This window comes from Aurantiacibacter xanthus, from assembly GCF_003584015.1.
Lineage (GTDB): Bacteria > Pseudomonadota > Alphaproteobacteria > Sphingomonadales > Sphingomonadaceae > Alteraurantiacibacter > Alteraurantiacibacter xanthus.
The window spans coordinates 1-56,326 of the sequence record NZ_QXFM01000102.1 but is presented as its reverse complement, the minus strand read 5'-3'; the positions used below and the strand labels follow the sequence as shown (position 1 = coordinate 56,326).

Sequence of the window (56,326 nt, the reverse complement as noted above, 5' to 3'; positions counted from 1 at the left end):
TGTGCGACGCGGCTATCGCCCCGCCGAGCGAGACGCGCGCGGCCGCCTTACGCCCGCCGGCATCGATCGGTTGCGCTACGCGCTCAAGAAAGGCCTGAAAGGGATCGATATCCAACTGCGCCTTGGCGTTTCGGCCGCATGCGTCTCCGAGCAGCGGCGGCGCTACAGCCGCGAGCTGCTGGCCCGCGGCAAAGCTCCACTCCCGCCGCCCGGCGGCGGCGACGCCTATTCGGGCGTCAAATTGACTTCAGCGCAGCGCAAGGCGGTCGAAGCGCTGTTCATGGAGGGGTTCGGGACCACCAAGGTCTCCCAGCGGAGCGGCGTTTCCAAAACCAGCTGTATCCGGATCCGTGAGCGCCTCGTGCGACGCCTGCGCCGCAAAGGCCAGTCCCTGCCCGGATGTGACGCGGCTGGCGTTCGGCATATTCACGCGGAAAGCGCACGGTTCGTCACCGATGAACAGCGGCGATTGCTGCGCGCGATGTTGCTCGACCGCATACCCGTTCGGCGTGCCGCCCTTGATCTCGCGATCGGGGGCTCCACTGCCTATCGCATCCGCGACGAACTCGCCGCTGAACTCTCCCGCGTGGGGCAGGCGCTTCCCTCGCCCAATTTTCCCGGACGAGTTCGGTCGCACGCCGCTCCTGACCCCTTCTGGCCCCCGGCAAACCCCAAAGAGATATTTGCCTTCCGCTGTCTACTCCAGACAATGGGCTTTGCAGAGGCCAAGGACCAGTGGCGGGAGACCCGGCGCGAGGCCCGAAGGGCCGAGCGCGCCGAAAATGCCCACAGGTCGCTCAGCTTCGACGAGCAGCTTGCCCGCGTCGCCGCCGGCGAAGTTGGGATTACCAGCGCCTTCGTGCGCCACCATCTCCAACCGTTGATCACCGCCTAATAATTCACGCCTGATGCCGGGCAGCGTCCGGGCACCGCGCATAGCTTCGATTCCTATGCCGAGCAGATCGACGTAATCGACATCATTTCCCTCATCGTCGGACCAGCTCATATCGGCCTCGTTCTCGCTGATCGCGAACTGGCACTTGATGTGGGTGAAGGTGCGGAATCGTTCGGGGCAGCTTCTGGGTTGGACGGAGATAGAAAAGAAAGAGAAGGAGGGGAGGGGGCGTCACCCGATCTGCGATCGGGCCGGGCTCTATTGCGCTAGGCTCCCACGGCCGCTGCGCGGCCGCGCTCACCAAGCTCCACGGAACCTCGTCCTTCGGCCGAGTTTCCGCCCCTTGCGGGGTCACGATCCCTGACGTGGCCGGCTTCGCCGCCTGACAAGACGTCCCTGGCGGGCCAGCCTCATTTGCCAGACCGGACGGTTCGAGGACGAACCGCCCGGTATCTGCCTCGCACCAGGTCGTTCATCGCACCCTGCGCCACCCCCGCCAGTGTCCCGGCGTTGCAGACCCCCCCACCGGGGTCGGCGGCAAAGGGGAATCGGCCGCAAGCGGCCGATATTTTTGTTTGTCTGGAAGCCGCCTCAACAGAAATACCGGGCCGCAAGCGGCCCTACGGTTTCCACCGCTGCGCGGCGGAGCCTCCGTCATTTCTGTTGACCCCGGCGGAGGTGCCTGCGCCTTGGGCCACAGGCGAAGGTGGCTCCGGGTGCGATGAACGACGAAGCCCCCGCTTGTGCTCGGCAGATCAGGATGGAGTTGCCCTGACGGGCAACAATTTTTTCGTGGGCCGCTGCGCGGCCGTTGCAGGCTCAGGTTCACCAGGCACGATGAAATCTGTCAAGAAAACAATGTGTTATGCGTAGTTTGAGGTCTTTGATATAAGGGAATCACCGGACGGGGACGGTCCCCGGAAGGCTCAACCACCCGGCGCGGGAACGCCGGAACGAAATGGAGTTAAGACTATGAACCTCGGTAATCTCAAGCTGAACGCCAACGGCTTTTTCGTCGGCAAGATCGCCACCGTCTCGGTCGCCATGACCATCTGCCTGCGCCCTTGGGAAGCGCGCAAGGAGAACAGCCCCCGCTTTGAAATCCTCGGCCTCACGCCCGCCCGCACCTGGGTTCGCGTCGGGTTCCTGTTCGAGCAGTCCATGAAGGACACCGGCGAGGCTTTCTTGCAGGGTTCGATTGACGACCCGTCGATGAGCAAGCCTCTCTATATCGCTTGCTTCCGCGAGGATGACGGCAGCTACAATGTGGCGTGGAGCCGCCCGCGCCGCGCGCGCAACGATCTGGCCCCGATCGGTGACGCAGCCGATGGCCCCGCCGATGAAGGCGATGGCCTTGGCGAAAGCACCGCCCCGGCTGGTGACCTTGGCTTGCCCCCGGTCGAGCCGTCGAGCCGTCGCGGCCGCCGCGCCGAACAGGCGCAGGAACAGCAGCAGGAGGAAACCGCCAGCGCATAAGAGAAGGTTGGGCCGGGGCGCGGGAACGCTCCGGCCCGATCCGCGCCAGCCAGACGAAATGGAGTTTCAACCATGACCAACACGAACAAGGGGCGGGTTAGCAGGTTCGCCGACTTTGCGGAAGCCTATGCCGCCATGACCAGCGCGCAGGACTTTCCTGCCAGCTTCACCGAAACGATTGCCGAATCCCGGCTTTCCATCATCGACGACCCCACCCGCGACCCGATGCCCGATGCGGAACTGGCGCGCGGATGCGTCGAGGATTTGACCGCGCAAATCTTCCGCTTGCTTGCCGGAACCCGCATGGAATCTTTCGGCCAGCCCATCGCTTGGGGTATCGTCAACAGCTTGCATTATGTCGCCAAGCGCATCAAGCGGCAGGAAGACGACGCCGCCGCCGAACTTGGCGAAATGGTCCGCGTGTTCGACCCGTCCGAGGTATATCAATCCCGCATGGAAGAACTGCAACAGCGTTGCCAGTCGCTTGCCGAAGCCCGCGCCGCCGTGGAAACCATGTGCAACCACGCTGCCAACGTCTATTTTGTCGAAACCGGCAAGCCGTTCAATACCATCAAGGGCAGTCGCACCGGAACCGGCCTTACCGCTTCGCAGATCGAGGGTTTCGACTATCTGAAAGCCCGCGAAGCCGAGCACAACGCGAAGCACTATCCCGCGCGTCCTGCCGTTCTCGTTTCCGGCGGCGGCGACTGGGAAGATGCAGACATGATCTTTCGTCGGCTGGACATGGTGCGCGCGCGCATCCCGCACATGATCTTGTTCACCGGCAAACGCTTCAAGGGCGCCGAGCAGATCAGCACATGCTGGGCGCATGAACGGGGCGTTCCGATTGTCGGCTTTTCCCTCAACAAGCGCGGCAGCAACGACTACCGCGCAGCCTATCGGCGCAATGAGGTATGGAACCGGCTGGACGAAATCGTCGAAGCCATGATTTTCCAGCAATCCAAGGTGCAGGAAGATCTTGCCCGCCTGTTGCGCGCCAGAAACGTGCCGCTGCACATCTTTCGCCTTGCCGAACAGAACAACGGCACCGGCCCGACCGACCTTGCCGCGCTGCGCGCAGAGGAACAGCGCCGCGCACTGGCTTGACCCGGAAAGCCCGCGCGCACCAGCGCCGGGCCTTCCCCCCCCCCATCACTCACATAAAGCGCGCCGCCGACCAGCGCCATGCGCCGCCACGCGCGCCGCGAAGGAACCCGAACCATGTATGAACTCACTCCCGAAACCGCCGAAACGCTTAAGGAGCTTCTAGGCGACGAATGCCCCCTATTGATCGAGCAGCGCGCAGGCGAAGGCTGGACAGATAGCGACTGGCTCGCCGTCTATCGCGATCAGGGATTCGACATTTGAACTATGGGCGCGCCGCCGCGCGCGCCCGTTCCACCAAGGAGCAGCCGCCATGATCGACTTTAGCCGTCTAGGCCGCGAAACCCCCGAAGAACGCGCCGCGCGTGATGCCGAACGCCGACAGACCGAGATTGACGCCGACGCAAAGCGCCGCGCCGAATGCGTCGATTCGACCATGGCTGCGCGCCTTGCCGAAGATGTCGAATTGCGCTCGACACCGAGCGGCGATACCGTCGCGACCTTGCGTTGCATCGCGCTCAATGGCGAAGCCTTCACCGCGATCTATTGGCTTCCGCCGCACCGGGCCGACGCCGCCGACCGTATCGCCGCCACGCTTCGCGCGGGGCTTGGCGTCCGCCTTGCCGGTTACTGGAAAAGCCGCAAATGGACCGACCGCGACGGCAACCCCCGGCAGGTCCGCGAATTACAGGCGCAGTATGTCGCGCCCTATCGCGAACCGACCAAGTGAGCAGTCACCAGCGCCGCCCAGGGGCGGCGCTGGACTATCGCGCCATGCCGGAAACGTCGCGCCCAGGTGCAGGGGTTGCGGATAATTTTGCGGCCCGCTTTGCGGGCCGCGTTGGTGCGCGCGGGGGGTGTCGCTTTGCTGTCCCCGCGCTGTTGAAACGCAGGGAATCGCACACCCGATAAGTGATAGCGCACAGGAGAAGGGGCGCATGGCGGCCACGCCATGCGCCCCTTTTTTCATCCAGCATGCAGCCGATCAGGCAAGCCGCTTCATGGTTTCCGCAATGCCGAGCGTTCCGATCCTTTGCGCCAGCTTCGCAAACTCCACTTTACTCAGATCGGCCAGACCAGACGACACCAACGCACTGCCGAAGTCGCTTGCAATGCGCGTCACCATCTCTTTTTCCCGCACTTCCAGCGCCGCCCTTTCGTCGGCCAGCGCGCGCAGTTGTTCCGAAGGCTTGAGGCTCTTTCTCGCCATGTCGCATATCTCCATAGTGCAAAATGGCGTTTGCTGATTTCCCCTATAGCCGACTTCCGCCAAGACCGGAACCGCCGCCGGACGGCTACCGCGTCAAAAGCCCGACGCGGGCGCAGGAGCGCCACGCTTTCCCGCTGGGGCATCATGGCCTGACGGCCCGGAATGGCCCACCGCGAAAGCCGGAGACGCTCCTGCGAATAGATCAAGCCCACACCCCCGACGACGCGAGCGACAACATGGAGCAACTAAGCACACCGAACGCACCTAAAGGTGCATGGGGGTCAAGTAATATCAAAGCCTTAGTTGAATGTGCTCCCGTATCCCATTGAAACACAAATGCACTGCAATGGGATGTAGCCCAAGAATGGCGCTGATTTCTGCCATTTTTAAGTAACGCTTATGTAATGCAATGCAATGCGTCCGCCGGGATGCAAAACCGTTGCCCCGGGCTGAAATGTCGCATAGTATAAGGCACTTTCTCAGCCCCTGCCGGCCTCTGCGCGAAGAGGCTGTCATGAACCACAACGATCCTCAGATAACCCTCCGGCTCGATCACAGCTTGTGTGATCGGATCGACCGCCTGGCTGCACGCAACGGGCTGACCCGTTCCGCCATGATCCGACATGCGCTGCGCTTGTTCGCGACCGAAGCGGAGTCCGCCGGTGCCAGCCAAAGGCGTGTGGCGCGCACCATCGAATATGCCCAGCTGGCGCTCGACGTCATCATCCGGGACCAATACCCCGATGTGCGGGACAAGCTCCTTGCTGAGACCGACAAGCGCGTGGAGCAGTATCATGCGGCGCGCTGATATCCGCTTCAGCGGCAAGCCCGTTCACCTGCGCCATCATTCCGCGCGCGGAACCGTCCAGCGCAACAGCGGCAACTTCACGCGCGGCAGCCAGCTCCTTACCCACGAGGTGCTGATGTGGACGTCGGGAGCGAAAATCCCGTTCATCGTCTGGCTGTTCTGCTTTGCCGCCGCATACTCCTTCATCCTCGTTGTCACCCTGCGCGAACACGAGATCGAGCTCATCGGCATGAAGCTCTATTCGCTATTTTGGGACTTCATGGAATTCGATCCGATGAAGCGGGTCAACGTCACTTTACCGGACGGGTCGATCCGCGCGATCGTGATGGCGCAGGTCGCCGATGTCCCGTCCGTCATCGCCGCCTGGGCGAAGGCCATGCGCGGGCTGGTGGGCGCGATCCTCCTGTCGCTTCTCGCTACTATTCCGCTTGCGCTATGGTTCGTCGACATCTCGCGCAAGCGCGGCAAGTCGATCCTTCAGGAACGCCATGAGCGCGGCGCAATGCTGGTCGAGCGCGAAGTTCTGCATGCCGAGGTGGTTGCCCACAATCTGCGCGAGTTCGAAGCGGAAGCCGCTCAGCTATTGCCTGGATCGAGCCCCGCCCAGGTGCGCGCAATGCCGTTTGTCGCACGTAAGCGGGCGGGCATTCATCACCCCTATATCCTTGCCGGCATTCCCTATCCGCACCGCCTCGAGCAGTCGCATACGATGCTTATTGGTACTACCGGGGCGGGCAAGACGACTGAGCTCCGGAGCCTGGTCGCACAGATGCGCGCGCGCCGGGATAGCGCCGTCATCTTCGATCTCACCGGCACCTATGTCGAGAATTTCTACAACCCTGAAACCGACATCATCCTCAACCCGATGGACCAGCGCTGCCCGGCCTGGTCGATCTTCAACGACTGTTCAACCCACTCGGAATTCACAGCCGCGGCCGCCGCGTTGATCCCTTCGGACGGGGGTTCGACCGAACCCTTCTGGGCGATGGCGGCGCGCACGCTGTTCATCGAAATGTGCATCAAACTCCAGGGACGCGGGCAGACTACCAACGCGGATCTCGCCGACAATCTGATGACCGCTGACCTGAAGCGCGTGCACCGTTTTCTCGCGAACACGATCGCCGATCCGCTTACCGCGCCTGAGGCAGCGCGCATGGCGGAATCGATCCGCGCCGTGTTCAACACCAACGCGCAGGCGCTGCGTTTCCTGCCCGACGAGGGCGAGCAATTCTCCATCCGCGAGTGGATCTGCCGGCCCGAGAAGCCCGGTTCGATCCTGTTCGTGACCTCGCACTATGTCGACCTTGCGATGAACCGTGCGCTGCTCACATTGTGGATGGATATCGCCATCACCCGCATCATGACACTGCCGCGGACGCGGGGGCTGAGGACTTGGTTCATGTTCGATGAGCTGGGAGCCCTGCACCGGTTGCCGGCGATCGAGAATGGCTTGCAGACGGCGCGCGCTTTCGGCGGCGCGATGGTCCTGGGACTGCACAGTTTCGAGAAGCTGATCGATGTCTACGGCGAACAGGGCGCCAAGAATCTGGCTTCGCTCGCGCGCACCAAGCTCATTCTGGCGACCGCCGATCTCGACACGGCCGAGCAATGCGCGCGCTATATCGGCAACCGCGAAGTGCGCCAGATGGATGAGGCGTACAGCTATGGATACAACCAGACGCGTGATGCTTCCACGCTGACTCCGCGCAAGCAGGTCGAGCCGCTTGTGATCGCCGATGACATCACGAACCTTCCGTCCATGCATGGTTTCATCAAATTTCCGGACGGATTCCCGGCCGCACGGATCAAGCTTGAATGGAGGGATTACCCAACAGTCGCTCCGGGCTTTCTCATCCGCGAGAACATTGCCCCGACGCGCCGACGGCGGGGGGGTGAACTGGTCGAGGAAGAAGGTGGGGAAGGGGGCGGCCGCGATGGTGCCGCCCAGGTCATAGAAGAGGTCGATCGGTCCAATGTCGCACGTGACCTCGCCGCAGCAATCCTGTCCGTTCCCCGAGAGGAGATGGGGCGGGACGATGGGCGCGAACGAGGCGATCCGGACCTCGATCGCGCGCGGCCGGGAGGGCAGGGCGTTGCCGGGCCGAACGGTACACGCGGGCGAGGGCAGGTGCCTGGAGAGCGGGAGGGGCGCGAGGAAAACGACCAGCGGCCGCGCGATCGCGCCGAGCCGGGCAGGACGCGCGGACCGGAGATCGAGGACCAGACGCTGCGCGAATTGCGCGAAGATTACGGTCCAGACAGATCCGCCGATCACGACGATATGGACATGGGGATCTAGGCGATGCTGTCGATCGCGGCGGTGCGCTCGGCTGGCGGCGCCGCCGGCTATTTCGCCAAGGACAATTACTACACGCTGGAGGAATCCTCCGAGGCGAGCAGCTGGGCGGGAGAGGGCAGTGCCGACCTTGGTCTTGCCGGCGACGTCGGCAAGGAGGGCTTCGAAAAGATCCTCAACGGAGAGCTGCCAGATGGTGAGAAGGTCGGCCAGGTAGAGAACCGCAGGCCGGGTCTCGACATGACCTTTTCGATGCCGAAGTCAGCCTCGGTCATGGCCTATATCGCCGGCGACAAGCGTATCCTTGCGGCCCATATGGAGGCGGTCAAGGCGACGATGAGCTGGGTCGAAAAGAACCTCGCCGAGGGCCGCAAAGATATCGACGGGCGCAAGGTGCCGATCCGCACCGGCAATCTCGTCTATGCTCTATTCCAGCACGACACGAGCCGCGCGCTCGACCCGCAGGGCCATATCCATGCCGTGATCGCGAACCTCACGAAGATGCCCAATGGCAAATGGCAGGCGCTCCACAACGGCGCGCTCTGGAAGAACAACAGCGTTATCGGTTCGATCTACCACGCCTTCTTTCGCGATCGGATCGAGAAGCTGGGTTATGAGGTCACTTCGACCGGGAAGCATGGCACCTTCGAGATTGCCGGCGTCGCCAAGGAGGTGCTCGAGCTGTTCAGCCAGCGGCGCACGGTCATTCTCGGCAAGGCGCTCGAACTCGGCATCAGGACCGCCGAGGGTCTGCGGGAAATCACCAAGAACACACGCGATCCCAAGCTCAGCATGGGCGATCGCGAAGTGCTGCGCCAGGAATGGATCGACAAGGCCGCGACAGTCGGATTCGACGGCAAGGATCTGATGGCGGCGGCGATCGAGCGCATAACCCGCAATCCGGACCGCGGTATCATGGCGCGGGGCTATGAAGCGGTCAGCGAGGCCATCCGTTCCGCGCGCGGGATGGTGGCCAACTTCCTCCGCCCCAACGACCCCCTTGTCGACCGCGGCCTTGCACGGCTCACACAATCACCGGTCGAGGCCCGCGCGCAGCTCGCGGTTGCTTCGGCGGTCCGGATCCTTTCGCAGCGCGAAGCGGCCTGGGAACTCAATGTGCTGGCGAAGACTGCGCTCGACCTGCGCCTCAAGGGCGTGACGATCACCCATGTCGAGAGCCGGATCGGGAATTTGCTGGAGAAGGGCACCCTGATCCCGGGCAAGTCGCATCGTCATGACGGGATCGTCACCATGGCAACGACGCCCGAAGCAATCCGTACCGAAGAAGCGATCATCTCCGAAATGGAGAAGGGCAGGGGCATGGTCTCGCCAATTATCGACGCGGCCGATGCGCCCGCGCGCCTGCAGGCAGCCTCGAAGGTGACGCTCAATGCCGGCCAGCTCGCCGCGGGTGCGATGATCGTGTCATCGCGCGATCGTATCGTCGCTGTCCAGGGTATCGCCGGGGCCGGCAAGTCGACGATGCTGCAAGCGGTGGTCGAGGTGGCACATGCTGCGGCGAATATTGCAAAGACCGAGGGGCACAATGTCCTGGGACTGGCCTTTCAGACCAAAATGGTGCGTGATCTCCAGGAGGGGATCGGCGCTCCCAGCCAGACGATCGCTTCCTTCCTCCTGCGCCACCAGCATGTTTTGCACCGGCAGGAGGGGCCACGATATGAGGCAGCGCGCGAAGCGCTCAAGAATACCGTACTGCTTGTGGATGAGAGTTCCATGGTGTCCAGCGAGCAGACGATGAAGCTGGAGCGGATCGCCAACCTACTGGGCGTGGAGAAGCTCGCCCTGATTGGCGACCGGCAGCAAATATCCTCGATTGACGCGGGCAAGGCCTTTGCACTGGTACAGGCGGCGGGCGTGACCATCGCCCGAATGGACGAGAATCTTCGCCAACAGGGGGATATTCTGCCTGTTGTCGCAGCGCTCGCCGATCGCGGCCAATCGGGTGAGGCCATCAGGGTCCTTGGCGAAAATGTGATCGAGGATAAGGACCATATCGAGCGTGCAGCCGATATGTGGCTGGAGTTGGCGCCCGAAGAACGTGAAAGAACGGCGCTCTTTGCATCCGGCCGCGAGGCGCGAGAGCATATCAACATGCGAATCCAGGAAGGGCTGACCGCAGAGGGGACGCTTGGCAAGGACAGTCTTGCGCTCACGATATTCGAGCGCGTGAACCTCACCCGCGAAGAGCTGCGCTACAGTCAAAACTGGCGGGCGGGCCTCAAGCTCGACGTTATGTTCCGGACCGACGAACTCGGGCTCGGCAAGGGCCTTTATGACGTCGTGAAGGTTCAAAAGAACGGGAAGATCGAGCTATCCGACGGAAAACGTCGGTTCCGGATCGACCCGCAAAAGCTCTCGCCGCATGCCAGCGAGGACCGGCTCGGCCTCTCGGAACCAAAATCGATCGCGATCCATGAAGGCGAGACAATCCGCTGGACCGCGAACGACAAGGCGCGCGGGCTCGACAACAGCGCACTGGCGAAGATTATCGGAATCGGCGCGGCGGGCGTGACCATCGAGACGACGTCGCGCGAGCAGCTCACGCTGCCGCACGGCGATCCGATGCTCTCTCGCCTCGATCTTGCCTACGCGCTGAACATGCACATGGCCCAGGGCATCACCGTCGACAAGGCGATCGCGGTCATGTCGTCCTTCGAGCGGTTCCTCTCGAACCAGCGGCTGTTCAACGTCACAGTGACGCGTGTGCGCGAGGCGCTGATGCTTGTCGTCGATGACAAGGATCGTCTCATAGCTCAGATCGAGCGCACGCCGGGGAACAAGACGTCGGCCCTCGAGACGACCGGGAAGATCGATGTCGACGGGCGAAGCGAGCAATCGGCGGAGATGTTGGCGGGTATGCTGGGCGAGACGGTGGATTTCGACCCAGGCGAAATCCCGCTAGACGATCTCGCGGCGCCGATTGAGGGCTGGTCGCCAGATAATCCCAAGGGTGACAAGCCGGCGACCGAAGGGCAGGGGAAAGAGGCGAAGCCGGGGAGCGACCTTCGGGCACCCGATCCTGACCCCATCGATCTCGACAGTCTGCCGCCGCTACCCGAGCGCACCTTGGGGCTAGACCTGTGAGCGGGCGTGAGCGATCAGGCGCCAGGCGTGGCATGCATCTCCTCGGGCGCGTAAAGTGCCATATGCGACTCTCCAGACGCGCGGGAGGGGCGCTGGTCCTTGGTTTGCTACTTGGGTCCGCCATGCTCTCTGGATGCAACAATGATGCGGATGCGCAGGGAGCGAGGGGCACGCCTTGCTCACGCCCTTACGTCTATGACGGAGATTACATTCGGTGCGACGAGTTCGGGCGTTCACGGCTATACGGCATAGATGCGCCCGAAATGCCGGGGGCCTGCCGGCCCGGCCGGAACTGCGTGCCGGGCGACCCCTACGACAGCCGCGACAATCTGCGCGCGCTGGTTGCGAAGGGGAACATCATGTGCCGTCAGCTTGACACCGACCGCTACGGGCGGCCGGTCCTGCAGTGCTGGAACGAGGACGGCGATCTCGCCTGCCAACAGGTGGCGGCGGGGCAAGCTGTCCCGCGTTATGGTCGTTTGGAGTGCCCGCCGAGCTATCAATCAAGCTCGCCGGAGTAGCAGCGATGCCAGGTCGCACGTCGCAGGGCATGTATCGCTTTGCTTAAAGCTCTCCCACCCAAGCGCGTTCGGATGCCGCAAGCCATTCGACGGCCAGCTCAAAAGTTTCGGGAAGATCGTCAAGCGGTTCGGGCCACTTTATGCGTTCGCCATTGCGGTAAAGCCCGCTATGCGCTTCGCGCAAGTCCAGCAGGGCCTTGCAGACAACCTTCGTCCATTCACTATCGCGAGCAAGCTGACCTTGAGGCAGGAGCCTCAGGCGCTCCTCTAAATTCTGCACCGCTTCGGTAAAGGATCCCCCCGTCACGACAGGGAGCCAATTTGCGGAGAAGACGTAATCCATCGCTGGAAAGAGGATTTGATCCTCGCTGTCCCACGAAAGGTCGCGCACAATATCAACATGGTCCTGCCAAAATCCGAGCGCGGCCCAGACACCCTTTCCATAGTGGTCCTGCCAGCTCTGGAAGGCATAGCCTTCTTCCGTTACGAGTTTGTCGATAAGTTCAAAGGTCATAGCGCCCCCTCTTGGTGATTGACCATATCGCCGATGACGAGGCTGTCATATCCCATATTCAAGTCTATCATGCCGAGTTTCAGCGGTTTTCTTTCCGGAATGTCCTTCCGTAGATGATCGCATCATATGTTCAATTGCGCTATAGTTCGGTCCATGACCGAACTCGATCCTCATACGCTTCGCGTCGCCGCCTCGCTCGTGCGCTCGCGCATCGACAGCCTCAAGCGTGATCCGCGTATGGACGGTCTTCAGCGCCTCGGAGCGCACCGAACGCTTACCCAGCTTGCGGTCGATCTCGAGGTGTCTGCCGAACATGTCGGACCGCGCCGCCGCCGCACGACATGACGCCGACCCGCCTTTTCGGGGTGATTTCCGCGTTTAGCCTGCGTCGGCGTCGTTTGGCGGCGCAAAGGCTGGTGTGAGAACAGAGCGCTTTGCGCGAGGCGCCCGGGCTGGGCCGCGTTCCTGCGTGGGACTGCCGGCCGCTGGCCCCTTTTTCGTCCTGGCTGCAGGAGCGGACGCTACCTTCGGCTTGCGGCCGAGACCAATCTTCTTGGCGAGCGCGCGGCGCTTTTCGGCATAGTTGGGCGCTACCATCGGGTAGTCGGAGGGCAGGTTCCACTTGGTGCGATATTCGGCTGGCGTGAGCTGATAGTGCGTCATCAGGTGCCGCTTCAGCATCTTGAGCTTCTTGCCATCCTCGAGGCAGACGATGTGGTCGGGCTTCACCGAAGCCCGGATCGACACTGCAGGTTCCTGTTTCGCTTCCGGCACTGTATCGGCCTTGCCGAGACGTTTTAGCGCATCGTGCACATTCTGGATCAGCGACGGCAGATCACTCACGGCAACACTATTGTTGGTGACATGCGCGGCCACGATGTCGGCGGTCAACGTGATGAGTGTGCTGTCGCGTTCGGTTGCTTCGGTCATGCTTTGCTGGCTTTCCAGGCTAGGCAGAGAGGATCGGTGAAGCCGTGTGGCTAGCGGGAAGTGGCGTGCTTCGCAATAAGCGTCGCAACGTCCCGCTTCATGGAGAATTCTGCCTGAAGCGCCCACTTTTTGAGGCAGCAACAAATGACATCTATGTCACTTTACCACCAAAGCCCTGAGCTAAAGTGACATAGGTGGCAAAGGCGGTTCGCCGGTCTGCATGAGCAATTGGGGGATTCACAAGAGTCCCGCTTTGTGCTTGATTCGTTCCATGTTCCAGCAGGATCTCTTCGCATCGCCGGCCTCCCAGCCAACGACAAGCATGCCGGACATAGTCCGCACGATCGCGGAGCATTCCGCGCGGCCGCGCTACACCTTCATGGTGCTGGACCTTATTGCACGTGTCGCCCGGCCGAACGGGCAGGCGGGCCCTCTCGTTCGAGAAGGCGAGGCGTTGGTGCCGATCCGGGAGTGGCTGGCTGCGGCAATCGCGCCGAGCGGCGCGCGCTATCATCATCGCCGCATGACCGCGGACAAGGTACGGGCGGCGCTCGAGGCCAAAGGGGAATTGCCGGATGACCGGGACGAGGCCGAGCGTCTCGTTGACGCACAGATCGGTGAGCGCATCCGGGAAACCGGCATGACGGCGATCAGCCGCGCGGTATCGGAGCTGGTGCGGGCAGGGCTCATCAAGCGCCATTACCAGGGCTGTTGGGTCGACCACGAGAACCGCGGCGCTCAGCGTCATGCGGTCTATACGGTGACGGACCCCGTCCGCGCCGCGCTCCAACCGAGCATCGCCACCAGCGAAAATCAGCGCAAACCCTATGTGCGCGGTGCGCACGGTCAACCTCGAACGGCGGCGGCGCGGTAGGTTCTTAAATGCCCTTAGCCTTTGGGTTCGCCGGTCTCGCTGGGGCGAACGCGCCGTGAGGTCTTCGCCTTGAGAAGCTTCACCGTTCTGGAATCTCGTGTTCCGCCGAACCAGCGGTCGAGTGCTGCCGCGATCAGGGGATGAGTGCTGGCGGCTTCAAATAATGTCAGCGACGAGTGAAGCTTCATCGCGTCGACCGTGCCGAACACGGCAATCGGATCATTGGTTGCCAGGTCCTGTAAGGCTGTGACGCATTCGATATACCGTGGCCCCAGGACCGGATGATTGAAATAGGCTTGTGCCTCATCCAACGATTGAAGCGCGAACTGCCGTGAAGTCGAGCTTTGCCCCAGGCCCGAGAGCTGCGGGAAAATCCACCACATCCAATGGGTGACCTTCTTGCCACGGCGGATTTCGGAAAGTGCCGGCGCATAAGTGAGCGTCTGCATCTCGACGAAACGTTCGGACACGTGATTGGCGGTCATAAAGGCTCCAGCGACACCTGGGCCGCGAGCGTATCGACTAGCACCTTGATGACGAAATTAGAGAATTCGCCGTTCATGGCTGGGCCACTTCGCCGGAGGGCGGAGGCAGTCTGTCCAGCTTGGCAAGGAAGAAGCGTTCGCTCCAGAGATCGACCGATTTGAGTTCGGCCGGGCGCAGGAAACGGCGCACATCGTCGGCAGCACCCTTCCAGTCGATCTTCGCGATCGTGTTCCCCAGCGCTTCGTTCAGCCACGCCATGTCGACGGCGATGCGATCATCGCCCGCCCAGGGGCCGGCTTGGATGAGCGCCGTGCGCAGAAGCGGCAGATTGGGCGCTACTCCTTTGGCGACATACCAGGAGAAATCGAACCAGTCCCTGCCCTTGAGAAAGCCCCGACAAAGGAGGGCATGAATCTTGAGCGCGAAGTTGGATGCCAGATCCTGGTGGCGAACCTCATGGTCTGCCGGGAAGTCGAGGAAGGTCGACGCCTCAGTGGAGCCCGCAGGCGGGTTGACGTCGATCTCAAGCTTGATCCGGATCGTCTTTGGCTTGCCCGTTCCGGCGAAAGACAAGTCGAGCTGGCTCGCGATGGAATCGTTCTTGATCAGCGCCTGGCGGATAGTCTTGTCCATCTTCGCCTTGGGCAGCGCATCGAGCTTCAGCCCGAACTGGCCGAACACCTCGATCAGCGTCTTGAGATAGGGCGTCCAGTCGAAATCCGGGTCGGGTTCCCGCAGCAGGAAGTCGAGATCCTCGGAGAAGCGCGGCAGGCCGTGGAGGATGCGCAAGGAGGTGCCGCCCTGGAAGAGCGCGACGTCGAAGAAGTCGCTGCGCCAGAGGGCATAGAGCGCGATTTCCTGGAGGATTTCCTTGACCGCGTTCTCTTCCTCGAGCGCGTTGGCGGCATCGTAGCGGCGCAGTCTCTCCTGGATGATGTCAATCATATGCTGACGGTCCATTCCTGGCCGTCAGCACGGCGCTTTCGAGCGAGGCGAGGAAGGTGCTCACCGCCTTGTGCTTGTAGACCGGTTTCAGCTTGGCGAAGTCCTTTCGCCGGAGCCCGAGGAGCATGTCTTCGTCGACCCGCATGCCATCGGTCAGCCACTCGATTCCCGTCCACTGTTCCTTCCGCAGGGCGACCAGATCCAACAGGGCCCTTAGCGGCTGCGCGACGAAAGCGGTGAGCTTGCCCACTTGCACCCGATCGACGCCGGTCAGAAAATGATAATCCGCGATTGCGAGCGGATGAAAACTGAAGGGTCCGAAATCGGGCGTTTCAAAGCGGAGTGTCTTGCGGCCGGGCGACACGCTCGCGGTCACGAAGACCGCCTCGGGGATCCAGCCATGATGGGCGAGCGCGCTTTCGAACGAGACATAGCTGCCCGGTACGAGAGCTTGCGCAACGGGGAAGGGATGGATGGCCTCGCTGCGATAGCGCTTGCCCAGCAGATAGGTGCCGCGCTTCACGCGAAGCAGGGAGCCATCCTTGAGCGCGCGGTTGACGAGGCCGTAGCGCCGCGCGTCACCGCCACCCAGCAGATTGCCGAGCTGGCGCTCGCTGAGGATATGATCGGCCAGACCCGCTGCTGTGACCTGTTGTGCCAAGGATGACATGAAATTCCTGATACTTCCAATTTATGAAAGTTTCCAGAATTTTCTTGTCCTGGATATCGTAGAGCAAGAGGGGCAACCGCAGGTAAGGCATATATCGCCGAGCCTGATCGATTCAGGTGGCTAGCGTGTAGCCCGACAAGCGCGAGAACTCCCTCGCAGTCGCTTGGACTTTCGTGGCATCAATGCCCATCACTTCGACGAACTGCCGTTGCAGATCGGGGCTGACTTCCAAGAAGAAGGAGAACACGGGCGCGTTGAAGTCGCTGGCGCTCTTGGGGTCGGCGATCAGCGCGGCGAGTTGACGCGCGGAGAGGTTCGCTCCGTAAGGAGCGTTCACCGTCGCCAACACCAAGCTTGCCGCCTTTGCCATCTCAAACCTGTACCATGATCCTGTCAGTCACACCGCGTATATAGCCGTGGGCATTATCAAACTAGCATTACAGTTGCATTTTTGATTGAACTCTGGATCAAAAGGTCTCCATGGTTTGGAGGCTGTGGATGACGGGTGCATCGATCGAAACGACGCTGGAACTGTGAGGTCCTCGCTGCGGGACGTAAAGAGCCGCATGCGCGGATTGTTCACGCAGTAGCGAGTTGCGGTGTCGGCGAATCTGTTTCTGGACGGTTTGTTGAGCGATGAGCGCCGCAAGACAGGCTGACCTCGATCGCAAGGTGGAGGCTGACGGCCATCACCTCGTGCCACTCACCTCCCAAGCCGTTGCGGTGCTCAGGGTGCTATGGCCGCTCACCGGCAACGGCGAGTTGCTGTTCCCTAGCAATCGCCACACGCATCGGTCGATGAGCGAGAACGCGGTCGGCTACCTTCTCAACCGTGCCGGCTATCATGGTCATCACGTGCCGCGCGGCTTACGTGCCGCTTTCTCGACCATCATGAACGAGTGGGCCGAGCGGCAAGGCAAAAGTCATGACCGCAAAATCATCCACTTGATGCTAGCCCACGTTCCGAAAGAGAAGGTCGAGAGTGCTTACAGCCGCGCCGCCTACATGCCACGCCGGCGGGAGCTAGCGAAGGTGTGGGCCGACATGTTGAGCGATAGCTTGCCCGATCCGGGCGCCCTTATCCAGCGGCCCGTGAAGGCGATCGGGTCGCAATCGCGCCGGTCGATCGCGTCGCTCGTTGACGGCGACTTCCGATTCCCGGCTCGTCGCCCCGTCGCCTAACGACGTGGCGCGGCGTCGCCCGGTTGTCACCCGCCAGAAACCGCATGACCCTTGCCGGGTTCTGCTGGCCAGAAACACATTTGGGGCTGAGAATAGGGGAAAGCGTGCCGCGCCGGCTCTGCTGATTAGATAGATTTGCGTTGCTGGAACCCGGATTGGGATCATCTCGCGACAGGCGCGCCGCACCTCGGGAACGCCCTCGCAGACGACGGAGCCCAGAACAGCACCTGCAGGGTTGCAGATCATATTCGCCGGCGCGCATCATGTCGCCATGGCCCCGAAACGAGACGTGGAAGCTTTATACGATAATCCCCATCTGTCTGGCACGTTTGACGGCTTGCGCGCGACGGCTCACACCGATCTTTCCATAGATTCGATTGAGGTACCATTTCACAGATCCCTCTGTGAGCCCGACGGCATCAGCTATCTCACGATTAAGTTGACCGTTGCCGACGCGTCGCAAGATATCGACCTCACGTTCGGTAAGCGCGTCGAGCGCAGAAATCAGGTCGCTTTCGCCGAAGAACCGGTCGGTCTTGGCGGCGTTGGATGGCAAATTGCCTTGTTCGCCGTTCCACCGCTGGACCAGCATCGCTAGATAGCCGTCGAGACTCGACCCCTCCTCTCCCGTGGCGCCGTCGACGCCGCGCCCCGCGAGGAGCGACATGACGACTTCGCCGCCGTCGAGAAAGCTGCGTACGAGTCCGGCGTCGCGACCGTGCAGCGCCGCCCCGAGCAGCGTGCGACGCGCCTGGCTGCGGTCGCCGTTCAATGCCTCCAAAGTCGCCGCGCGTACGCTCCATCGCACTGCCGCGGTTCGCCAGCCGCCTTTCAAGTAGAGATCCGCCCAGCGGCTGGCGACTACTGCGGCGTTGGCGAACTCGCCTCGCGCTTGCGCAAGCCGGACCGCCAGCAGCGCTCTTGCCTCATCCAGCAGCGATTTCTGAGCGGCGGGGAAATGGTCCTTCAACTCGGTCGAGACGTCACCTCGGCGAACGAAACGACCGATGCGATCCAGCCTGCCTTCGAGTAGGTAATGCCGAGCCGCTTCGGCAGCGACAGAGAGGCGGAGCCGTTCGAAACCATGCGCCGACGCGAGCGCCGCTGCATCGGCGAGGAGGTGTTCCACGATCTGCGTTTCTTTGCCGATCTGACGCAGGCGAACGGCAACCATCAGGCTCGCCACGCGCTGGTCGACATAGCCTAGCCCACGGCCGAGCTCCTCGTAGGTAGCGATAAGCCGCGCGGCCTCGGTACGGTCGTCCCTCTCGTAATGGACTTCCGCCATGAGCAAGCCTGGGATCGCCGCGAGCTCCGAGGTCTCACCCGCCAATCGCTGGGCCGAAGCCATGGCGAGTTCGAGCGCCGGCAATGCGCGCGACAGGTCCCCGCGGCGAAGGAGCGCCAGTCCGACCACCGAATGGTGCCAGATCCGAACGAAGATGCTGCCGGTCCTGCGGTAGTGCTGCTGCGCTTGTGCGTCGAGATCGTCGATCTCGCATCGGGCCGGCCGCTGCAGGCCGTGATACAGATGCGACGTGTAGACTGTGCCGAGAATGTAGTGATCGGAGATGGGTTCCGCCGTTTCGAGCTGAGCAAGCAGTTCTCTCGTCTCGGTCATCCGGTCGGTGAACAGCGCGAGCATCATTTCGCGATGGATTTGCAGGAATTGCAGCGATGCGCGATCGGTGCGATCGTCGACGCCGGCCTCGTCGAGTTGCCTCAGGCGGTCTCGGCTGGCGGCCAGGACGTCTTCCGCCTCCGAGAAGCGCCAACTGATGATCAAGAGCCAGGCCTGCGTGAAAAGGATGTGGGGGAACTTGTTGAGCGCCGCGGCGGGTAGTTGTTCGGCGAGTCCGACGAACGATCGTAGCTCTCCGCTGTAGAACATCGATTGGCAACGGCGATCGAGGATCAGCGCTGCGAGGTAGGGGTCGTTCGCGAGCATCGCATGTTCGAACGCTTCGGGGAGCAGGTCGTTGTCAGCGAACCAGCGTGCGGCTTCTCCGCACCGCCGCGCCATGCCGCCGGGCTCACGCGCCTCGAGTCGACGCTTCAGAAAGTCGCTGAACAGATGGTGATAGCGATACCACTGCCCGTCCTCGTCGAGCGCGACCAGAAACAACCCCGCCGATTCGATTTCGGCGAGAAGGCCGGCAGCGTCCTTGTTACCCGTCACTGCGTTCGCCAACGACGCGCAGACACGACCCAGACACGCCGTCGAAAGAAGAAATTCCTGCACCTCTGGTGAGCGATTGTTGAAAACCTCTTCGGCGAAGAAGGCGGCATATTTTCGCCGGCTTCCCTTCTCCGGTTCCAGCAACGGCACGTCGTCGCCGTCGGCGATGGCGAGGCTGAGAAGCCGCAGGCCGGTCGCCCAGCCTTCTGTCGACGCGTTGATCCGGGCGATGTCGTCCCGCGAGAGATGAGTCTGGCCGGCCTGCTGAAGAAACGCTTCGGTCTCCTCGTCGGCGAACCGCAGGTCGTGTTCGTAGAGCTCGACCAGCTCGCCTCGCGACCGCAGCCGCGCCAGCGGCAGGTCGTGCACCTCGCGCGACCCCATGATGATGTGAGCGTTGCCGGGAAGGTCGCGCAATAACGCGACGAGCGCGCTCTTCGCCTCCGACCGCAATAGAAAATGGAGATCGTCCAAGAAGATGAAGACGTCGCTGTCGATCGTCGCGATGGCGTCGCTGATCGCCGCGACCAGCACGTTGTTGGCCGCGAATCCTTCGGCCGACAGCAAGACCTTGATCTCCTCGATCGTGACGTCGGCCGCTTCCAGCGCTTTCGCCAATGCCTCGAACAGATCGCGCGAATCTCCGATCGTCGCGTCGATCGGGACCCATAAAGCTATTCCCCGTTCCTTGCTCAGCCGCCGATACCACTCGGCGAGCAAGGTGGTTTTCCCATAGCCGGCGGCGGCTTGCACTAGCGTGACCTTGGCGTCCCGGATCGCCGACTCACGATCGAGCAGCCGCTCGCGCTGTACGAGGAGCGCGGAACTCGCCGGCGGCCGATACCTAACGCGGGCGGTACGCATCACGCATTTCCGGAAAAAACGTCCTTACCAACCTTCGTTAGGTGACCGGGGTGCCACGCGGTCGTTAGCCTGTCAATTGCATGAAGTTCCTGACCGGTCGCTGACCTCATCAGGGAGAGTCGCGCAACGCAGCCAGACGCCAAGATCTGGCCAGGAGGGGATAGACAATGGCTGACCAGATCACGGATACCGTTTGCCCGCGCCGCCGTCTTCGCATCGGCGGTCTGCACCAGCTGCTGCTCTGCAGCGCCATGGCGATCTTCCCGGCTTCGGGCGCTTTCGCGCAGGCGACACCGGGGCCGGACGCCCCCGCGCCGCAGACTGGCACTACGGCAGCCCCCCAGACGAGCGAGGCCGACGAGGATTCGCTGACAGGCGACATCATCGTCACCGCGAACCGGCGCAACGAGAGCGCGCAAAGGACCGCGCTTTCCATCACGGCGTTCAATGGTGACCAGTTGACGCGTCTGGGAGTGACGAACGCGAGCGACATCGCGAAGATCACGCCGGCGGTCAGCATATATCAGATCCATCCGTCGGTCACGAATATCAACATCCGTGGCGTGTCGCAAAACTACTTTGCCGACCATCTGGAGGCGCCGATCGCCGTCTATGTCGACGATGCCTATATCGGCTCGACGAGCGCGATCGGCGTGCGCAGCTATGACCTCGAGCGCGTCGAAGTGCTTCGCGGACCGCAGGGCACCCTGTTCGGACGCAACGCGACCGGCGGCCTCATCCAATACGTGTCCAAGGGCCCGACCGAAACGCTGAGCGCCTACTTCCAGGTCACCGGCGGCGGCTATGAATATGGCAACGGCTTCGTGCAGACCGAAGGTGCGATCGGCGGCCCGATTGCTAACGGCGTTCGCGCGCGCTTCTCGTTCGCCACCAACAACGACGAGGGCCCCTGGCACAACGGCGTCGGGGCCAATCCGGGTAACACCAACGAATATGCGGCGCGTCTCCAGTTCGAATTCGACCTGGGCCCGAAGACGACGCTGAAACTGATCGGCTCCACCGACCTCAACCGCGACTCGCGTGGCGCCGCCTACACGACGCAGGCGGCGGGTGTCGGGCCGAACCAGCTTGGCTTCCCGCTCGCCCCCAATCAGATCGGCACGTACGTGAATCTGGCGGCGTTGCCGACGCTCGCCTTCATCAATTCGCCCTGCGCAGGTTGTGACCTGACCGGCTACCGCCAGGGATCGAACCCGTTCCGCATCAATTTGAGCAATCCCGGCGAGTTCGATCGCAGCATCTACTCGATCACCGGCAAACTCACCCATGATTTCGATGGCGTGACCCTGACTGGGGTCAGCAACTACCAGAACATCAAGAAGATATTCTCGCTCGACAGCGACGGTGGTCCGTCCCATCTGTTCGATTACGGCACCGAGATGAAATATGATCAGTTTTCGCAGGAGCTGCGGCTAAACGGCAGCTCGTCAAAGCTGAAGTGGGTGACAGGTGCCTACTATCTCGACATGAATGGTCGCTACGGCGTCGATGGACTGTTCGACCTCGGTCCCTATATCGGGCTCACCTGCACCGCTCCGGCCTGCACCGCCGGCTCGCCGGTTACGGATGCCTTCCGCGCCGACTACACGCTCAAGGTCCATAGCTGGTCGGTGTTCGGGCAAGCGGACTATTACGTCACGCCCGAATTCTACGTCACCGCGGGGCTCCGCTACACGCACGATCGCAAAAAATTCGACTATCGCTGGCGCGACCAACTCGGCTTCCAGACGGTGCTGACGGGCGGACCGGCGAACGTCGTCTACAATCCATCGACTGACCCGACCGCGGACCGATCCTTCAACAACGTGTCGGCCAAGGCGCAGTTGAACTACGCGCCCGACGCAAACACGCTTTTCTACGCCGGCTATACCCGAGGGCATAAGGGCGGCAACTGGTCGGGTCCGATCTTCCCGCCGATCGATGTCTCCTCGCTTCCACACAGGCAGGAGGTTCTGACCTCCTACGAAGCGGGCGCAAAGATCAGGTTCCTCGACGGCCGCGCGACGCTGAACGGATCGGTGTTCTACTACGACTATAAGGACTATCAGGCGTTCGCGATCGTCAATCTCGTTCAAAAGATCTTTAACGTCGACGCGACCAACTATGGCGGCGAGGTCGAATTCAAGGTCAATCCGACCCGCGGCCTCGACCTGGCGGTGTCGGCCGCCGTCAGCCACAGCAAGGTGAAGGACGTCCCACTACCCGACGGCGCGTTGGCGGATCGCGAATTGCCCAACGCCCCAGGACTCTCGCTGACCGGGTTCGCGCGGTACTCCTTCGACGCGCTCGGCGGTAAGCTCGCCGGCCAGGCGAACGTCAACTATGTCGGATCGCATTATCTGACTGCACTCAATGAACCGACCAACTTCCAGAAGGCGTATACGACGGTCGACTTGCGGGTGGACTACACCTTCCCGGGCGATCGTTGGAACGTCGCCGCCTTCGTGCGCAACGTGAACAACGAGAAGTACCGCATCTGGGGTCTCGACGTGTCGGCGTTGAGCTACGCGGCGAGCATCTACGGCCAGCCTCGCACCTTCGGCGTGACGCTCGGCTGGAAGTATTGAACCACCCGATGTCTCCCTTTTATTTCGCAAGAGATCCACGACATGGCAACGCAACCATCCGGCTCACCCCCGACGACTGACATCGACCTGTTCGCGGACGAAACCCTGCTCGACCCGTACGAGTCTTATCGAACCTGGCGAGACGCCGGTCCTGCTGTATGGTCGACCAGACACGAGGTCTGGATCCTGTCTCGGTTCGACGACGTCAAGCGCGCGTTGGCCGACAACGAGACCTACATTTCGGGCAAGGGCGTCGGCCTGTACGGACCTGCCAATGAGGCGCTTGAGGGTACGGTGATCGCCAGCGATCCGCCCGAACATGGCGCTCTCCGTCGCGTGCTGGCCGATCGCATGTCGCCCCGCGGGATCCGTGCTCTGCAGCCCGAGGTCGAAGCGGCGGCGAACTCCCTCGTTGACAGCATCGTCGCGAAGGGGTCCTTCGACGCGATGCCCGACCTGGCTCGGAAGTTTCCGCTGATGGTGATGGCCGACCTCATCGGGCTGCCCGGAGACGATCATGGCAGCTTGCTCGGCTGGGCCGATGCCGGCTTCAACACGTTCGGCCCGGCGAACGATCGTGCAGTCTCTTCGATGCCGATCGTCGGCGAGATGTTCGGCTACATCGCGAGCCTCGACGCCGACCCGTCGAAGTTGCGCGAAGGCAGCATGGGGCGCGAGATCTACGAGGCGTCCGAGCGCGGCGAACTTAAGTTCGAGCAGTGCGGGCGTCTCATGGCGGCCTATCTGATGGCGGGACTCGACACCACCATCTCTTCGATCGCCAACGCCGTCTGGCTGTTCGGACGGAATCCCGAGCAGTGGACGATCGCAAGGAGCGACCCCGCGCGCATACCGCACGTCTACAACGAGATCCTGCGCATCGAGTCGCCAGTCCAAACGTTCCGACGGACGCTGACGAAGGACGTCCAATTGGGCGATGCGCTGATGCGCGAGGGCGACGCCGTCCTGCTGCTCTACGGTTCGGCCAACCGGGACGAACGCCATTGGCAAGATCCGGACAAGTTCGACGTGCGACGTCGCTCCGCCGATCACCTCGCGCTCGGTTTCGGGATCCACAATTGCGCGGGGCAGGGCGTCGCCCGTCTCGAGGCGCACTCGCTGCTCGCGGCGCTGGCGCGCAAGGTCGAGCGGTTCGAGGTCGGGACGCCGAAGCGCCACCTGAACAATCTGATCCGCAACTTCGACAGTCTGCCCGTGACGCTGGTGCCGGCAGCGGAGATGGAAAATGCCTGAGAAGCCCCGTGTTCTCCTGATCGTCACGCAGGATACCAAGAAGATCGAAGGCGCGTTCCTTCGCGACTGCCTGGAGGAAGCCGGCTGCGAGGTCATCCACCTCGATCCCAGCGTCCGCCAGACGGTCGGCGGCGCCGAAATCGGACCTGACGAAGTCGCCGCGGCCGCCGGGAAGTCGATCGAGGAGATCCGGGCGATCGGTCACGAGGGCAAGATCCAATTGGAGATGATCGCCGGCGCGACCAAGCTGGCGCTTGCCCGCCATGAGCAGACTCCCTTGTCGGGGATCATCTCGATCGGCGGGTCTATGGGCACGACCCTGGGTACCGCGGTGATGCGCGCGTTCCCCTACGGCATGCCGAAGGTGATGATCTCGACCCTGGCCTCCGGGTTCACGGTGCCGTTCGTGGGCATCAAGGACATCGTGATGCACAATTCGGTGTGCGACATATCCGGCATCAACAGCATCACCCGCGACGTGTACCGCAACGGCGCGTTCGCCGTGGCCGGCATGGCGCGGCATTACGCGCCCGGCGTCGCCGAGAACAAGCCGCTCGTCCTCGTGAGTACGCTCGGCACGACCGAGAAGGGGATGCGCCGCCTGCGCGAAAGTCTCGAAGCCGACGGCTACGAGGTGATGGTGTTCCATACCACCGGCATGGGCGGCCAGACGCTCGACGCGATCGCCTCCGAGCGGGATGTCGCCGCCATCGTCGACATGTCGCTGGTCGAAGTGAACGACCTTTTGCACCAGGGAATCTGCAGCGCGGGGCCCGACCGCTCGAAAGCGGGGCCCAAACGCGGAATTCCCGTCGTCTTCGCCCCCGGCAACATCGATTTCTATATCATGCCGTCACCGATGGCGGTCGGCGACGATCCCTTCGATGGCCGCCGGTTCCACATCCACAACGCTGCGCTCACGGCCGTCAGAACGGGTGAAAAGGACTTGGAGATGCTCGCCGATCACATGGCCGAGCTGGTGCGCGGCGCGAAGGGACCGGTACGCTTCTACGTTCCGCTTCATGGCTTCTCTAGCCACGACAGCGAGGAAGGGAAACTGCACGATCCGTCGCTGCCGCCCAAGTTCGCGGAGTATGTCGAGAAGGTCATGCCCGACAACGTCGATGTCCGCACGTTCGACGCTCATATCAACGATGCGGCCTTCGGTGACGCGCTGGCCGACGCCGTGCGCGAGATGGTTGCCAATAAGATCGAAGCATGAGCACCGAGCCCATTCTTACCCCCGAAGATGTCGCCGACATCGTCGCCATTCTCGATGGCACGTCGTACGAGCGTATCGACATCACCACGAGCCGGTTCACCCTGCGCGTCGCGCGGTCGGGTGACGGCTGGACGCAGGACTGGTCCTGGAAGCAGGATGAGGATGCCCAGGCAGCATCGGCAGGCCCGATCGAGCCGCTGTCGTCGGGCAGTGCGACCGGGGTGCCCGATGACGGCACTGTCGCCGTGCGATCTCCCTTGCCCGGCGTGTTCTATCGTTCGCCTCAGCCTGGTGCGGCGCCGTTCGTCGACGTCGGCGACACCGTCGCACCGGACACGGTCGTCGGCATTATCGAAACGATGAAGCTCATGAACCCCGTCCACGCCGGCATCGCCGGCACGGTGGCCTCCTGGTCGGTCGACAATGCCGAGCAGGTCGATAAGGACGGAGTCATTCTGCGCGTCACGCCGGTGCCGGCGTGATCAAGCGGCTCTTCATCGCCAATCGCGGCGAAATCGCGCTGCGCATCATACGAACGGCGCGTCGGATGGGGATCACCACGATCCTCGGCGTATCGGAAGCGGATCGCCAGTCGATGCCGGCGCGCGCCGCCGACGAGACTGTCCTGGTCGGGCCGGCCCGGTCGAGTGACAGCTATCTCTCGATCGAGCGCGTGGTCGCGGCGGCCCGGGCGGCTCGCGCCGACGCCGTGCATCCGGGCTATGGCTTCCTGTCCGAAAATGCTGCGTTCGCCGAAGCGCTTGCCGAAGCCGGGATAATCTTCGTCGGACCCGAGCTGGCCAGCCTGCGTGCGATGGGTGACAAGCTGATGGCACGGAAGGTCGGGATCGAGGCCGGCCTGCCGGTGGTCCCGGGCGGCGAGGCGGCCGACAAGGACGCCGCACGCGCCCGTGCCGGAGAAACCGGCTACCCGCTGTTGCTCAAAGCCGTTTCCGGCGGCGGCGGGCGAGGGATGAAGCGCGTGGACGCGCCCGAGCAGCTGGATTCGCAAATCGACATGGCGATGGCCGAGGCGCTCGCCGCGTTCGGCGATGCTCGCGTCTATGTCGAGCGCTACATCGCACGCGGCCGACACGTAGAGGTCCAGGTGCTCGGCGACGGCGTCGATGCGATCCACCTCGGCACCCGCGACTGCTCGATTCAGCGACGCTTCCAGAAGCTCGTCGAGGAAGCGCCGGCGCCGGGCATCCCGCGCGAGAAGCACGAAGCCCTGATGGAGGCCGCGGTCCGGCTCACGCGCCATCTTGGCTATCGCGGCGCCGGGACGGTCGAGTTTCTCGTCGATGCCGAGACGTTCGACTTCTTCTTTCTCGAGATGAACGCGCGCATTCAGGTCGAGCATCCGGTCACGGAAGCGATCACCGGCGTGGATTTGATCGAGCAACAATTGTTGGTCGCGGACGGCCAGCGGCTCGGCCTCGCCCAGGACGACGTTTCGATCACCGGTCACGCCATCGAGACGCGTATCAACGCGGAAGAATGGACGGCCGACTTCCGGCCGTCGCCCGGAACGGTGCAGCGGGCGGCGTGGCCTGCCGGCGCCGGCATCCGAGTCGATAGCCACATCGCGAGCGGCGACGAAGTCCCGCCGTTCTACGACTCGCTGATCGGTAAGCTGATCGTCCTTGGAACCGACCGCGCTGAAGCGGTCGAACGCCTCGACGGTGCGCTTCGGGCCATGCAGATCGAAGGGGTCGCGACCACCGTCGACCTTCACGGCCGGATCGTAGCCGATCCCCGCTTCCGCGCGGGCGGCGTCGACACGCGCTTTTTCGAAGGACTGGCACATGGCTGAAATCGGCCTCGTCGACGTCTCCATGCGAGACGGGAATCAAAGCTGTGGGGCGCGACCGGTCTGCGGTCCGCGCAGATGCTGGAGATCGCGGGGAAGCTCGACCGAGCCGGCTTCCGCGCGATCGACTTCACGTCTTCGAGCCACATGGCGGTGGCGGTTCGCTACTTTCGGGACAATCCATGGGAGCGTATCCGGCGGATGCGCGCCGCGATGCCGCGAACGCCGCTGCAATTCATCACGACTGGCCTGCGCTTCATCGCCTGGCAGCAGGCCGATCCCGACTTCATGCGGATCGTCTACCGGCGCTTGCAGGCTAACGGCATCCGTCGGTTCGTGATGCTGGACCCGATGCATGACGTCGCCGCCGTTTTGGAGGCAGCACGCATCGTCAAGGAAGAGGGCGATGCGGAGGTGATGGCCGCTCTCACCTTCACACTGTCCGACGTTCACGACGATGCGTTCTACGCCAACTTCGCCGCGCAGCTGGCGGGCAGCCCTGACATCGATCTGTTCTACATCAAGGATCCGGGGGGCTTGCTGTCCCCGGAGCGCGCGAAGACGCTGGCACCTGCGATCAAGGCGTCGATCGGCGACAAGGCGCTCGAGATCCATCCGCATTGCACGATCGGCTTCGGCCCCGTCGCGGCATTGTCCGCGGTCGAGACCGGCGCGGTCTCCGCCGTGCACGTCGGGATCGGCCCGCTCGGCGACGGCAGCTCGCTGCCCGAAGCCGGTCGCATGCTCGCGAACCTCGCGGAGGCCGGTCATCCGGTACCGGTCGACGCCGGGCTGCTCTCCGAGATCAGCGACTATTGGTGGCGGCTCGCGCGGGCGGAGAAGCTGGAACCTGGCACCCCGCAGAGCTACGATGCGAGTTTTCTGCGGCACCAGATCGCCGGCGGCGTGATGACGACGACCAAGCGCCAGTTGCAGGAACTCAACCTGCTGCACCGTCTGCCTGAAGTCATCGCCGAAACCGAGCGGGTGCGATCCGAGCTCGGCCAGCCGATCATGGTGACGCCGTTCCCGCAGATGGTCATGAGCCAGGCTCTGTTCAACGTCATCGGCACGGGCCGGTATGCCCAAGTGTCCGATCAAGTGCTCCGCTACGTGATGGGGAAATTCGGTCGGCCGACGCGGCCGGTCGATCCCGTGGTCGAAGCCGCGATCCTCAACCGCAACCGGGCTGCGGAAATCGCCGCGGAGCCGGATTTTCCGACACTCGCCGATCTGCGCCGCCGCTTCGGCGCGTCCATGGACGACGAGGAATTCCTGCTGCGTGCGGTGATGCCCGGCGAGCAGGTCGATGCGATGCTCGCGGCGGGGCCCAGCTTGGCGCGGTACAATCCGGGGGCCGTCCCCATGCTTGAGTTGCTGCGCGCGCTCGCCGCCCGCCCGGCCGCCAGAGACATCGTCGTCGAGCGCCCGGGGTTGCGTTTGGCGCTTCACGCGGGAGACGCAATTGCCTGAGCTCTCTCCCTTGTTGGCGGACAGGATCGCCGCGGCGTCGGCGTTCGTCTTCGACATGGACGGCACGCTGGTGCTCGGCGACGCCGCGAGCGGCGGGCATCAGTCCTTGCCTGGTGCCGCTGCGCTGCTGTCCGAGTTGAGGGTGCGCGGCACGCCGTTTCGTGTTTTCACCAACGGCACGGCAAAGCCACCCGAAGTCTACGCATCGAGCCTGCGCCACGCCGGGCTCGACGTCGCCGACCACGAGATGATGACGCCGTCCACGGCCGCCGCAGCCTGGTTCGTGGCCAAGGGGATAAAGCGCGTCCGCGTCCTCGGCCTCGCGGGCGTTCAGGCGCCGTTGATCGAGGCGGGCCTCGACGTGATCGGTCCTTCGGAAAAGGCGGAAGGGGTCGAGGCGGTCTACACCGGCTGGTTTCGCGAATTCACGTTCCCGGACCTCGAAGCGGCATACAAGGACGTGTGGGCGGGCGCGATGTTGACGACCGCGTCGAACGTACCGTTCTTTGCGACAGCGGGTGGTCGCGCGATCGGCGCGAGTTATGCGATCAACGCGATGATCCGCGCAATGACGGGCAAGCGCGCCAAGGTCCTCGGGAAGCCGTCGCGCGAGGCCCTTCGCAGCGCACTGACGCTTATGAAATTGCCGGTCTCCGCCGAGGCGTCGACGGTGATCGTCGGCGACGATCCCGCGCTCGAAATGCGCATGGCGCGCTCGGCTGGGGCGATCGGTGTGGCTGTCACGACCGGGCTGTGCAGCCGCGACGACTTCATGGCGCGCGGTTCGCCGGAGCGGGCTGACGCGATCCTGCCGGGACTGCAACCGATCCTGGAGGCCCTGAACTGATGTACGTCAACCGCCGGCGGGTCACCATCGAATGGGGCGACTGCGATCCCGCCGGGATCGTTTTCTATCCGCGCTACTTCGCCATGTTCGACGCGTCCACCGCGCATCTCTTTGCAGCGGTGCTCGGAATGCACAAACGCGAAATGATCGCCAAGTTCGAGATGATCGGCTTCCCAATGGTCGACACGGCAGCTCGCTTCTTCGTCCCGAGCAAGTTCGGCGACGAAGTGACGATCGAGACCCAGGCGACGGACCTCGGCCGTAGCAGCTTCGGCATTTCACACCGCGTGTTCCGCACAGGTGGCGTGCTGGCGATCGAGGCGACCGAGAAGCGGGTCTGGGCCGGTGTTCATCCCGAAGATCCGCATCGCATCACTGGTATTCCCATTCCCGAAATCGTTCGCGCGGCGCTCGAAAGCGGGCCGCTCGAGCGTCAACCCTGACTGGAGTAGACATGTCGAAGGTAATGATCACGGTGGCGCCGACCGGCGGCATGGCGTCCAAGGCGCAGAACCCGAACCTGCCCACGCAACCGGGCGAGATCGCCGAGTCGGTGTACAAGAGCTTCAAGGCGGGCGCGTGCATCGCGGCCCTGCACGCGCGTCGGCCCGATGACGGCGCGACGTGCAACGCCGACATCTACCGCGACATCAACGAGCGCATTCGAGCCAAATGCGACATCGTCATCAACAACTCGACCGGCGGCGGCTCCAGCGGCGACATGCTCATCGAGCGCCAGGACGGCCTTTACGAGTCCAGCTTCGAGGAACGATTGAAGGGTTGCGAGGCCGGTGCCGAAATGGCCACATTCGACGGCATGACGTTCGTGGATGTGCACGGCGGGAAGGAAATTCTCGTTATCACGCCGCCTAGCCGTTGCGAGACGCTCGTCAAGCGCATGACCGATCGTGGCATAAAACCGGAGTGGGAAGTCTTCGCGCCGAACCACATCCTGCAGGACGTCACCCGCCTGATCCAGAAAGGCTATGACAAGCCGCCTTACTACATCAACATGGTCCTCGGCGCCGACAAGGGCTTCCAGGGCGCGATGCCTTACAGTCACGACGTGCTGACCGCGATGGTCGCGGCGCTTCCGCCGCAATCGATCTTCTGCGTATCGGCGATCGGGCCGGCGCAATTGCCCGCGACCACGCAGGCGATGCTGTTGGGCGGTCATGTCCGCGTAGGCCTCGAGGACAACAACTATTTCAGCAAGGGCGTGCTCGCGACCAACGAGATGCTCGTCGAGCGCACGGTGGGCATCGCCAAGGCGCTAGGACTGCAGCCGACGTCCCCCGCCGAAGCGCGCGACATTCTAGGACTCGCCCAGCGGTGAGAGCATCACGATCAACCGGCGAGGCTTCGATGACTGATTTGTCGGCGATGTTCCGTCTTACCGGCCGTACGGCGATCGTCACCGGCGCCGCTGGCGGGCTGGGGCGCGCGATCGCGGTCGGGCTCGCGGAAGCGGGCGCCGACGTCGCGGTTATGGACATCGACGCGGCGGGATTGGGAGCGACGGCCGCCGCGATCCGAACCGGCGGACGGCAGTCCATTGAGATCGTCGTCGATGTCGGCGACGAGGCGGCGGTCGAAGCAGCCTTCGCCGAGTTCGACCGCGGATTCGAGCGGCTCGACATCCTGGTTAACAATGCGGGGATCGCGGACACCGTGCCCGCGCCCCTTCACGATTGCCCCACCGATGTCTGGCATAAGGTGACCGCAGTGAACCTGCACGGTGTCTTCCATTGCGCACGCGCAGGACTGAACCGCATGTTGCCACGCCACAGCGGGAAAGTCGTCAATGTCGCTTCGATGTGGGGTCTGGCGGGAAGTTCGAGCGTCGCGCCGCTACCGGCCTATGCTGCGACCAAGGGAGCTGTCGTCAATCTGACGCGCGAACTAGCGCTCGAATATGCGCCACACGGCATCACCGTGAACGCGATCTGTCCCGGCTTCTTCCGCACGGCATTGGGTCCCTATGACGATCCAGATTTTCTCGCCGCGACGCAGGGTTTCACGCCGGCAGGGCGGATCGCCGAGGCCGACGAGATCAAGGGCACCGCGGTGTATCTCGCCTCGCGGGCGTCGGATTTCGTGACCGGTGCGACCTTGGTCGTCGACGGGGGATGCATGGCGAAATGACCGGTGCGTCGACGGATTGGTCGCTCGAGGCGATCCGCGGGCTTTTCGAGCTTCCGTTTCTCGACCTGGTGGCTCGTGCGCACGACGTGCATGGCCGACATCATGCGGCGAACGAAGTCCAGCTATCGACCCTGCTGTCGATCAAGACCGGGGGATGCGTTGAGGATTGCGGCTATTGCAGCCAATCGATCAAGGCGAAGTCGGGGCTGAAGGCCGAGAGGCTGGCGAGCGCCGACGCCGTAGTCGCCGCTGCTCGCGCGGCCAAGGCGGCCGGTTCGACGCGGTTTTGCATGGGCGCGGCCTGGCGGAGTCCGAAGGAACGCGACATGCCCGCGCTGCTTGCCATGGTGGCGGAGGTCAAGGCGCTGGGCCTGGAGACCTGCATGACCTTGGGCATGCTCGATGACGGACAGGCGGAGCGCTTTGCAGGCGCGGGCCTGGATTTCTACAACCACAACATCGACACCAGCCCCGCATATTACGATCGCGTCATCACGACGCGGACCTTCCAGGATCGGCTCGAGACGCTCGAGCGCGTTCGCGCCGCCGGCATCGCCGTCTGTTGCGGAGGCATTCTCGGCATGGGGGAGAGCCGGGAAGACCGCGTGGCATTCATCCACGCGCTCGTCTCCTTGCCCGAACCACCGCAGAGCGTTCCGCTGAACGCGCTCGTTCCCATCGCGGGGACGGCGTTGGGTGACCGGCTATCGACTTCGCAGCAGGTGCGGATCGACGACATCGAGTTCGTCCGCACCGTCGCCGTCGCCCGCATCGCGATGCCGAGGTCGATGGTCCGGCTGTCGGCAGGTCGCGAAAGCATGTCGGATGCCACGCAGGCGCTCTGCTTCTTGGCCGGCGCCAATTCGATCTTCACCGGCGATCGGCTGCTCACCACGAGCAACGCCGGAGCCGGCGCCGATGCGGACCTGTTCCGAAAACTGGGACTGACGCCGTCATCGCTGCCAGAAAGCGCCGCCGGTCGCGAGGCCGGTCGTCTCGATTATGAAATGGAGAGAATTTGATGAAGTCGCGTGCAGCCGTCGCGTTCGAAGCCAAGAGGCCGCTGGAGATCGTCGAGGTTGATCTCGAGGGACCGAAGGCGGGCGAGGTGCTCGTCGAGATCATGGCGACGGGGATCTGCCACACCGACGCCTATACCCTCGATGGCTTTGACAGCGAAGGACTGTTTCCCTCGATTCTCGGTCATGAAGGCGCGGGCGTCGTGCGCGAGGTGGGGGCGGGCGTCACCAGCGTGTCCCCGGGCGACCATGTCATCCCGCTCTACACACCGGAATGCCGCCGGTGCAAATCGTGCCTGTCGGGCAAGACGAACCTGTGCACGGCGATCCGTGCCACGCAGGGGAAGGGGCTGATGCCCGACGGGACGAGCCGGTTCAGCTACAAGGGCCAGCCGATCTTCCACTACATGGGCTGCTCGACCTTCTCGAACTTCACTGTCCTGCCCGAAATCGCCGTCGCCAAGATCCGCCAGGACGCGCCGTTCCAGACCAGCTGCTACGTCGGCTGCGGCGTCACGACCGGCGTCGGTGCGGTGACCAATACCGCCAAGGTCCAGGCGGGCGACAATGTCGTGGTGTTCGGGCTCGGCGGGATCGGGCTCAACGTCATCCAGGGCGCGAGGATGGTCGGCGCGGGCAAGATCATCGGCGTCGATATCAATCCCGATCGCGAGGAATGGGGCCGCAAGTTCGGTATGACCGACTTCCTCAACTCCAAGGGCCTGAGCCGCGAAGAGACGATCGCAAAGCTCCTCGAACTGACCGACGGCGGCGCCGATTACACCTTCGACGCCACGGGTAATACCGAAGTGATGCGGACCGCGCTGGAGGCATGTCATCGCGGCTGGGGCACCAGCATCATCATCGGCGTCGCCGAAGCCGGCAAGGAGATCGCGACGCGGCCATTCCAGCTCGTCACCGGGCGCAACTGGCGCGGCACTGCGTTCGGCGGGGCGAAGGGCAGGACCGACGTGCCCAAGATCGTCGACTGGTACATGCAGGGGAAGATCGCGATCGACCCGATGATCACGCACGTCCTCGGCCTTGAAGAAATCAACAGGGGATTCGACTTGATGCACGCAGGGCAGAGCATTCGTAGCGTGGTGGTCTACTGACATGGCCAGCTTCTTCGTCACGACGCGCGAGCGCGAAGTCATCGAGGTGGAGGGGATCGACGGACTGTCGGTCATGGAGCTCATCCGGGACGCCGGAATCGACGAACTGCTCGCCCAGTGCGGCGGTTGCCTGTCGTGCGCCACCTGCCACGTTCAGGTCGATCCGGCCGATAGCGACCGTCTGCCGCCGATGAAGCCGGATGAAGACTATCTGCTCGACAGTTCGGATCATCGCGTCGCGACATCGCGATTGTCCTGCCAGCTGCCTTTTTCCAGCGAGCTCGACGGTCTGCGCGTCACGATCGCCCCCGAGGGCTGACGGGTACCACGGTATTCGAACGCGTGGCTAAGTCCGCGCGGTCGACAGGAGACTGAGTGTGGCGGTCATTTCAGGGGATGGGATCTTCACTCGCGCGATGCTCCGGGCCAGGGACCTTGATGCCTCGGCGAGGTTCTACGATGCCGCATTGTCTCCCCTCGGGTGGAAGATCCTCGGCCCGTTCGACGACGAGAGGATGCCTTGGGACAGGAACAAGCCCGCGTTCCCGGTCGTGCGGCCCGGTACCGGCGAGGCGTCGTCAAGCGGCGTGACGATCGGGTTCGCGGCGGAAGCGACCCGGGGCGTCGACGCCTTTCAAGCGGCGGGGCTCGCGGCCGGCGGCACCGACGAGGGCGCGCCAGGACAACGCAGGCATCTGCCCGGGGCCCATGCGGCCTATCTTCGGGACCCAGGCGGCAACAGAGTGTGCGGCTATGCCTTCGGCGACGGCAACTGACCGGTGGAGGAGGTCAGCACCAACCTGGCCTTTGGCGGCGTCCAGGGCGTCTATCGCCACCCCTCCTCGGCGACCGGCACCGACATGACCTTTTCGGTGTTCGTTCCCGCCCATCCGGCGGGACAGACACTGCCGGTGGTATGGTTTCTGTCGGGCCTCACCTGTACGCACGCCAACGTGACCGAGAAGGGCGAGTACCGCAGGGCGTGCGCGGAGCTCGGCCTCATCTTCGTGGCACCCGATACCAGTCCGCGCGGCCAGAATGTCCCCGACGATCCTCTCGGCAGCTACGATTTCGGCCTGGGTGCCGGTTATTACGTCGACGCGACCGAACCCCCGTTTTCGGCGAACTATCGGATGAGATCCTATTTCGAGGAACTCTCCACGCTCGTGTTCGACCGGTTTCCCGGCGATCCGTCGCGCCAGGCGATCATGGGCCATTCGATGGGCGGCCACGGTGCGCTGACCATAGGTTTGTCCGAGCCGGGCCGCTTTCAATCGGTGAGCGCCTTCGCACCCATCGTGGCGCCGACCCAGGTGCCGTGGGGAATCAAGGCGCTCCGCGGTTATCTCGGGCACGACCGCGCCACCTGGCGATCACACGATGCCGTCGCCCTGATCGAGGACGGCGCGCGCGTGCCCGTCATCCTCGTCGATCAGGGAACGGATGATCAGTTCCTGACCGAGCAGCTGCGGCCCGATCTCCTCGAGAATGCGTGTCGCGAGGCCGGTATTCCGCTGACGCTTCGGCGCCAGGCCGGATACGATCACAGCTATTACTTCATCTCGAGCTTCATGGCGGATCATCTGCGTTGGCACGCCGCGCGACTTGGAGGCGCGGCACGATGATGCGGAGCGACCCTCGCCACTTCGACGTGGTGATCGTCGGCGCGGGACATGCCGGTTCCCAGCTCGCCATCGCGCTTCGCCAGCGCAAGTTCCAAGGGTCGATCGCGTTGCTGGGCGACGAGGGCGATCCGCCTTATGAACGACCGCCGCTTTCGAAGGAATATCTGTCGGGCGAGAAGACGTTCGATCGACTGTTGATCCGGCCGCTTGAATTCTGGGCTGTCCGCGACGTCACGCTCCTGCTGTCACGGCGGGCTGACGCGGTGGATCCCGCCGCTCGGACGCTGCAGGTTTCCGATGGCACGACGATTTCCTACGGCAAGCTCGTCTGGGCGACCGGTGGGCAGCCGCGTCGATTGACGTGTTCCGGGCACGACCTGCGTGGTGTTCACGCCGTCCGCTCTCGCGCCGACGTCGACCGCCTGATCGCCGAACTGCCGTCGGTGACTCGCGTGATCGTGATCGGTGGCGGCTATATCGGCCTTGAAGCCGCGGCGGTGCTCACCAAGCTTGGCAAACCCGTCACCGTGCTCGAGGCGCAGGACCGCGTTCTCGCGCGCGTCGCTGGCGAGGAACTGTCGCGGTTCTACGAGGAGGAGCACCGGTCGCACGGCGTCGATCTGCGTACAGGCGTGTCGATCGAATGCATCGACGAAGAAGCGGGTGCCGCGTGCGGTGTCCGGTTGGCAGACGGTTCGACGATCGCCGGCGAGATGGTCATCGTCGGAATCGGCATCGTTCCGGCGGTCGCACCATTGGTCACCGCAGGGGCGAGAAGCGCAAACGGGGTCTGGGTCGACGAGTTCTGCCGCACCAGTCTCGATGACGTCTATGCCTTGGGCGACTGTGCGGCGCATGCCAACCGGTATGCAGACGGAGCGGTGATCCGGCTGGAATCGGTTCAGAACGCGAACGACCAGGCGGCGACGGTGGCCAAGGCGCTGATGGGCGAGTTCGAAGCCTATGACGCGGTGCCCTGGTTCTGGTCCAATCAGTATGATCTGAAGCTCCAGACCATCGGGCTTTCCACTGGTTTCGATGCCACCGTCGTCCGTGGCGACCGGGCGGCACGCAGCTTCTCGATCGTCTATCTGCGCGCCAGCCGCGTGATCGCGCTCGACTGCGTCAATTCGACCAAGGACTACGTGCAAGGGCGGGCGCTCGTCGCCACAGGTGCGGTACTGAGCCCGACCCGATTGGCCGACGCAAGCGTACCGCTCAAGGAGATGGTCCCCGCAGCGTAGCCCGTCGGGGGAAACGTCCCCGCGCGCCGGTTCTTCTTGCTGTACCTACACACTCACCGCTTGTTCGAAATCTTGCCAGTCCCATCGCATCCCGACACACGATCCTATGACCGAAACAGCTCCAGTACCCACTTCGAACGGCTCCGAAGAGGCTGTTTCCCGAGCGCTCGAGGATAACCTCGAGCGGTTGTCCCGAGCAAATCGGCGCCGTCGCCTGATACTGCAGCGAGGCTCCGCTTTTTCGTCGAATGACTATATCGGTTTGAGCCGCACGCCCCGTCTGGCGCGAGCGGTCGTCGAGACGATCGGGCGCGGGGTCGGGGTCGGCTTGGGCGGCTCGCGCCTGTTGCGCGGCAGCGACCCGGAGCATGAAGCGCTCGAGCACGAGGCTGCGGCGTGGTTCGGCAGCGAGACGGCGTTGTATTTCGCGACGGGCTATGCCGCAAACGCCGCTCTGTTCGCGACGTTGCCCCAGCGCGGCGATCTGATCGTTTACGATGTCCTCATCCACGCGAGCGCGCATGAAGGCGTGAAACTCAGCCGTGCCGACGCCTTGGCGGCTGGCCACAACGATGCCGGCTGTATCGACGACGCGATTGTGCAGTGGCGCGCGGGCGGCGTGTCGGGCGGCCGTGGATCGCCGTCGAAAGCCTTTACAGCATGGATGGCGACGAGGCGCCGCTTCACGACCTCGCCGATATCGCCGCGCGACATGACGGCGTTCTGATGATCGACGAAGCGCATGCGACCGGCGTCTTCGATCGCATCGCCGGGCGCGAAACGCCATGGCGCGTCATTCCGGCAGAGTTCGGGGTCGATGGCTTCTTCGGCCGCCATGAGCATCACTATGTCTATTGGCGGGTCTTGTCCGATGGTTCGGTTGGCATCGTGACGGTGCTGCACGAGCGCATGCATCAGATGGACCGGTTTCGCGAAGATATCGCGCCCTGAGCGCAGCAAGATCGGGAAAGCCGCAAAACCGCCCTCCCCGCGCCATTTTCGCACTTACCATAATCAAACATTATGGTAAGTATATGGTTGCGAAAGCGGCAGGGAAGGGCAAATTCACCGATGATGACGAGCCAGGATAAACCATGCGGCACAGATGTGCCGCGCTTTGTGCCGCACCCTGACAAAGCCTGGGGGTACGCTGGCCGCTAATGGCTGAGGAACCCGCGGAACTCTCCAAGGGAGAGATTATCGTCGTAAGAACGCAGGATGCGGCGCTCCCGACGCGTTCGCGCAAAGCGGAGGCGGAACCGGTCGATGCACGGCTGCTGCGCGCGATCGGCAGCATCGTTCCGCCCGACCTGCCGCCGATCAGCCAGCTCGGGCTCGAAACCGCGCTGGCGGCCATGGCTGATGCATCGAAAGCGGCGATAGCCTCCGATCTCGACTGCTGGCGCGACTGGTGCGGCGAGGAAGGCCGCACGCCATTGCCCGCCGATCCCGAAGATATGGTGCGCTATGTGAACGCGCTCGACATCAGGGGCAAAAAGCCCGCAACGCTGGCGCGGCGGATCGCGAGCCTTGGCTCGGTCCACCGGCTGATGGGTTTGGCCTCGCCCGCCGCGCCGACCGATGCCCCGATGGTCCGCGATGCACTGAAGGCCGTCCGCCGGCGTAGAGGTGCGCTCCAGCGACAGGCGACCCCTCTGCGGCTGGGCAAGGCGCTTGATCCCCATGCCGCAAAGGGCTTCACCCTGACCGCCATGCTCGACGCTTGTGGCGGCGACCTTCAGGGCCTGCGGGACGCTGCCCTGCTATCGCTTGGCTATGATGCGGGCTTGCGTGTCAGCGAACTCACTGTGGTGGAAGGATTGCATATCGATCCGCAGGAGGATGGTTCGGCGACGCTGTTCATCCCCTTCTCCAAGACCGACCAGGAGCAGGAAGGCGCCTGGGCATGGCTGTCGGCTGAGACGATGCGGCGGGTTGGCGCGTGGCTCGAAGCAAGCGGCATCAAAGAAGGCCCTCTGTTCCGCAGGGTCGGCGTCGACCGGCGGCGCGCGCGGGAAGCCGAACCGGAAACCGCCCTGGCGCGAACGACCTATTCCATTGGAACGGCGCCCCTGACGCGGCAGGGTGTCAACGGCATCTATCGCCGCGTGGCTTATGCAGCTTATGAGCAGGGACTGGTGACATTGCCCGCAGGCAAGTTAACCGACGCGGTGAAGGCCTTGTCCACCCATTCGCTGCGCGTCGGCTTGACCCAGGATCTTTTTGCGGCGGGTGAGGACGGCGCTGGCATTGCCCAAGCGCTGCGCTGGAGCTCGCCGACCACCGCGCTGCGCTACGGCCGAAAGCTCGCGGTGCGCAGCAATGTCGCAGCGCGGGTGCTCTCGAGGGTTCGCAGATGACGCTAATTTCCGCGGCCCACTCAGACTTCGAGATTCCGCTTCTCGTAGACGGTCGATATGACCCGGCCATCCCAGACATAGCAGAGGTGGCGTTCCTGGCGGCAATTGGACAGAAGCCGGGGGCGGAATACCGCCACGCATTCCCCGCTTTCGTCACGCACGCTCCCGTAGAGGATACCATCCGAGCCAGCGCCGCGCAGGTCACGGGCGAGCGCCTGCGACATCGCATAGTTCGCCGGATCATAAAGATCGGGATGGCTTTCGCGCATCGCGCGAATGTCATGTATGTCGGCGGTCAGGTCGACCGCATAGACCCGCATGTCCAGTTCCTGCGCCGGTTCTTCGGTAGCCATGAGAAAGCGCGTGCGATGCCAGGCCGTTTCGGCAATCGCGGTTTCCAGGGCCAAGCTTGCATAGAAGACACCGTAAGATCCGTCGGTGAAGCGATCGCCAAGCGGATTGAGGTGGGTGAAAGCAGCCATGATCGGCGACGTGCCAGGACCAGACACCCTGTCCTCGATCGGAACGAGCGCAAGGTCGCCGGCCTCCTCGCGCAGCCGATCGTTGGTCATCGCCTCGATCTGGAAGACCGCGTCGAGGTCGGCCGGGTCGGCGACGGCCTCGAACAAGGCGATAGGCGGAAAACGGCTGGGCACGATCCGGTAGCAGGGATGCCACCGGACGGCTGCGACAGGAATATCCACCCCTAGCCGCGCTGCGCGTCGATATATTGGCGCACCACATAGAGATCGGCGACATTGCCCGACGTCATGCGCTGGAGCGCGGAACCGCCGCCGAACAGGGCTGCCATGTTCGGCTTGCGGACCCACTCATCCGCCGTCTTGGGCAAGAGAATATGCAGGCCTTTGTAGATTCCGAGGATGTAGGAGATGCGTTCTAGTGCATCCTTGGGGATCGCGGCGACCGCCCCGCGCTTCCAAGCCTGCAACGTCGAACGGCTGTCGAGCCCGAGCAGGCTCATCTGCTCAGGCTCCTTGAGGCCCCAGGCCTCCGCGATACGGAAGAACGTCCGGAGCGCCGGCCCCGTGAGATCCTTGCGGCCTTTCGCCGTGTCATGCGATGCGCTCGCCATGAGAACCTGATCTCCTTTCGACAGGAGATATGTTCAATATCTGAGCAAAAATCAAGATAAGAACGAAATCTGAACATTTCTCCCTTTTGCGCCCTCTTGAGGGTGCGTATAGCGTCTGAGCGATCAGCCATTAGGACGGTGGCGACGCGCGAAGCCTCGCAATCCCAGAGCCGGCCGCTTTGACTTTCGCCTCAAGATCGGCCAATTTGGCATATAATCGCGCCAAGACCCTATCATGAGGAAGGATGTACCGCGCGAGCCAGCCGCGCCGTTCGATCTCGCTGATGCGGTCGCGAAGGCGTGCTATTGTCCCTGCCACCGCATCCCGCTCCATCACCAAGGTGTCGATCTTGCGCTGCCACGCTTTCGACCGCGCCCTCGCGCGACGCACTTCATCGCGCTCGGCCTTTTCCGCCCGACGCCGGGCTTTGGTCGCAGCTTCTTGCTCAATCCGCTCTCTTCTGAGGCGCTCTATCTCGGCCCGTCGGGCTAATGTCTCACTCGAATAGCGCGCAAAGGCCGGACTGCCGATTGGCCCGACACATCGAACGAACCAGCTCAGCCTGCGCCGTGCCTTATGCTCGATCTGCCCAACGCGTTGTGCGGAAAGACCCATGGCTTCGCCGATCTGGCGAAACGTCTTGAGATGTTCCCTCCCAAGCCCATAGCGATAGCGAACAACCTCCTCCTCCTGCGCAGACAAGAGGGAAAGCACCGTATTGACGGTCGTGTCGTCACTTGCTTGGCTCGCAGCCTTCATTGCTTCGACGGCTTGCCGCGCTCCCTCGGCAGCATCCTCGAGAATGCCCATCGGCTCTGTCCTGCCTCATCCCGCGCTAGAACCAGCCGTCGCGCCGGCCCTCGCCATTGTCGCGCAGGCTGCGACCGTCGAGCGCGGACCGGCGGATGTTGAGCTCGACCTCACTGCCCCTACGGGCGATCTGGACATCGCGCGGATCGAGATTGTTGCGGCGGGCATAGTCATCCGCTGCCTTCTCGCTGCCGAACTTGCCGGCCTGTTCGAATTCCCACGCTATCTTCGTCTCCTTCGCTTTCTGAGGGGCGCGCGCTAGCGGCCAAGGCGAGGCCGAGCTGTCACAAAGTCACCTTTCAACGCTTGCTCAGCTCGGCAGCGCAGCACGAGGTAGAGTGTGCCGGCATCCCGCTCGGCATCGATCGGATCGCGCGTCAATGCGGCGCGCAGCGCGGCCTTGAGCCAGAAGCTAGTCGCAGGATCGCCCAGCAGCTTCTCGATTTCTGATCTCTTCTGTTTAGTCACTTTTCCTCCGATGCGGATTATTCGTTGCGAGCCAGTTCCAATGTTTGAGATTGCTGTCGTTCGTGCTATGTTCAATCTCGGAGGTAGGTTCGATGAGCCGGTTCGACTGGGGCACGTATAACGCGACAAAAGACAGCGCTGGCGGTCCCGTGTATTCGTGGGAAACGGACTGGGATGAAGTCGTGCCCGGAGTAAATGCGGACGAGACTTTCGCGGCTCCGCAGTCGTCATGGCAGCTCGCCCTCGCAATTGCGTTTGTGGTAGCGCTCGTGGCGTTTTTCGGATTTCTCTCAAGCGTCATGTAGGATGCGTCATTCGCGTAACTTTGGATCGTTGAAGAAGCCGACGTTGTGACTGTCCGACACTTCCGACCTCGCACGTGATCCCCCTTGCCTGTTGACAGCTCTTCCCGTCTGCGCAGCAGCGCGACCTTCATCGATTTCCTTTCGACCCTCATTGATGATCGCGGCAGCCGCGCCGGGATCGTTTCCGCCTCCCGGGCCCGAGGGTCGCCGGCCACCTCCTGAAGGTGTGTAGTGACCACGGACGTCGCTCTCGGATGCGACATCGGGACGCTGAACAGACACGAGATTCGGTTCATGAAGCTCCGATCGGATTTCATTGCGGATGGTATCGAGACGATCATCCATCCACCTTTCGATCATCGCGCTGCGCGTGGCGCGATCATGCGCCGACAAGTCAGTGGCCCAGAGGTCGGGGACATTGATTGCTGGGTTACGCGCCTGCTCCGCGCGATACCATTGGGCCAGATCCTGGCTCAGGTTTTCGCTGAGATTGAGCCCATGGGATTCCGCATAGCTGGCGTCGCGCGACAGGGATTGCGCGATCTCGTCGAGTTTCTCGGCCGATCGTTGGTAAGATTGAGCAAGAGCAAGGCTTTCTTCGGAAATCCTCGCGCTGGAGTCCGTAATGGACGACCGGCTGAAACTGCCCGAACGATCATAGGTGCCGGCGGACTCACTGGCGCTGGAGCCGCTCGCATGATCGTCGCGGAAGCTGCTCGACGCTGCGCTGCGATCCTCGCTTGAAATATTGCGATTAGTCGAGTGGCTGAGGTCGGATTGTTGCATGCCACGTCCACCAACGCTCGCACCCAGCGAGCCAGACAGCGGACTACCGCCACCGGCGCGCCCGCGACCGCCCGTTCCGGCGCCGACAGAGCCTTCGACGGATTGTTGCACTATGGCTTGGCGCCCGCGGTTGTCCGTGACCGAGAAGCGGTCGGTGTCGGCATTTGATTGCTCGATCCCTTCGGACGTATTGGCGGTTCGGCGATCGAAGCGATCGACCGACGTGGCCGATTGGGAGCCACTGGCGCTTTCGACGCCTGACGTCGTTTCGCTGGAGCGCGTGTGAACCGACGCGTCCCGATCGGTGGCAGTAAGGAGAGTGCTTGCCGTGTTGCGGTAGGATTCCGCCTGCCGTCTTGCCTCGGAGGCAACTTCGCGCATCTCGGCGACACTGTTCGTCGACATGGTCGGCGTGAACGCAAGCCGCGAGATTGCCCCCGTCGTGTCGATGACTTCCTGGCCGTTGCCATAGCTCGAGATGATCGCCCCGTTGTCGGCGCGGTAATCCAATCTCGGAATGCCGGCCATGTAGCTCGGCGCCGTCGACCATTGATCCGACTGGCGCATATTGGCCGAACTGTTGGCGTAACTGACATTTCCGTAGGAGTAGTTTCCCGTCGTCTGCTCGAGCGCCGCCGCTTCGGCGGCATTCTGTGCGGGGGCCAGCATCGCCATCGAATGGCTCGCGATCCCCATCGCGCCGCGAGCCATCCCCGCTGCGAGGAATGGCACGCTCATCAGGAGGAAGCCCGCGATCGTCGCGGTTTCCTCATTGACCGCGCCGATTCCCGCATAGGTCGAGAGCGTCACGCCGCTGGGTGCCATTGCCGCGGCCGAGCCGGTTGCCCGGCTCATGATGATCATGTGCAGCACGACGTAGAGCGGACCCCAGGCGGCCAGGTAAAAGAATCCTGCCGTGTAGCCCTTGAGCGTCGGTACGCCGGTTCGCGGCATGAGGAACAGCGGAAAGATGACCGGGAACATCGCGAAAAAGACGACGGTCAGCACGACGTTGAGAATAGGAACCCAGCTCATTGCCTGCTGCGCGATCGAGCCGTACGTATTGCGCGCCTGGATATCGGCCCGTGTCATAGCGAATGTGTCGATCGCCGCCGCGCCGGTACTCCCGGACATCGAATTGCGCGCCTGCATGAAAGCGTTGATCGCGGTGCTTTGCCGCAGGATGCTCACATGGCCGCCCGCGGTTCCGGTGAAGGCCTGGGTGATCACCGGCACGTCGTCGCGCAGCTTCTGGGCGGCCAGTGCATTGCTGAGCCTGGGATAGAGTTCCTTACCCCAGATCAGCAGGTTGGCCTCGATCATCGGCGTCCACTGCCCATCGAGCGCCGAATAGGCATCGTTGCATGTCCGGATATGACTTTCGACGCCGCCACCCGAAACGCGCGTAATCCAGATCTGCGAGCGCGCCGGTGAACCGGGACCAATCGCGGCCCACAGATCCGGAGAGTTGGCGAGGTCCGTCATCGACTTGAAGCCGAGCATCACGTCATAGAAGACGCATGCCTTGAAATGCTCCTCAAGGTTGGTCGAAAACTCGGCATCGCGGATACGCAGGTTGCGCGTCGCATCGAACAGCCGCGCGCCATAGACCATGCCGTTGGTGGTATAATTAAGCGATGTCGGCATGACGAACACCGTCTCGGCGGTGCGGGTCAGATAGTCGCCTACCTGGCTTGTGAAGCTGGCGATCACCCCAAGTCCGATTGGAACATTGTCGATCGTCGCCGGTGCCAGCGAAGGATTGAGGCGGTCCGTAACCTTGATGTCCACGGTGGGCACCATCAGGCACATGTAGATCGCGGTCGCCTGCAGGAACCAGTTCAGCCAGGCACGCCAGTCGAGGTTGAACGCCACCACGAGGAGCGAATAGATGAGGCCCATCACCATGACGACGCGCAGCATCGACCGGTAGCCCCCTCCTCCAGCCCAGGCCGCAACCGCGTTGAACGTGTTGACGAAGTATTCGCCGCCGCCGATCGTGAAGACTTCGAGCATGGCCGGCCTTCCCTTCCTTGCTATTGCAAGCCTTGGGCGCTGAGTCCGCGGGAGAAGTTGAGCGCGGCCGACATCCCCGGCGTCATCGTGTTCTGAAGCGTCGATTCCAGCATGATCGAGCGATCGATGATCTGCATCGTCACTTGCAGCTTTTGATCGAGCCGCACGCCGCGCTGCTGAAATTTCTGCCGCGTGGCCGCAATCTGCTGGCGCCACTGCGCCGCGGTTTCCTGGTCGAAGGTCTGATAGTGGATCTTCGCCTGCTCGACGCGATCAAGCATGTTGTCGATCATGGCATTGAGGATATCGACCGAGACAATCTCGGCGAGCGTCTGGATCTCGCCGTCGGTCAGCGTGTAGCGTGCAGCCGACTGCACCGCGAGGATCTTGAAGAGCGGGATGCTCGACATATTGAGCAATTGCTTTTCGGCCGCGTCGATCGCCACATCCGTGCGGATCTTCGTCGCGATATCCTTGATCATGGCGGCGATGCGCGGGCGCAATGCCGCGCTTTCAGGAATCGAGAGGGTCTGGGTCGAGATGTTGAGACATAGCGTCTCTTCATCGCAGCGCAGGATGTTGACCGTCGCGCCGCCTGACGTGCCGTCCAGCAACGCGGTCACGACCGCTTCCTCAGCTGGCCCGACCATCGTCACCTGGCCCCCGACACTTGGATCGGTCGAAGGTCGCGTCACGACGGTCCCTACCAGCGTCATGATGTATTCGCTGAATTCCTTGTCGAACGCGCCGAACTTTTGCGATTTGCGGAGCGCCTCCCAGGTATAGTTGTGCGGCTCGCCGACGAGTTGGTCCTTCATTGCCGGATCGCTGTTGGCCGCGATCGTCGAATCTCGCCGATTGCCGTTGTTGCAGTTCTGCCGGGCCGCCGCCCAATCAGAGAATATGCCCTGGCTGTTCCCGACCGCCTCGCAGATCGTGGCGCGGGTCGTGTCCATTTGCGGCCAAATACCGCCGACCAGCGCCTGCGCCGTCTCGCAGCTCGAAATATTCATCTGGTTCAGGAGCTGTGCCTTTTGCGCGAACTCGTCCATCACCTTGCCGATCTCGGGGCTGATGGAATCGATCGCCAGCTTGAAGGCAAAACCCAATGCATTGTTGGCGGTCGCCTTCAGCATGGCGACGATCTCGGACGTGTTGATGAAGGAGAAACTGCCCGAGAAGAGATCGATGCCGCCGCAGCCCGCGCGGGCCGATGGCAGCTGCAGATTGAACGGCGAAACGGACTTCTGGGGAAAGCGCGTCCACAGATTGCCAAGCGAATAGTAGCCCGCCGACTGGCCTTCGAAGGCACTGGGCCCGGTGACGTTGGCCGCGCCGCCAGCGTCGTTGAAGAACGCGTTCATCTCGCTTGCCACACCGGCATGTGCCGACGGCACTGCGAGATGGAGCGACGCAAGAAGGGCCGCCGCGGACGCCGCAGACCGGAACCGGGAGCGAAGAGAATGGCTCATCAGAAATCACTCCCCACAGTCATGTTGGTAAGCGTGAAGATGCGGTCCATGATCTCGTCGGCCGAGAGGATGCCGTAGCCTACCGGTATCGTCCGCTTCGTCACCGTGTCGAACAGGACGAGCGCCGGGGTTTCCTTGCCGGGGATGCCCATGCGCTCTCGTTGGCCACTGTCGACGAGATAGTTGGGAAAATCCTTCGATGGGCCACCGTCCATCGACACAGCCATCACCGTCAGACGGTGGCTGTCCGCCACCGACCGCAGAATGGGTCCAGCGACATCGCAGGCGGCGCAGCTCTGTGCGTAAAAATAGAACAGGCCATAACGCTCACCGAGGCGGGTCAGAACCGCGTCGCGGTCCGCCTTGCGGTTATCGATCCATGTCCGTTTGCCCAATGTCGAGACCGGGCGTTGCAAAGTGTAGTCCATGTCCGGATGCTGCCAGATCGCCCGCTGCCAGACGTCGGAGAAGGTCGAGGCGCGGTCCAGCTGCTCGCGCTGGAAGCGGACATAGGCCACAACATTCTCCTCGCTTGGATCGAGGATCGCGCGTGCCTTCAGCTCATCAAGCGTGGACCTGACAGCAGCAAGCTGTTCGGCCGCCGGCACCGGCGGGGACACCGGCTTGTCCTTCGGTGCTCGCCGAGCAGGATCACAATAGAACCATGTGCCGAGGCGCCGTTCACCGCAATAGAAGGGGTCGCCGGCAGATTGTTCCCCGCCTTCCTCGCCAGCAATAGCCGCTGGGCCGGACGTGAACGCCGTAACGGCAATCGCCAAAGCAGTCAGCAGGGCAGGAACGGGGCGGTGCGATGCTCCCATCTCGCGGGCAACGGAGTGCCGACGCCAGAAGACGCCGGGGATACAAAGCGGCGAAGTGCGGCGCGGATCAGCCGCCGCCAGGAGCGGATCGGGCATAATATTCCTCTATCTTCTTCTGGATGTCGGACATGGTCTGGACTTCATCAGGCAGCTTCGCGGCGTCGATGAACTCGGCGTAGACCTCGGTGAAATCCATCTTCGACAGGTCGAGGCTCGCGAACTCGTGGATGCTGAATCCGCGGCATTGCTCGTTCTTGGGTTTGCCCCAGGGCTTGCCGAGCTGGATGCGGCCCTGCTCCTGCAGGATGCGTGAGAGCTTGCTCTCGAAGCAGCAATAGGCCGTCCGCCTGGTTTTGCAGATGCCGAGAAAGCTACTCGAGCAATAGGTTCCGACCCTGTAGCAGAAACCCATGCGATCCTTGATGTCGAGCATCTTCTCCTGGGTGGAGCAGGCGAACAGAGTGAGGAATGGCGTCGCAAGCGCCGCTATGGCAGCCGGTCCGCCGGCGAGCGCAGCCGCTCCGGCACCGACAGTGAGCAAGCCCGACACTTTGCCGGCGCAGCAGTTGATGAGGCCGAACACCGGCTTGTGGCAGGTCTCGCGCTCGCCGCTGAACACCGTCAATTCGTCGGGATTGAACTCCTCGCCCGCCTGGCCGATCGCGTGCAGCGCAACCAGTGCATCCTTGAGTTCTGTCGAAGCCTCCCGTTCGATCGTCTCGCATTCGCCGTTGAGGCAGTAGACGTCGTTTCCGCAGATATATTGCTGTTCGTCGGAAGCTCCGCCGGACCCTGGCGTGGGACACCTGTAGATCCGCTCGCGCACTTCGCAGCCGGGCGAGGCTTCATCGTCGTCAAGACATTCTTCGCGGACGAACGTGCATTGGGGGTTCGCCTCGAGGGACGGACAATCGTTGCCGGCGGAGAGTGTATGGCACAGATAGGTCCGGTTCCACGCCCAGCAGGGCTGTGTAACGGCCACGCCGTCCACGATCCGCGTGACGGGATCGCTTGATGTGCAAACCTCCTCTTGCTGGACACACATCCTGTCGCCGGCGAATGCGGCGCAGGCCGCCTCATTGCGCGTTGCTCTGACATTGGTCGCTTCCGCGTCCTTCGACAGCCAATATTCGCCCGTCGCGATGACGATGCCGGGATGATAGTAGCCGGGCGTGATGCCTTGCGCCGGGCCGCTGCATTTTAGCTCATAGGCGGTGTGGCCGAGCGACGGGCAAGAGGTTGCGGCAGTAAATCCGAAGGGGCCGAAATTGCTGCAATAATCGATTGCACGTGTTTCCTGACAGATACCGTTTGCCACCTCATCGTCGAACGCCGCCCGGGCAGGATAGACACCGCCGTCCGTGGGCATCGTGCTCATGCGTCCGGCCCAATAGGTATAGGTTTCACGCTTTTCGACCGAAACGCTAAGCGGGATCGTGCAGGATCGGACATGCTCGGTGAGCTTGCTGCCAACATTGCAGCTGGTCTCGTACCAGCCCTGCGGTTTCTCCCCAGGTGGAAGCGGGACGCAACTGCCCTGCCCGCCGCTGATATCCTCGCCTTCGAGATATGCCTGCGGATCCTCCTCGATGGCTCGACCGCGCGCGATATCGGCCTTGATTTCGGCTGCATCGAACTTTGGGCGGACGCGATCACCTTCGATGATCGTCCGATAGCCCTCATGCGAGCCGGTCTGCGACGATGCGTCTGACACCATCCGGTCGGGATCATCGAAATAGGAGGATTGAGGCAGCGTGGTGCCCTGATAGCCCGGCACCTCTAGTGCCTGGCCATCCGAGTCCGGAATAAGCGTGCCGTCCTGGCGGAAGGCTTCGGCCATCGCCTTGCCCTCAGCTCTTGCATCCGCGGTCGTTTCCTGCGCCAGCGCAGGCGCCGCGGCCGCGAACGCGGCGAAGGCCAGCAAGACGCGACGCAGGCTCATTGCCGCTTCCGGAGATTGGCGAGCGCCACGCCGGCGACCGTCGCGCCGGGGCCACGACCATCGGCAAAGGATGTCAGCGCATGTTCGACAGTGACATTGCCAGTGAGGCGATCATTGGGCGGGACCACCGTCTTGCAGCGAAAGCCTTCGCACAGGTCGAAATCGGACCCGACGGCGATGTAAGTCGGGACGGCCTGGACTTCGAATGCCCGGAATAGACGAGGGTCGATCCCTATGCTGGCATAGTCGGCCTCGTCCTTGACCAGTCGCGCGATCGCGGACTGGAACGCTTTCATGGAGTTGTCCGGGAAACCGCGAAACACGACAACGCCGCCCGCGCGCGAGACGTCGGCAATCATTCGCTTCAGGGACTCCTCCGGCATGGACAGGCTGGCGAAGGCGATGAACTGCGGGGCTTGTCCACGCGGCGCATCGATATTTCCGACCGCGCCGGCGACCAGTTCGTCGAAGTCGACGACGCCCTTGGGACCGACGGGCAGGTCCGCGGGCGAAAGGCGTCTCAGGTTTTCCCTGCCGCCATCGGCCGTCGCCGTGGCCTCCTCGCGCAGGGCATCCCCGCGATCCTTGACATGCGCGACGAACGTCTCGGCGTCCTCTGCCATCGCCGCGGCGCGGGCCTTGATTGCCTGAACGTCGATTTCGTCGGTGGTCTGCGCAAGCAGCGCGGAGACACCAACAACCCCTGTAAGCGCGACACATGTGATGAGAATCCTGCGCACGGCCCCCTCCCCCTACAGCACACAGCAGTTGCGCTTGCGCCAGACCAGGTAGCCCATGTCCTCGCCGGCGGCCGGATAGGCGCGGCCGGCGTCGGGCGGCATGGTCGACGCGCCGATCGGCGAACAGGCATAGCGCCCCGACACCGTCGTGATCGGGTTGGTCATCTGGAAGCGATACTGCTGCTTGCGCATGATCGGCATGAGGTACTTCTTGCAAAGGCCCTTCGAGCCCATCGTCCCCCAGGCCAGCCCCATCCGGTGCATCTTGTACGCGAAGCGCGAGAGGGCGAGCCGCGAGGACTGCACATGGCCGATATGCGAAGGGATGTTGCCGTTAAGCGGGTACATCGTCCCCTGACAGCCCGCGCACCAGAACAGCGAGTCGAGCGGCAAATTGACGGTCGAGGTGACGCAGTCGCCGGCACAGGCGGCGACTGCGAGTGGATTGGCAAACACCACCGCCTCGGGATTGATAAGCGCGGTCAGGGTATCGTCCTGCCAGAGCGGATCGATCTCCGTCATATAGGCGATATCGAACGACGCCTGCTCGAAGCAGAGGAAGTCCGTCAAAATCTCCATCCAGTAGAGCAGCGGGTAAACGTACCAGTGGACGTGCCACTTCGCCGTGTTCTGGCTCTTGCCGCCGACCTGGCTCGGTCCCGCAAGCATGCCCTGGCCGATGTCGAAGCCGGGCGCGATCTTCTTCCCGCCGAGGTTTACGAAGCACCATGGCTTCATAGTCACGTCCGCCAGCCTGACCGGCTCCCAGAACCCGACCGAAATCCCGATACGCGGCAAAGGATCGGCACACGCGCAGATTGGCGACGCTGGATTGTTGGTGTCGGGCCTGCCGCTCGGCCAGATCTTGAGGCCACCGACCGACAGCGGGAACAGGCAAGACCAGCAGACGTCCGTAACAGGATTGACGAACTTGCCCGAGCATCCGACCGCTTCCGCGCGGCCCGGCAGGAGCGCAACCGAGCCGAACAGGGCCAAGATGGCGGCAAGGAGACGGAGCGGTCTCACGGCTCGACCTCTCCATGTCGACCGGCAAGCCAGGCATCGTCGGCGGCGTTCTTTGCCCGGAAGTAGCGGATGCCACAGAGAAGTGCGGCGAGCAGCAGCACGGCGCAAACGAGGCCCGCGGCATTGCCCGCGAGCGCGCGAAGCGGTTGCAGGCAGAGGATCGAGGCCGCAAGCGCGATGCACAGGAGTTGCCACAAGTGGCGCCTGCGGCGGAGCATCCTTGTCTCGGGCGCTGCCATCGGTGTGCGCAGCATGTCGAGCCAGATCGGCATCACTTCGCCCCCTGCCGCGCTAGGACATGCTCGCGCACCTGCATGACCTTGCCTTGCTGGCTCACGACTGCCGGCGTGTGGCGAATGCCGAACCGCTCGGTCAGCACGCCGTTCTGATCGAAATAGAAGCGGCGCTTGCGGTTGGTCATTTCATCGATCGGAGAGCCGGCAACGAGGATGATCTTGGCGTCCGTTGCGTTCCAGCGCCCGGTCGCCCACGCCATCTGCCTGGCATCGTCGCCATCGACGAAGACGAGTGCCTGGCGCACCGTCACGAAATCGAGAGGGTTCACGCGCTGCCCAGCGGCTGCGATGAGATTGCCCTTCTGGTCGCGGATGTCCCGCTCGACGACCATCGCCGGATCGAATTGCCAGCTCCGCTCCCGGATCGCCGGGGTTATCCCGGCGACCGGCTTAGGCCGACGCACGGATTGCTCGACGCGGCGCGCGAACTGTTGATTGAGCGCGTCGATCTGGCCCGATGACTGGAGCCGGGCCAAGCGGGCCTCGATCGTCGCCAGCAGGTCTGGCTCGATTATCGGAAAGGCTTGTGCCTGCGTCCCATAGTCGCGCGCCTGGGTGGACGCGGTGGCGCCGACGGCGACGAGAAGGCCTGTCCCAACTATGCGAAGGACGGGAGCTCTCACAACACCGCCTCCCCGGTGCCGAGGATTTGCGGGCGGCAGATGAACCCGATTTCGCCGTAGCGGCTGTCAAAGCTGTCGGGATGCGGAGTTCCCACGAAATAGCAGCCCTCCGGCACCGTGCCGATCGGCCCAGGTGTCAGCTTCTCGCCGCGCCGCGTCACTTCCTTCATCGAGCCGACGAGATGCCCGTTCACCAGGACTTCTGCGCCTCGATGCTCGACGAGATCGCCGGGCATGCCATAGACGATCTTTCCGAATGCCCCTGGGTTCTCGCCGAAATGCGCGCGCACGAGCGCGTTCACGGGCGGGACGAAGAAGAGATAATCGCCGCGCTTGGGCGCTCTGCCCCGGTCGATGGTGAAGGCCCAGTTGGGCAGGGATTCAGAGGCGTTGATGAACAATGCGTGGTTCTCGCGCCAGGACGACAGCGCGCTCGCGGCGATGCCGCCAATCCCAATGAGGCCGAGCAGCAGCCAGCGCCGCCTAGCCGGTCCGCGGGTTTCAGTTGGCGGGGCCATCGGGCGCGCTCCCGAAAGGTGAGGCCGTTGCAGGTGCGGTCTGCGGTGCAGCCGGTGCGGGAGCGGGAGAGCCACCACCTATCCTGGCCTGGAGTTCGGCAGGTGAGGCAGGACGCGGAATAGCGATGCCACTCGCATAAACCGCCCTTCTCACTTCATCGGTGATATCCGGGACATTGCGCGTGAGGACCGCTTCCGCGACCAGGACCGTCTCGCCCTTGGCGGCGCGCACAGCCATCTGGCCATCAAGCGATGCCATGAAGGCACGCATCTCGTGCTCGACCTGATCGGGCGGCGACGCGCTACGGGCCTGTGCCTGGATATACTCGCCGACAAGGCCGGACAGCTTTACCGCAACGATGCGCTGTTGCGATGGCGGTGAGAGTAAGGAGCGCGTCACCCACATGCCCCAGGCGAGAGCGGCAAGGAGGATCGCCAGGGCTGCGAGCTGCAGCACCGACAGGCCTGCAAACGCGGTCCGGCGCTTGCGCGGCTGCTCCGTGCCGACAGGGCGTGGGAGATCGAGCTCAGGTTCGTGTGAAAGATCGGTCATGTCGTCTCTCCCCCCGATGATCCGGATTGCCGCAGGGCATGCCAGCGGAGCACACCGACGATCAGGAACAGAATGGCAACCAGCCCGACCAGCAGCAGTTGGAACGAGCCTTGCCGCTGTGCACCCGCCTCGAGATAGCGCGCCGAAAGATTGCTCAGCTGGAGGAAGAAGCCATCGAAGCTGAGATTGCCGAGCAGAGCCAGGAAGCAGACGAACAGGCCGAGGACTACGAGCATGTTGGTTGCAGCCCATCCCGCTGTGCGAAGCCCATGATAAATCACCGCTTGCCAGTTCAGTACACGGCGACGCCGTGGAGGACGGTGGCGGTGCAGCACGATGCGTTCGGGGACCGGCATGGCTATTCCGCCGCGAGCGTAACCTTGCCGCTCGCCTCCTGTCCGTTTGCTTCTATCGCCGGTTCGAGCAACCGTTCGATTGCTTCCTCGATCGTGAGTCCCTCGCGTACCCCCGCTTCGATCGCCGCGAAGGTGCGTGGGCTCGACGAATAGACCGCCGCCGAGAAGGGATCGAGCACGAGCCGGCCCAGCGCCAGCGTGTCAGGGCCTTTGATCAGAAGGTCGGAATATTCCGTGCCGTTGCGTTTCAATGATCGGAGCAGCGCGTCGGTATGGCTGTCCATGTCGAAACGGTCGTGTTTTTTGAAATCGGCGATGGTTTCCGGCTTCTGCTGAAGAATGACGAACCAATCGCTGTTCTCAAGCGCGGCCTTTGATCCGTCCGACTTGTAGTAGTCGTTCAATGACTGGGTCGCGGTGATGAGCGACGCGCCATATTTGCGGCATGTCCGGCTGTAGGTCTCGATGAAATCGGCCATCGCGCCGCCGCGCAGCATCTGCCAGGCTTCGTCGAGGAGCAGCGCCTTGGGGATCGCGCGGTCGATTCGGCGCATCGCCTGCGATGACATGAACATGATCGCGGTCAGCACGACCGAACGCAGTTCCTCGCGGGATGCAAGGTCGGAAAGCTCGAACACGGTGAAATCGGCCTCGAGACGGAAGCTCACGTCCCCGCTGAAGAAGCGGCCATAGGTGCCCGCGCTCGAAAATGGGCGCATGGCGATGGCGAGATCTCCGGCAAGCATGTTGCCGGTGGCATCGAGCGCGGCGATCACATCGTCGACGCTGCCCGCCCTGCCCTTCTCGTTCCAGATCTGGTTGACAGCGCCGTCGATCAGTCCCCGCTCGGTATCATTCAGCCGGTCCATATGGCGCGCCATCTGCGAGACGATCGCCTTCAGCATCGCCATGCAGTCGAGCAGATAATCCTCGTCCTCTTCCGCCCGCGTGCCGTCGATCATGGCAAAGGGATTGAGGCAGAAGCCGGACGACATGGTGAATTCGACGAAGGCACCGCCCTGGAGCCTTGCAGAGTGCTCAAAGGAACGTCCGTCGTCGATCACCACCACTTTCGCCCCGGCACCGCATAGCGATGCGCACAGTTCCTGAAGCGCAACCGATTTGCCTGAGCCCGACTTACCGAACACTGCGACATTATGATTGCCGGCGGCATTTTCGAACGGCGACCAGAAGAAGGGCTGTCCACGCCGGCCCACCAGCAGGAGATGCGGGATCGGACCGCCCAGATACTCGCCCTGCAAGGGCGCGAGATTGCAGGCCGTGGTCGTAAGCATCGTGCGCATGCGCTTCATGCGCTCGAGATCGCGTGAGAGACCATCGGCGAGTGTGATCGGCATGGCGCAGAGCAGGCCCATGATCTGCAGATAGCGATCGTCGTGAAGGTCCCAGCCTGCGGCGCGATAGACGGACTTCACTATTCTCTCATGGGCGTCGCCCTGCCCCTTGGGCGAGAACGACGTCAGCGAGTAGAAGCAGCGCACAAGCTTGCGGCCCTGTCGGAGCTCATCCTGGACATACTGCCATTCGCGCGACTGTTCGCGCAGCTGCGGCAGGAAGCGCGCCGATTTAGAATCGGCGAGGCTGGTGGTCCGCATGAACTTGTAGCCCGCCTTGCTCGCGGACGCCTGTTCGTCGGGATATTGAAGACAAAGCACGGTCGCAACCGGACAGGGCATCCGCAGCTTGTCCGTGAACAGGTCGCCGATTAGCCTCGCCACATCCCAGGGCGCCCAGCGGCTCGGCAGGTTGCGCACCGAGAAGGAGCGCAGGTCGAACGTGTCGGGATAGATTTCGCCGATCTCGGGCGCACCATCGACATCCGCACCCGTCGGACGGAAGCGCTCGGTACGCAGCAGGAGCCGGTCGGGCTCGATCCTGAGCTCGATGTCGCGCCGGACGGCCTGGTCGGCGATCGGGTCGAACGGACTGTAGCTGGTCGGATCGTCACCCGCTGCCGTTGTCGGAGACGTCATGTCGTCAATGAGCGCAATGAGTGCGACGGGATCGAGGACGCGGGTCGGCACATCGATCGACTGGAGCGTCGAGACGAGGCCCTCTCGTACCGAAACCAATGCGTCGGTCGTTACCGATGCAGTATCGGGGACGCTCACCGAAATCACGATACGGTGATTGCGAAGATGGAAGGGGGCATCGGCCGACAGCGACCGCCAGACGCCGGCGCTCAGATAATCGGCGCGGTGTCGTGCCATGCGCTCGTAGATGCCACGGGCCCGGTAGCGGGGCACGAACCATTGCGAAACCCGGTCCCCGATCCGGGGCGACATCCAGTGAAGGATCTGGACGCAGCATTGCGCTGGGATGGCCTCCGAGAGGAACTGGGTCAGGATCTCGGCCGTCCGCTCGTCTCCGCCGACCAGCGGCGCCGCCTCGATTGCAAAACCCCGCGACCCGCTGTTGAAGAACAGCGACGTTTTCTGGTCGAAACTGCGATAGGGCAACCAATGTGCGAGCATTGGGACTCCGTGACTGGGCGGGCGCGTATCGGGCTTGCCGTCCGCGCCAAGAACCCGCTCGACGATCCCGCTGAAAAGACCGGGTCCAGTCATCAATCTTCCTCCGGAGCGCCCGGCAATCCCGGCGCGCGTATGGGTACCGCGCCCGTAGCGCTGGCCTCGGGCGAAACGGCTTGCGAAGGAATGGAGGGGGACGGCTTCGAATCAGGGTCAGTATCGTGCTTGGGCCTTGCAAGCACCGCTTCGACTTTCGCGCGGACCTCTTCGACAGAAGTAGGTTGGCGCACAGCTTCCGTCGCGACCTGCCCCGGTATCTCGGCATCGGCGGCTGATAGGGTATTGCCGTACCGCAAGGGCGGAGCTGCCATCGCCGTGCCGGCGAGTGGTGCAGCGACGCGTGGTGTTGCACCACTTATGGCATCCGGGACGTGCGCCACCTCGCCTGCCGGCACCCAGTCTCCACTCTCGACGACGGTGTGAATCGCGCTCGCTTCATGGAGGCGGCCAAGGTCGTCGATATAGGACGGGAACATGATGCGCAGCACCTTTTCCCCGGAGCGGCGCTGCGGTGCGTTGACGGCTCTCGCCAGGGTGTTGCTGCACTGCCCACCGGCGCAGCGGGTGGCCGCCGGCTTGGCTTCTTCTGCGGTCTCTCCCACCAGCAGCGCGACTGCTGCATCATCGATGCGCGAGGTGGGCGCGCAGGTTCCGTCGGGCGCACGGCACGCGAAATTGCCCTTCACATTGCCGTTCAGTATCGAGCAGCCGCCAAGCAGGCCAAGCACCAGGATAGGCGCTGCCATGCGCGCCCGAAATGCGATCGATCGGCCTCGCATCACCGCGCTCCCTTCAACCAGGCGGCGAGCGCGTCTTTAGGGCGGTAGCCCTCGATCATCGCGCCGTCGCTGCGCACGATGACCGGTGTGCCTGCGATGCCGTTGGCGGCCGCGAACTTCTCGTTGGCATCAAGCCCCGAGGTATCGCAGTTCGCTGGTTCAAGCGTATCGCCGGCGTAGGCCCTGCGTAGTGCGCGGGCCGGGTCCTTCGCGCAGTAGACGCGCTCACTCAGCGCGCGGCTTCCAAGGATCGAGATCGGCCGTTCCACGACGCGAACATTGAGCTCGGAGAGTACGCTGCTGAGCGCCCGGCAATAGGCGCATGTGAAATCGCTGAACACGGTGACCGTCGGACCCGACATATTGCCCCAGATGATCGCTCCCGACTTGGGGAGCCCGGTGAGC

Annotated in this window: 56 protein-coding genes and 3 pseudogenes (1 of these 59 cut by a window edge); 33 read left to right on the top strand and 26 right to left on the bottom strand. The window is 63.2% G+C overall.

The annotated features are described in order from the left end of the window. The 5 genes from D2V17_RS11410 to D2V17_RS11395 all read left to right on the top strand — a co-directional run. Positions 1–895, top strand: partial view of a hypothetical protein gene (locus tag D2V17_RS11410; RefSeq protein ID WP_119593040.1) — the 3' portion only. It extends 311 nt beyond the left edge of the window; only the last 895 of its 1,206 coding nucleotides appear in the window; its start codon lies off the left edge, out of view; its stop codon occupies positions 893–895. 972 nt (positions 896–1,867) lie between these two features. Then, complete coding sequence (locus D2V17_RS11405) at positions 1,868–2,371, top strand: DUF736 domain-containing protein (protein ID WP_022684082.1); 504 nt, start codon at positions 1,868–1,870, stop codon at positions 2,369–2,371. Positions 2,372–2,443: 72 nt separating this feature from the next. After that, positions 2,444–3,478: a DUF2493 domain-containing protein gene (locus D2V17_RS11400; protein ID WP_022684081.1), complete on the top strand. Its 1,035-nt coding sequence runs from the start codon at positions 2,444–2,446 to the stop codon at positions 3,476–3,478. A gap of 114 nt (positions 3,479–3,592) precedes the next feature. Further along, positions 3,593–3,739: a hypothetical protein gene (locus tag D2V17_RS21360; protein WP_022684080.1), complete on the top strand. Its 147-nt coding sequence runs from the start codon at positions 3,593–3,595 to the stop codon at positions 3,737–3,739. Between the two features lie 49 nt (positions 3,740–3,788). Next, a complete protein-coding gene (locus D2V17_RS11395; protein WP_022684079.1) occupies positions 3,789–4,205 on the top strand; it encodes a single-stranded DNA-binding protein in 417 nt (138 codons plus the stop codon). A gap of 255 nt (positions 4,206–4,460) precedes the next feature. Here D2V17_RS11395 and D2V17_RS11390 read toward each other — a convergent pair whose 3' ends face one another. Next, positions 4,461–4,685, bottom strand: coding sequence for a DUF6437 family protein (locus tag D2V17_RS11390; protein WP_028056203.1), 225 nt, complete (start codon positions 4,683–4,685; stop codon positions 4,461–4,463). A gap of 514 nt (positions 4,686–5,199) precedes the next feature. On the opposite strand from D2V17_RS11390, the gene D2V17_RS11385 reads away from it, so the two are divergent. Genes D2V17_RS11385 through mobF form a run of 3 tightly spaced genes read left to right on the top strand, consistent with a single transcriptional unit; the run spans position 5,200 to position 10,894 of the window. Further along, complete coding sequence (locus D2V17_RS11385) at positions 5,200–5,493, top strand: ribbon-helix-helix domain-containing protein (protein WP_022684077.1); 294 nt, start codon at positions 5,200–5,202, stop codon at positions 5,491–5,493. Further along, on the top strand, positions 5,480–7,792 hold the full coding sequence (locus tag D2V17_RS11380) for a type IV secretion system DNA-binding domain-containing protein (RefSeq protein ID WP_022684076.1): 2,313 nt from the start codon (positions 5,480–5,482) through the stop codon (positions 7,790–7,792). Before D2V17_RS11385 ends, D2V17_RS11380 begins: the two co-directional genes overlap by 14 nt. Before the next feature lie 3 nt (positions 7,793–7,795). Beyond that, positions 7,796–10,894: a MobF family relaxase gene (gene mobF, locus D2V17_RS11375; RefSeq protein ID WP_022684075.1), complete on the top strand. Its 3,099-nt coding sequence runs from the start codon at positions 7,796–7,798 to the stop codon at positions 10,892–10,894. 564 nt (positions 10,895–11,458) lie between these two features. On the opposite strand, the gene D2V17_RS11365 is transcribed toward mobF, so the two are convergent. After that, complete coding sequence (locus D2V17_RS11365; protein ID WP_022684073.1) at positions 11,459–11,929, bottom strand: hypothetical protein; 471 nt, start codon at positions 11,927–11,929, stop codon at positions 11,459–11,461. A gap of 153 nt (positions 11,930–12,082) precedes the next feature. On the opposite strand from D2V17_RS11365, the gene D2V17_RS11360 reads away from it, so the two are divergent. After that, a complete protein-coding gene (locus tag D2V17_RS11360; RefSeq protein WP_028056202.1) occupies positions 12,083–12,274 on the top strand; it encodes a hypothetical protein in 192 nt (63 codons plus the stop codon). A 33-nt stretch (positions 12,275–12,307) separates the two neighbouring features. On the opposite strand, the gene D2V17_RS11355 is transcribed toward D2V17_RS11360, so the two are convergent. After that, positions 12,308–12,859, bottom strand: coding sequence for a Ros/MucR family transcriptional regulator (locus D2V17_RS11355; RefSeq protein WP_037504814.1), 552 nt, complete (start codon positions 12,857–12,859; stop codon positions 12,308–12,310). 271 nt (positions 12,860–13,130) lie between these two features. Here D2V17_RS11355 and D2V17_RS11350 point away from each other — a divergent pair, with 271 nt between their 5' ends. Further along, a complete protein-coding gene (locus D2V17_RS11350) occupies positions 13,131–13,733 on the top strand; it encodes a hypothetical protein (RefSeq protein ID WP_028056201.1) in 603 nt (200 codons plus the stop codon). 14 nt (positions 13,734–13,747) lie between these two features. Here the strand turns inward: D2V17_RS11350 and D2V17_RS11345 are convergent, their stop codons facing one another. The 4 genes from D2V17_RS11345 to D2V17_RS11330 all read right to left on the bottom strand — a co-directional run bounded on the left by D2V17_RS11345 (position 13,748) and on the right by D2V17_RS11330 (position 16,204). Beyond that, the gene (locus tag D2V17_RS11345) at positions 13,748–14,218 is read right to left on the bottom strand and encodes a DUF1810 domain-containing protein (protein ID WP_022684068.1); all 471 of its coding nucleotides are present in this window, start codon (positions 14,216–14,218) and stop codon (positions 13,748–13,750) included. Between the two features lie 73 nt (positions 14,219–14,291). Continuing rightward, positions 14,292–15,164 carry a nucleotidyl transferase AbiEii/AbiGii toxin family protein gene (locus D2V17_RS11340; protein ID WP_022684067.1) on the bottom strand — a complete coding sequence of 291 codons (873 nt, stop codon included), beginning with the start codon at positions 15,162–15,164 and terminating at the stop codon, positions 14,292–14,294. Next, entirely contained in the window at positions 15,157–15,834 is a 678-nt protein-coding gene (locus D2V17_RS11335; protein ID WP_022684066.1) for a type IV toxin-antitoxin system AbiEi family antitoxin domain-containing protein, read from the bottom strand. The genes D2V17_RS11340 and D2V17_RS11335 overlap by 8 nt, the downstream gene beginning before the upstream one ends. Positions 15,835–15,946: 112 nt before the next feature. Next, entirely contained in the window at positions 15,947–16,204 is a 258-nt protein-coding gene (locus tag D2V17_RS11330; RefSeq protein WP_028056200.1) for a hypothetical protein, read from the bottom strand. Positions 16,205–16,314: 110 nt separating this feature from the next. Between D2V17_RS11330 and D2V17_RS11325 the strand changes: the two are divergent. Then, positions 16,315–16,490 (top strand): annotated as a pseudogene (locus D2V17_RS11325) (IS701 family transposase); the annotation flags it as partial. After that, entirely contained in the window at positions 16,471–17,016 is a 546-nt protein-coding gene (locus D2V17_RS11320; RefSeq protein ID WP_028056199.1) for a tyrosine-type recombinase/integrase, read from the top strand. The pseudogene D2V17_RS11325 and the gene D2V17_RS11320, both read left to right, overlap by 20 nt. A gap of 298 nt (positions 17,017–17,314) precedes the next feature. Here D2V17_RS11320 and D2V17_RS11315 read toward each other — a convergent pair whose 3' ends face one another. Then, positions 17,315–20,059: a winged helix-turn-helix domain-containing protein gene (locus tag D2V17_RS11315; RefSeq protein WP_022684065.1), complete on the bottom strand. Its 2,745-nt coding sequence runs from the start codon at positions 20,057–20,059 to the stop codon at positions 17,315–17,317. 167 nt (positions 20,060–20,226) lie between these two features. Between D2V17_RS11315 and D2V17_RS11310 the strand changes: the two genes are divergently transcribed. From D2V17_RS11310 to D2V17_RS11225, 19 genes and pseudogenes are all read left to right on the top strand, one after another. Then, positions 20,227–22,647 (top strand): TonB-dependent receptor, encoded by a 2,421-nt coding sequence (locus tag D2V17_RS11310; protein WP_022684064.1) that lies wholly within the window; start codon positions 20,227–20,229, stop codon positions 22,645–22,647. A gap of 42 nt (positions 22,648–22,689) precedes the next feature. After that, on the top strand, positions 22,690–23,901 hold the full coding sequence (locus tag D2V17_RS11305) for a cytochrome P450 (protein ID WP_022684063.1): 1,212 nt from the start codon (positions 22,690–22,692) through the stop codon (positions 23,899–23,901). After that, a complete protein-coding gene (locus tag D2V17_RS11300) occupies positions 23,894–25,123 on the top strand; it encodes a Tm-1-like ATP-binding domain-containing protein (RefSeq protein WP_022684062.1) in 1,230 nt (409 codons plus the stop codon). The genes D2V17_RS11305 and D2V17_RS11300 overlap by 8 nt, the downstream gene beginning before the upstream one ends. After that, positions 25,120–25,605, top strand: coding sequence for an acetyl-CoA carboxylase biotin carboxyl carrier protein (locus tag D2V17_RS11295; protein ID WP_022684061.1), 486 nt, complete (start codon positions 25,120–25,122; stop codon positions 25,603–25,605). Before D2V17_RS11300 ends, D2V17_RS11295 begins: the two co-directional genes overlap by 4 nt. After that, the gene (locus D2V17_RS11290) at positions 25,602–26,939 is read left to right on the top strand and encodes an acetyl-CoA carboxylase biotin carboxylase subunit (protein ID WP_022684060.1); all 1,338 of its coding nucleotides are present in this window, start codon (positions 25,602–25,604) and stop codon (positions 26,937–26,939) included. Before D2V17_RS11295 ends, D2V17_RS11290 begins: the two co-directional genes overlap by 4 nt. Before the next feature lie 75 nt (positions 26,940–27,014). Further along, on the top strand, positions 27,015–28,409 hold the full coding sequence (locus D2V17_RS11285) for a biotin carboxyl carrier protein (protein WP_238564978.1): 1,395 nt from the start codon (positions 27,015–27,017) through the stop codon (positions 28,407–28,409). A gap of 13 nt (positions 28,410–28,422) precedes the next feature. Then, complete coding sequence (locus D2V17_RS11280) at positions 28,423–29,256, top strand: HAD-IIA family hydrolase (protein ID WP_245978680.1); 834 nt, start codon at positions 28,423–28,425, stop codon at positions 29,254–29,256. Beyond that, positions 29,256–29,699, top strand: coding sequence for an acyl-CoA thioesterase (locus D2V17_RS11275; protein ID WP_022684058.1), 444 nt, complete (start codon positions 29,256–29,258; stop codon positions 29,697–29,699). The genes D2V17_RS11280 and D2V17_RS11275 overlap by 1 nt, the downstream gene beginning before the upstream one ends. Before the next feature lie 11 nt (positions 29,700–29,710). Then, entirely contained in the window at positions 29,711–30,592 is an 882-nt protein-coding gene (locus D2V17_RS11270) for a beta-keto acid cleavage family enzyme (protein WP_022684057.1), read from the top strand. A gap of 29 nt (positions 30,593–30,621) precedes the next feature. Continuing rightward, positions 30,622–31,401 carry an SDR family NAD(P)-dependent oxidoreductase gene (locus D2V17_RS11265; RefSeq protein ID WP_022684056.1) on the top strand — a complete coding sequence of 260 codons (780 nt, stop codon included), beginning with the start codon at positions 30,622–30,624 and terminating at the stop codon, positions 31,399–31,401. Continuing rightward, complete coding sequence (bioB, locus tag D2V17_RS11260; protein ID WP_022684055.1) at positions 31,398–32,423, top strand: biotin synthase BioB; 1,026 nt, start codon at positions 31,398–31,400, stop codon at positions 32,421–32,423. The genes D2V17_RS11265 and bioB overlap by 4 nt, the downstream gene beginning before the upstream one ends. After that, positions 32,423–33,535 carry an S-(hydroxymethyl)glutathione dehydrogenase/class III alcohol dehydrogenase gene (locus tag D2V17_RS11255; RefSeq protein ID WP_022684054.1) on the top strand — a complete coding sequence of 371 codons (1,113 nt, stop codon included), beginning with the start codon at positions 32,423–32,425 and terminating at the stop codon, positions 33,533–33,535. Before bioB ends, D2V17_RS11255 begins: the two co-directional genes overlap by 1 nt. A 1-nt stretch (position 33,536) precedes the next feature. Next, positions 33,537–33,854 (top strand): 2Fe-2S iron-sulfur cluster-binding protein, encoded by a 318-nt coding sequence (locus tag D2V17_RS11250; RefSeq protein ID WP_022684053.1) that lies wholly within the window; start codon positions 33,537–33,539, stop codon positions 33,852–33,854. Between the two features lie 58 nt (positions 33,855–33,912). After that, positions 33,913–34,311, top strand: coding sequence for a VOC family protein (locus tag D2V17_RS11245; RefSeq protein ID WP_022684052.1), 399 nt, complete (start codon positions 33,913–33,915; stop codon positions 34,309–34,311). A gap of 3 nt (positions 34,312–34,314) precedes the next feature. Further along, the gene (fghA, locus tag D2V17_RS11240) at positions 34,315–35,160 is read left to right on the top strand and encodes an S-formylglutathione hydrolase (protein WP_022684051.1); all 846 of its coding nucleotides are present in this window, start codon (positions 34,315–34,317) and stop codon (positions 35,158–35,160) included. Next, positions 35,157–36,404, top strand: coding sequence for an NAD(P)/FAD-dependent oxidoreductase (locus tag D2V17_RS11235; protein ID WP_022684050.1), 1,248 nt, complete (start codon positions 35,157–35,159; stop codon positions 36,402–36,404). The genes fghA and D2V17_RS11235 overlap by 4 nt, the downstream gene beginning before the upstream one ends. 106 nt (positions 36,405–36,510) lie before the next feature. Next, positions 36,511–37,163, top strand: a pseudogene (locus tag D2V17_RS11230) (aminotransferase class I/II-fold pyridoxal phosphate-dependent enzyme); the annotation flags it as partial. Further along, positions 37,161–37,355, top strand: a pseudogene (locus tag D2V17_RS21770) (type II toxin-antitoxin system RelE/ParE family toxin); the annotation flags it as partial. The pseudogenes D2V17_RS11230 and D2V17_RS21770, both read left to right, overlap by 3 nt. Before the next feature lie 209 nt (positions 37,356–37,564). Continuing rightward, the gene (locus D2V17_RS11225) at positions 37,565–38,764 is read left to right on the top strand and encodes a tyrosine-type recombinase/integrase (RefSeq protein ID WP_022684049.1); all 1,200 of its coding nucleotides are present in this window, start codon (positions 37,565–37,567) and stop codon (positions 38,762–38,764) included. Between the two features lie 20 nt (positions 38,765–38,784). On the opposite strand, the gene D2V17_RS11220 is transcribed toward D2V17_RS11225, so the two are convergent. From D2V17_RS11220 to D2V17_RS11210, 3 genes are all read right to left on the bottom strand, one after another. Further along, entirely contained in the window at positions 38,785–39,468 is a 684-nt protein-coding gene (locus D2V17_RS11220) for an RES family NAD+ phosphorylase (RefSeq protein WP_022684048.1), read from the bottom strand. A 2-nt stretch (positions 39,469–39,470) separates the two neighbouring features. Then, complete coding sequence (locus tag D2V17_RS11215; RefSeq protein WP_022684047.1) at positions 39,471–39,857, bottom strand: antitoxin Xre-like helix-turn-helix domain-containing protein; 387 nt, start codon at positions 39,855–39,857, stop codon at positions 39,471–39,473. Between the two features lie 130 nt (positions 39,858–39,987). After that, positions 39,988–40,668, bottom strand: coding sequence for a sigma factor-like helix-turn-helix DNA-binding protein (locus tag D2V17_RS11210; protein WP_081643371.1), 681 nt, complete (start codon positions 40,666–40,668; stop codon positions 39,988–39,990). Here D2V17_RS11210 and D2V17_RS22005 point away from each other — a divergent pair. Further along, positions 40,661–40,930 (top strand): hypothetical protein, encoded by a 270-nt coding sequence (locus D2V17_RS22005; RefSeq protein WP_022684045.1) that lies wholly within the window; start codon positions 40,661–40,663, stop codon positions 40,928–40,930. The genes D2V17_RS11210 and D2V17_RS22005 overlap by 8 nt on opposite strands. Here the strand turns inward: D2V17_RS22005 and D2V17_RS11200 are convergent. Next, on the bottom strand, positions 40,927–41,136 hold the full coding sequence (locus D2V17_RS11200) for a hypothetical protein (protein WP_022684044.1): 210 nt from the start codon (positions 41,134–41,136) through the stop codon (positions 40,927–40,929). The two genes, D2V17_RS22005 and D2V17_RS11200, sit on opposite strands and share 4 nt — an antisense overlap. Before the next feature lie 92 nt (positions 41,137–41,228). Between D2V17_RS11200 and D2V17_RS11195 the strand changes: the two genes are divergently transcribed. After that, a complete protein-coding gene (locus tag D2V17_RS11195; protein WP_022684043.1) occupies positions 41,229–41,441 on the top strand; it encodes a hypothetical protein in 213 nt (70 codons plus the stop codon). 6 nt (positions 41,442–41,447) lie between these two features. On the opposite strand, the gene D2V17_RS11190 is transcribed toward D2V17_RS11195, so the two are convergent. From D2V17_RS11190 to D2V17_RS11125, 14 genes are all read right to left on the bottom strand, one after another. Next, positions 41,448–44,243, bottom strand: coding sequence for a conjugal transfer protein TraG N-terminal domain-containing protein (locus D2V17_RS11190; RefSeq protein WP_022684042.1), 2,796 nt, complete (start codon positions 44,241–44,243; stop codon positions 41,448–41,450). A gap of 20 nt (positions 44,244–44,263) precedes the next feature. Continuing rightward, the gene (locus D2V17_RS11185; RefSeq protein ID WP_119593039.1) at positions 44,264–45,607 is read right to left on the bottom strand and encodes a conjugal transfer protein TraH; all 1,344 of its coding nucleotides are present in this window, start codon (positions 45,605–45,607) and stop codon (positions 44,264–44,266) included. Between the two features lie 107 nt (positions 45,608–45,714). Next, complete coding sequence (locus tag D2V17_RS11180) at positions 45,715–46,536, bottom strand: conjugal transfer protein TraF (RefSeq protein WP_028056195.1); 822 nt, start codon at positions 46,534–46,536, stop codon at positions 45,715–45,717. Positions 46,537–46,603: 67 nt separating this feature from the next. After that, positions 46,604–48,478: a conjugal transfer protein TraN gene (locus D2V17_RS11175; RefSeq protein WP_022684039.1), complete on the bottom strand. Its 1,875-nt coding sequence runs from the start codon at positions 48,476–48,478 to the stop codon at positions 46,604–46,606. Beyond that, on the bottom strand, positions 48,475–49,218 hold the full coding sequence (trbC, locus tag D2V17_RS11170; protein ID WP_022684038.1) for a type-F conjugative transfer system pilin assembly protein TrbC: 744 nt from the start codon (positions 49,216–49,218) through the stop codon (positions 48,475–48,477). The genes D2V17_RS11175 and trbC overlap by 4 nt, the downstream gene beginning before the upstream one ends. 12 nt (positions 49,219–49,230) lie before the next feature. Then, entirely contained in the window at positions 49,231–50,244 is a 1,014-nt protein-coding gene (traU, locus tag D2V17_RS11165) for a conjugal transfer pilus assembly protein TraU (protein WP_022684037.1), read from the bottom strand. Beyond that, on the bottom strand, positions 50,241–50,516 hold the full coding sequence (locus D2V17_RS11160; RefSeq protein ID WP_022684036.1) for a hypothetical protein: 276 nt from the start codon (positions 50,514–50,516) through the stop codon (positions 50,241–50,243). The genes traU and D2V17_RS11160 overlap by 4 nt, the downstream gene beginning before the upstream one ends. Then, positions 50,516–51,142, bottom strand: coding sequence for a type-F conjugative transfer system protein TraW (gene traW, locus D2V17_RS11155; RefSeq protein ID WP_028056193.1), 627 nt, complete (start codon positions 51,140–51,142; stop codon positions 50,516–50,518). Before traW ends, D2V17_RS11160 begins: the two co-directional genes overlap by 1 nt. A gap of 17 nt (positions 51,143–51,159) precedes the next feature. Further along, positions 51,160–51,681: a S26 family signal peptidase gene (locus D2V17_RS11150; RefSeq protein WP_022684034.1), complete on the bottom strand. Its 522-nt coding sequence runs from the start codon at positions 51,679–51,681 to the stop codon at positions 51,160–51,162. Then, positions 51,665–52,234, bottom strand: a complete 570-nt coding sequence (locus tag D2V17_RS11145; protein ID WP_022684033.1) for a TrbI F-type domain-containing protein — start codon at positions 52,232–52,234, stop codon at positions 51,665–51,667. Before D2V17_RS11145 ends, D2V17_RS11150 begins: the two co-directional genes overlap by 17 nt. Then, the gene (locus D2V17_RS11140) at positions 52,231–52,590 is read right to left on the bottom strand and encodes a hypothetical protein (RefSeq protein ID WP_022684032.1); all 360 of its coding nucleotides are present in this window, start codon (positions 52,588–52,590) and stop codon (positions 52,231–52,233) included. Before D2V17_RS11140 ends, D2V17_RS11145 begins: the two co-directional genes overlap by 4 nt. A 2-nt stretch (positions 52,591–52,592) precedes the next feature. Beyond that, positions 52,593–55,178, bottom strand: coding sequence for a type IV secretion system protein TraC (traC, locus tag D2V17_RS11135; protein ID WP_022684031.1), 2,586 nt, complete (start codon positions 55,176–55,178; stop codon positions 52,593–52,595). Next, positions 55,178–55,888, bottom strand: a complete 711-nt coding sequence (locus tag D2V17_RS11130) for a TraV family lipoprotein (RefSeq protein WP_191229160.1) — start codon at positions 55,886–55,888, stop codon at positions 55,178–55,180. Before D2V17_RS11130 ends, traC begins: the two co-directional genes overlap by 1 nt. A gap of 32 nt (positions 55,889–55,920) precedes the next feature. Beyond that, positions 55,921–56,326, bottom strand: a 406-nt coding sequence (locus tag D2V17_RS11125; RefSeq protein WP_147367366.1) for a DsbC family protein, incomplete at its 5' end; no start/stop codon positions are given.

Excerpts from the sequence above, each read along its gene's own strand:
- D2V17_RS11405 (WP_022684082.1), top strand. The coding sequence starts at position 1,868 with ATGAACCTCGGTAATCTCAAGCTGAACGCCAACGGCTTTTTCGTCGGC.
- D2V17_RS11400 (WP_022684081.1), top strand. The coding sequence starts at position 2,444 with ATGACCAACACGAACAAGGGGCGGGTTAGCAGGTTCGCCGACTTTGCG.
- D2V17_RS21360 (WP_022684080.1), top strand. The coding sequence starts at position 3,593 with ATGTATGAACTCACTCCCGAAACCGCCGAAACGCTTAAGGAGCTTCTA.
- D2V17_RS11395 (WP_022684079.1), top strand. The coding sequence starts at position 3,789 with ATGATCGACTTTAGCCGTCTAGGCCGCGAAACCCCCGAAGAACGCGCC.
- D2V17_RS11390 (WP_028056203.1), bottom strand. The coding sequence starts at position 4,685 with ATGGCGAGAAAGAGCCTCAAGCCTTCGGAACAACTGCGCGCGCTGGCC.
- D2V17_RS11385 (WP_022684077.1), top strand. The coding sequence starts at position 5,200 with ATGAACCACAACGATCCTCAGATAACCCTCCGGCTCGATCACAGCTTG.
- D2V17_RS11380 (WP_022684076.1), top strand. The coding sequence starts at position 5,480 with ATGCGGCGCGCTGATATCCGCTTCAGCGGCAAGCCCGTTCACCTGCGC.
- mobF (WP_022684075.1), top strand. The coding sequence starts at position 7,796 with ATGCTGTCGATCGCGGCGGTGCGCTCGGCTGGCGGCGCCGCCGGCTAT.
- D2V17_RS11365 (WP_022684073.1), bottom strand. The coding sequence starts at position 11,929 with ATGACCTTTGAACTTATCGACAAACTCGTAACGGAAGAAGGCTATGCC.
- D2V17_RS11360 (WP_028056202.1), top strand. The coding sequence starts at position 12,083 with ATGACCGAACTCGATCCTCATACGCTTCGCGTCGCCGCCTCGCTCGTG.
- D2V17_RS11355 (WP_037504814.1), bottom strand. The coding sequence starts at position 12,859 with ATGACCGAAGCAACCGAACGCGACAGCACACTCATCACGTTGACCGCC.
- D2V17_RS11350 (WP_028056201.1), top strand. The coding sequence starts at position 13,131 with ATGTTCCAGCAGGATCTCTTCGCATCGCCGGCCTCCCAGCCAACGACA.
- D2V17_RS11345 (WP_022684068.1), bottom strand. The coding sequence starts at position 14,218 with ATGACCGCCAATCACGTGTCCGAACGTTTCGTCGAGATGCAGACGCTC.
- D2V17_RS11340 (WP_022684067.1), bottom strand. The coding sequence starts at position 15,164 with ATGATTGACATCATCCAGGAGAGACTGCGCCGCTACGATGCCGCCAAC.
- D2V17_RS11335 (WP_022684066.1), bottom strand. The coding sequence starts at position 15,834 with ATGTCATCCTTGGCACAACAGGTCACAGCAGCGGGTCTGGCCGATCAT.
- D2V17_RS11330 (WP_028056200.1), bottom strand. The coding sequence starts at position 16,204 with ATGGCAAAGGCGGCAAGCTTGGTGTTGGCGACGGTGAACGCTCCTTAC.
- D2V17_RS11320 (WP_028056199.1), top strand. The coding sequence starts at position 16,471 with ATGAGCGCCGCAAGACAGGCTGACCTCGATCGCAAGGTGGAGGCTGAC.
- D2V17_RS11315 (WP_022684065.1), bottom strand. The coding sequence starts at position 20,059 with ATGCGTACCGCCCGCGTTAGGTATCGGCCGCCGGCGAGTTCCGCGCTC.
- D2V17_RS11310 (WP_022684064.1), top strand. The coding sequence starts at position 20,227 with ATGGCTGACCAGATCACGGATACCGTTTGCCCGCGCCGCCGTCTTCGC.
- D2V17_RS11305 (WP_022684063.1), top strand. The coding sequence starts at position 22,690 with ATGGCAACGCAACCATCCGGCTCACCCCCGACGACTGACATCGACCTG.
- D2V17_RS11300 (WP_022684062.1), top strand. The coding sequence starts at position 23,894 with ATGCCTGAGAAGCCCCGTGTTCTCCTGATCGTCACGCAGGATACCAAG.
- D2V17_RS11295 (WP_022684061.1), top strand. The coding sequence starts at position 25,120 with ATGAGCACCGAGCCCATTCTTACCCCCGAAGATGTCGCCGACATCGTC.
- D2V17_RS11285 (WP_238564978.1), top strand. The coding sequence starts at position 27,015 with ATGCTGGAGATCGCGGGGAAGCTCGACCGAGCCGGCTTCCGCGCGATC.
- D2V17_RS11275 (WP_022684058.1), top strand. The coding sequence starts at position 29,256 with ATGTACGTCAACCGCCGGCGGGTCACCATCGAATGGGGCGACTGCGAT.
- D2V17_RS11270 (WP_022684057.1), top strand. The coding sequence starts at position 29,711 with ATGTCGAAGGTAATGATCACGGTGGCGCCGACCGGCGGCATGGCGTCC.
- D2V17_RS11265 (WP_022684056.1), top strand. The coding sequence starts at position 30,622 with ATGACTGATTTGTCGGCGATGTTCCGTCTTACCGGCCGTACGGCGATC.
- bioB (WP_022684055.1), top strand. The coding sequence starts at position 31,398 with ATGACCGGTGCGTCGACGGATTGGTCGCTCGAGGCGATCCGCGGGCTT.
- D2V17_RS11255 (WP_022684054.1), top strand. The coding sequence starts at position 32,423 with ATGAAGTCGCGTGCAGCCGTCGCGTTCGAAGCCAAGAGGCCGCTGGAG.
- D2V17_RS11250 (WP_022684053.1), top strand. The coding sequence starts at position 33,537 with ATGGCCAGCTTCTTCGTCACGACGCGCGAGCGCGAAGTCATCGAGGTG.
- D2V17_RS11235 (WP_022684050.1), top strand. The coding sequence starts at position 35,157 with ATGATGCGGAGCGACCCTCGCCACTTCGACGTGGTGATCGTCGGCGCG.
- D2V17_RS11225 (WP_022684049.1), top strand. The coding sequence starts at position 37,565 with ATGGCTGAGGAACCCGCGGAACTCTCCAAGGGAGAGATTATCGTCGTA.
- D2V17_RS11215 (WP_022684047.1), bottom strand. The coding sequence starts at position 39,857 with ATGGCGAGCGCATCGCATGACACGGCGAAAGGCCGCAAGGATCTCACG.
- D2V17_RS22005 (WP_022684045.1), top strand. The coding sequence starts at position 40,661 with ATGCCCATCGGCTCTGTCCTGCCTCATCCCGCGCTAGAACCAGCCGTC.
- D2V17_RS11210 (WP_081643371.1), bottom strand. The coding sequence starts at position 40,668 with ATGGGCATTCTCGAGGATGCTGCCGAGGGAGCGCGGCAAGCCGTCGAA.
- D2V17_RS11195 (WP_022684043.1), top strand. The coding sequence starts at position 41,229 with ATGAGCCGGTTCGACTGGGGCACGTATAACGCGACAAAAGACAGCGCT.
- D2V17_RS11190 (WP_022684042.1), bottom strand. The coding sequence starts at position 44,243 with ATGCTCGAAGTCTTCACGATCGGCGGCGGCGAATACTTCGTCAACACG.
- D2V17_RS11185 (WP_119593039.1), bottom strand. The coding sequence starts at position 45,607 with ATGAACGCGTTCTTCAACGACGCTGGCGGCGCGGCCAACGTCACCGGG.
- D2V17_RS11180 (WP_028056195.1), bottom strand. The coding sequence starts at position 46,536 with ATGGGAGCATCGCACCGCCCCGTTCCTGCCCTGCTGACTGCTTTGGCG.
- D2V17_RS11175 (WP_022684039.1), bottom strand. The coding sequence starts at position 48,478 with ATGAGCCTGCGTCGCGTCTTGCTGGCCTTCGCCGCGTTCGCGGCCGCG.
- D2V17_RS11160 (WP_022684036.1), bottom strand. The coding sequence starts at position 50,516 with ATGCCGATCTGGCTCGACATGCTGCGCACACCGATGGCAGCGCCCGAG.
- D2V17_RS11150 (WP_022684034.1), bottom strand. The coding sequence starts at position 51,681 with ATGGCCCCGCCAACTGAAACCCGCGGACCGGCTAGGCGGCGCTGGCTG.
- D2V17_RS11145 (WP_022684033.1), bottom strand. The coding sequence starts at position 52,234 with ATGACCGATCTTTCACACGAACCTGAGCTCGATCTCCCACGCCCTGTC.
- D2V17_RS11140 (WP_022684032.1), bottom strand. The coding sequence starts at position 52,590 with ATGCCGGTCCCCGAACGCATCGTGCTGCACCGCCACCGTCCTCCACGG.
- traC (WP_022684031.1), bottom strand. The coding sequence starts at position 55,178 with ATGACTGGACCCGGTCTTTTCAGCGGGATCGTCGAGCGGGTTCTTGGC.
- D2V17_RS11130 (WP_191229160.1), bottom strand. The coding sequence starts at position 55,888 with ATGGCAGCGCCTATCCTGGTGCTTGGCCTGCTTGGCGGCTGCTCGATA.